This is a genomic window from Exiguobacterium sp. s46 (genome assembly GCF_018618875.1).
Classification (GTDB): domain Bacteria; phylum Bacillota; class Bacilli; order Exiguobacteriales; family Exiguobacteriaceae; genus Exiguobacterium_A; species Exiguobacterium_A abrahamii.
This window is the reverse complement of record NZ_JACSMY010000004.1, coordinates 1-57,671: the sequence shown is the minus strand read 5'-3', so window position 1 is coordinate 57,671 and position 57,671 is coordinate 1. Positions and strand designations below refer to the sequence as shown.

The window sequence follows — 57,671 nt, the reverse complement described above, 5'->3', positions numbered from 1 at the left end:
TTCTTGCATCTTCTCATCCGTAATCTTATCTTTTAACGTGTTGAGGACTTTCTTCAGCTCCGGATGTTCTTCAAGTGTTTCTTGACGAACAAGCGGTACCGCATAGTATGGTGGGAAGAACTTTTTATCGTCTTCTAGCACTGTTAAATCGAATTTTTGTAACAAACCATCTGTTGAGAAGCTATCGATGACGTTCGTTCGACCATTCGTCAATGCTGTATAACGGAGTCCTCCATCGACTGGTTGTACATCTTGGAATTTCATGTCCGGATACTTTTTCTTCAGACCAAGATAACCATCTTCCCGGTTCGCGAATTCGATTGTTGATCCGAGAATCAAACGATCACTGACTTTTGACATGTCTGATACCGTCTTCAAGTCATATTTTTCGATATCTTCTTTCGTCATGGCGAGGGCGTACGTATTGTTGAAACCGATTGGGTCCAGGACGTCGACCTGACTTTTCTCAGGAATCATCTTCCCGACTTTTGCATAGACTGTTTCTGGATCCGTCTCGACGTCTTGCTTGAGCACGTCGATCAACAAAGTACCTGTGTACTCGACATACGCGTCGATTTCCCCTTTTTCAAGCGCCCCGTAAGCGACTTTCGTCCCCCCGAGGTTCAATTGACGTTCGACTTCTAAATCCGTTTTATCTTCGATTAAATCCGCTAACATATTTCCAAGAATCAATTGTTCCGTAAAGTTCTTCGATCCGATGACGATCTTATCTTCCTTGAGGAAAGAGTAAGCGACCGTTCCACCGATTAATAAGAAGACGATACTTGCAATCGCGATCTTACGTCCAGCTGGCATCGCCTTACGACGCTTCCGTGCCTTATTCTTGATCCGACCATCTGCAAGTGGAATCCCATTTGGCGCCACGGAGTATTCAATCCGACTGACGACGAAGTCGATGACGAGTGCTAAAATACCGGCTGGAATTGCTCCGGCAAGAATCTGGTTATTATCAACTGTTTGAATACCTGAGAAGACAAGGTAACCAAGACCACCGGCACCGATGAATGCTGAGATTGTCATTAAACCAACAGCTGTAACGGCTGAAATTCGAATCCCTGCCATCATGATCGGCAAGGCAAGTGGAATCTGAACCTTACTGAGGATTTGCCGATCCGTTAAACCAATTCCTTTGGCTGCTTCGAGCGTGTCCCCTGGAATGCTCGACAGACCCGTGTACGTATTTTTAACGATTGGCAAGAGTGAATAGAGCACGACCATGATGATCGCTGGTGTCGATCCGATACCAATGAACGGAATCAAGAAACCAAGTAAGGCAAGACTCGGAACGGCTTGCACGACACTCGTCAGCGCAAGGACAGGTTTCGCGAACTTTTGGTAACGGGTGATCAGAATTCCGATCGGAATCCCGAGAACGACCGCGATGACGACGGCAAAGACCGTCAGCTGTAAGTGCTCTAGCAATAAATCACCGATCTGATCGGTATTATTTTTTACATAATCAAAGAATCCGTTCATTGGACTTCCTCCTCATGAATGAATTGCTCACTCAAGACGGAAAGTAAGCTACTACGTGTAATCAACCCTCTGAGTTTTCCTGTTGCATCCGTTACTGGTAGATAACCAGTCTCTTCCTGATTCATGACTTCAAGAACATCGAGTAATGAATCGTGTTCATTGACGGCGATGATTTCGCCCTCCATCACTTCTTCGATCCGTTGGCTCTTATCCGGAATCGTCTGGATGTTCTTCAACTTAATCAGCCCTTGTAAGACGCGGTCACGATCGGTGATCAACAGGCTGTCGACTTTGCGTCCACGCATGATTTCAATTCCCTGCAACAACGTCCGTTTGCCACTGATTGAAACTGGGTCCTCGATCATGATATCTTCTGCCTTGATGAATTCTGGACTACTCCAGATTTTATTTTTTCCGATGAACGATTCGACATATTCATCTTTTGGATGACGCAAGATTTCTTCTGGAGTATCGAACTGGACGATTTCCCCATCACGCATGATACATATCCGATCCGCTAACTTGATTGCTTCATCCATATCATGGGTGACGAAAACGATCGTCTTTTTCACTTCTTCCTGCAAGTTAAAAAGTTCTTCCTGTAGATCGTTACGGGTAACGGGATCGAGTGCACTGAACGGCTCATCCATCAAAATGACATCAGGATCATTCATTAAAGCTCGTGCGAAACCAACACGCTGTTGCTGCCCACCACTGAGTTCGCTTGGATAACGATCGATGAATTGCTTTGGATCAAGCCCGACCATCGTCAACAGTTGTTCTGTCCGTTGATCCATCTCATCGTGGTTCTTCCCCTCAAGCCCAGCAATCAATTGAATGTTTTCCCGGACCGTCATGTGAGGGAACAAGCCGGTTTGCTGAATGACATATCCCATATGACGTCTTAATTCGATCGTGTCCGTCTTCATGATGTCCTTCCCGTTGACCAAAATCGTGCCTGAAGAAGGTTCGATCAGTCGATTGATCATCTTAAGTGACGTCGTTTTCCCACAGCCACTTGGTCCGATGAAAACAACGAGTTCACCCTTTTGAATCTCGAGCGATAAGCCTTTCAAGACGACATTGTCCTTAAACTGCTTACCGACGTTTTTGAATTCGATCATTCCTTCTCACTCCTTTTTACTATTTCCATATATTATGGTTTCCCAAAAAGATTACGGTTTAAACAAATCTTCTGTAATTTAGTTTTATTTCTTTGCAAAACGGGAATTTCTTAGTTCTTTTTTTAAAATAAAGGGAATACCTTAATAAAGAGTACTTGTAAAGCATGTTTTTGATGAAGGAGGTACTAGACGATGAACATCAAGAAACCTACCATCATGATGATCGGATTACTTCTCCTTAGTCCACTTTCGATTCCTTCACAGGTTAATGCGGCGAGCTCTACGTTTGTGACGAAAGGAACGACGACACAAAAAGTCGTCGCATTGACGTTTGATGACGGTTCAGATGGGACGAACATTGCAAAAATCTTAAGTATCTTGAAAAGTAACCAAGTGAAAGCGACTTTCTTTTTGACAGGCAGTGGTGCAAACAATCATCCTCAATCGATCAAGAACATCACAACCGCCTCTCCTACACACCAAATCGGCAATCACTCGTATTCGCATCCGGATTTTACGACCTTAACAGCAAGCCAGATGACGAGTGAATTATCCCGAACAGAATCTCTCATCCGGTCCTTGACCGGAAAAACGACGAAACCAATTTTCCGAGCGCCGTTCGGTGCAAGTAATAGTAACGTATTGAGTGCCGTTGGGGCGGCAGGTTATACGAAAACGATTCAATGGAATATTGATACGACGGATTGGAAAGGCATCTCTTCAACAGCCATCTTGGATCGTGTATTACCAAAAGTCGTTCCCGGATCGATTATTCTGATGCATACCGGTGCTGGTGCGAAAGGAACACCGACCGCCTTGCCGACGATGATTTCAAAACTAAAAGCAAAAGGCTATTCGTTCGTCACGATTTCAGAACTCCTCCGCTCACCGACTTCAACCGGTACGACGTATACCGTCAAAGCTGGCGATACACTCTATTCCATCGCCCGCAAATACAACGTCTCGGTCTCTGCCCTCGCGAGTGCGAATAACATCACGAACTGGAATCTGTTGAACGTCGGTCAAGTCTTGAAAATTCCAACAACGACTTATACGGTTAAAGCCGGTGATACACTTTACTCGATTGCGACACGATATGGTGTCACCGTCACAGCATTGATGCAGGCAAACAACATTACGAATCCGAACCTATTGCTCATTGGACAAGTCTTAAAAATTCCAAACTGAATCTGCTGATCACAACAAAAAAAACGATCCCTCTCTATTCAAGAGAAGAATCGCTTTAGATCGCATGCATGAAATCGGCGCGATAGCGTCGGTTTTTTTGTCCTTTCGTTTGACCCCGCACCTCTTACGACTCTGATCGGACACCGTTGATCCCAAGATCACACTGAATCAAATCCGCATACGTTTGTCGACGGACGACTTCATGGGATTCCCCGTCCCGAACGAAAACGAGTGCCGGACGTAAGAACTGGTTATAATTGCTTGCCATCGAGAAGTTATACGCTCCTGTCCCAAAGACAGCAAGTGTATCGCCACCGTTCGGTGTGACCAACTGTGCTTTTTCAGCGACGAGATCCCCTGATTCACAAGCTGCTCCGACGACCGTCACTTCAGTCGTTTCACCACTCATCCGGTTTGCGATGACGGTTTCATACACGGCACCGTAAAGTGCTGGGCGAATGTTATCCGTCATTCCGCCATCGACCGAAAGATATGTTCTGACGCCTTCAATTTCTTTGATGGCCCCGACCGTATACAGTGTCGTTCCTGCATTCGCAACGACCCAGCGCCCTGGCTCGATCCCGATTCGTGGACGTTCGATGCCGAGTCGCTCCGTTTCCGTCTCGATCACGTCCATGACGCGTGCGATCGTCGCTTCAAAATCAAGCGGCTGATCGTCCTGTGTATAGGCAATACCGAAGCCACCGCCAACATTGACTTCGCTGACTGTGAAGCCATGATGCGCACGAATCGTTTCGACGAAGCCCATCATCGTCCGAGCCGTCTGTTCGAACAGTGACGGATCTTGGATTTGCGAACCAACATGACAATGGATGCCGAGTAACGACAGATGTTCCGATGCTAAAATCGCTTCGATCGCGTCCAAGTAATCTGACGCATGCGTCGAGAAACCGAATTTCGTATCGACACCACCTGTCTGAATTTTCGCATGCGCTCCCCCGATGACTTGTGGCACGATCCGGATCAGGACATGGACCGTTTGACCAGCTTGCGCTGCGATGGCTTCCAGTTGTGCGATTTCGGCAAAGTGATCGATGACGATCCGTCCGACACCTTGCTCAACGGCATATTGAAGATCAGCCGTCGATTTATTCGAACCATGGAAATAGATCCGTTCTGCCGGAACCCCGGATTGACGGGCGATGAAGAGTTCTCCCCCCGTAACGACATCGATTCCGAGACCATGACGCACGACTTGTTCATATACGGCACTGACCGTCAGAGCTTTAGAAGCAAAGGAAGCATACGTGTTCGGATACTTATCAAGGAAGTGTTCCCGGACGGTCGCTAATCGATCCGTCAGCTCCCGCTCTGCCATCACGTACAATGGTGTTCCGTACTGTGCTGCAAGATCGGTCGCTGCGACACCATCGATGTGCAACGTGTTGTTTTCTTCTGTCAGGTATTGACTTCCATACATAATAAGTTCCTCCTTATAGATACTGATGCGTCAAACGCCACGACCGGGCGCACATCTGCTCTGAATTGTTCGCTGCTCCTGTCCGGGTGATATCGTCAATTTCAACGCCATCCCCGTATAGCACGACCTCGTCTCCGACCTCAATCGTCCCATCGACAGCGACGAACGTATGACTCATGAATAATTTATTGATGACCGGATAAGGTTTTTCTTTAATATGAACAGGCAACGCGGCACGCCCACGGACTACACCGTCTCCATATCCGACGGGTAAGATAGCAATCCGCATCGGTTCTGTACTCGTAAAGTTCGTCCCGTATCCCACATGCTCACCCGGTCCAATTTCGCGAATTTCAACGACCTCCGTCGTCATCCGTATCGAAGGAACGAGCCAGTCCATCTTTTCAATCGGTGAATAGCCGAATAAGAAGATGCCAGGGCGGACATAGTTACAAAATGCGAGACGCGGATCGTGTTTGACGATCGTCGCACTGTTTTCCGAGTGCATATACGTAAACGTATGGCGCTTTCGTAACACATCGGCAATGGCGACGAAACGTTCGACTTGTCCATCGTGATCCGCATCCGGTTCATCGGCAAGTGGAAAGTGTGTATATAAACCTGTTAAATCAAGCGAATCTGCTTGCGCAAGCGCAAGGACAGCTTCCGCCTCTTGAAGCGAACTGACACCAAAACGATTCATCCCGACGTTGATCTTCAAATGTAACTCGATTCCCTGCAGCTGTTTACTGTTTAGGGCGAGCCATTCTAGCGATGAGACACCGAGTGCGATTCCGAAACGTCGTGCTGTTTCAAAATCCTCCGTCGGATTCATCACCAGTACATAACTGTCTGGAAAATTCGTTTTGATTTCAATGGCTTCATACAACTCAGCGACAGCAAAGTGATGCACATCAGATGCCATCAGCGTCTCGACCATCTCGAGCATACCTAAGTTATACGCATTGTTCTTGACCACGGCAAAAATACGTTTACGTGACCGAGCGAAGACCGATGCGACATTCTGTCGCACCGCCTTCCGATCGATCGTGACGAGTGTACGCGTCGTCATTCTGCGACAGCAGGTGTCACGTACGTCAACCAATCCGCGTATTGCGGTAATTGACCTGTGACGGCTTGACGATAAAGATCGAGCAACTCATCTGCGACGTTCCGTGTTCCGCCGTTGATCGAGATATGATCGATTTCACCGACACTCGTGATTTCAGCAGCTGTTCCTGTTAAGAAGATCTCATCTGCGACATACAGCTCATCGCGTCCGATATGACGTTCGACGACAGGATAGCCTTGATCTTGTGCCAAACGGATAATGACTTGGCGTGTGATACCGTCGAGTACTGAACAATCAAGTGACGGTGTATGAATCGTTCCGTTTTTAAGAAGGAAGAGGTTCGCAACACTCGCTTCACTGACGTTACCGTTCATGTCGAGCGCGATAGCTTCATCAAATCCATCACGGATCGCTTCACCTTTTAAGAGTTGTGAGTTCATATAGTTCGCAGCCGCTTTCGCTTGCATCGGCATCATCGTTGATGAGACGCGGCGATATGATGCGACTTTGGCACGAATGCCAGCGCCTTTATCGAAGTATTCCCCAAGCTCCCAGCAAGAGATGCCGACATGAACCGTCGTATCTTTCGCCATCAATGCTTGCCATGGCGTACCGAGGAACACGAATGGACGGATATAACACGATTCAAATCCGTTTTTCGCAACTAAATCGATCGTTGCTTGAACAAGTTCGTCGACAGTATACGGAATCGTGACGTGGTAGTACGCACAACTGCGGAAGAGACGCTCGATATGTTCCTTCAATTGGAAAATCGCCGGTCCGTCCGGTGTCGCGTATGCACGAATTCCTTCAAAGAATCCACTACCGTAGTGAATCGCATGTGACATGACGCTCGTGTTCGCATCTTTCGGATCATGAAAGACTCCATCTAACCAAATTGCTTCTCCATACTGTGTATCCACTGCCATGTTTTTTCCTCCTCTTCGACGTCAATCAGAGTGAACGTAAATCATCCACCAATTGCGTCTTCTCTTCTGTTTTCGCATCTTTCTGTTTGATGACACGTGCAGGTGTTCCAGCAACGACGCTTCCAGCAGGTACGTCTTCTGTGACGACACTACCAGCAGCGACGACGGCATCTTTGCCGACTTTGACGCCTTCAAGAATGACTGCATTTGCACCAATCAAGACACCGTCTTCAATGATGACAGGTGTTTTTGAAGGTGGTTCGAGGACACCCGCGACCACGGCACCTGCGCCGACATGAACGTTTTTCCCGATCGTCCCACGTGCACCGACGACAGCGTTCATATCAATCATTGTACCATCTCCGATTGATGCACCGATATTGATGATCGCACCCATCATGACGACTGCGTTGTCACCGATGACGACATGATCACGAATCCATGAACCTGGTTCGATGCGCGCATTCAAGTGACGTGTATCAAGCATTGGTACCGCACTGTTGCGACGGTCATACTCCACGTGAACATCCGTGATGCGATCTGAATACTTTTCTAAGAAAGTAGCCGCAAGTCCTGCATCCGCGAAGAAAATCTTTGATTCATCTGATCCGAATGCTGTAGCGCCTTCGATCGTCAAGCCCGCCAAATCGCCGTTGACGTAAAGTTTTACCGGTGTTTGTTTTTTAGCATCTTTAATGAATTTAGCAATTTCGTAAGCATCAGTGAGTAACATGTGAATCCTCCTGTGTGTAGAGCGTCTCTAATGTATAGAGTCCCGCTGTTTTTTGAATGAGTGCCTCAGCTGCTTTGATCGCACCAGAAGCAAATACTTTTTTCGATAGCGCTGTATGTTTGATTTCAATCAATTCGTCGACACCTGCGAATAAGACTTCGTGTTCTCCGAAGATCGTTCCACCGCGCATCGCGTGCATCCCGATCTCGTTCGTCTCCCGCTTTTGCCGCGTCTGTGACCGGTCATATACCGGTGTGACGTCACGTGCCGTCTGAATCGTTTGCAATAACAACTCAGCCGTTCCGCTTGGCGCATCGACTTTTTGGTTATGATGTTTCTCGAGCAATTCGATGTCATACGCTCCTGCTAGTGGCACAAGTGTCTTCAGCAGTTGCTGCACCATCGCGATACCGTACGACATATTGTACGACTGGAAGATCGGAATTTCTTTTGCGGCGTCCTTAATCGATGCCAGTTCCGCCTCAGAAAAACCAGTCGTTGCGATAACGAGTGGTGTTTTTGTCGCCAGCCCGTATGCGAGCAGATCAGGTAGCAAACTCGGATGCGAGAAGTCGATGATCGCATCGACCGTTTCTGACATCTCTGTTAGCTCGGCATATGAAGCGATCGTATCGGATGACTTCGTCCGGTCAACGATCGCCACGACACTTTGTGGTGCGAGTTCGACGACGTATTGTCCTGTCGCCCCATAACCGTGTAACGCGAGTTTCATCGAACCACTCCTTTGTAAGCCCGCATCGTTTCGAGTAAGTGGGCATGTCCCGCTTCCGATTGACGGACGAGCGGCAAGCGCGGCGCACCGACAGCAAAGCCAAGTTCTTCAAGCGATGCTTTGACTGGAATCGGATTAACGTCACTGAACAAGGCACCGATGACCGGTAACAAGTCTGCCTGAATCCGGCGAGCTGTGACGAGATCTTGTGCGAGCAACGCCTCAGCAAGTGCTTGTGTCTCTGCTGGGTACGGGTTCGAAAGAACTGAGATGACGCCTTGTGCCCCCCATGCCATGTACGGCAGGATTTGATCATCATTTCCACAGAAGACCGCGAAATCTTCCGGAATCGCCGCCATCAGTTCACCCATGAAGCTGACGTCTCCACTCGCCTCCTTAAACGCTTGGATTCGTGGATGACGTGCTAACGTCACTGCTGTTTCGACTGCGATCGCAACGCCTGTCCGCGATGGAACGTTGTACAGCATGATTGGTAATTCGGTTGCATCAGCGACCGCCGTGAAATGTGCGACGAGACCCGCTTGCGATGTTTTATTGTAGTACGGTGTGACGAGCATCGCTGCGTCCGCACCGAGGCGCTCTGCGAGTAACGTCTTCTCGATTGTTGCTGCCGTGTTGTTCGAACCCGTTCCGGCAATGACTGGTACTCGTCCTGCCGTGATTTGAACGGCAGTCGTCAGTAGTTGTTCGAATTCCGTGTTCGTCAGTGTCGATCCTTCTCCTGTCGTTCCTCCGACGACAAGCGCCTGAATTCCTGCTGCGAGTTGTTGCTCGATCAAGCGTTCGAATACGTGTAGATCCAACTCGCCTGCTTCATTAAATGGTGTGACGAGCGCTGTACCTGCTCCTTTGAACATGAAGAACTCCTCCTTTTTTATGAATGAATCGACTGTTCGATTGCTTGGCGTGCGACTTGTACGGCATTCGAGGCGGCACCTTTTCGAATGTTGTCGGCTACACACCAGAGATGGAACGTGTTCGCGAGACTATCATCTTGTCGAATCCGACCGACGTAGACGTCGTCCGTACCACTTGCATCGAGTGGCATCGGATAACGCGTATTCGCGACATCATCGATGAGGACGACGCCCGGTGCGCCTTCAAGTGCTTCACGGATCGCTGCAACCGTCGTCGGCTGCGTAAACGTGACGTTGATCGCAACCGAGTGAGAATTCGTGACTGGAACACGCACACATGTCGCACTGACTGGTAGTGCTGGAAGATTGAAGATTTTCCGTGTTTCGTCAATCATCTTCTGCTCTTCTTTCGTATAGCCGTTCTCAAGGAACACATCGATATGTGGCAAGATGTTATCGTGAATCGGATGCGGATAATTGACGGGCTCTTCTCCGCGTGCTCCACGTGCCAGATCCTCGATTCCTTTTTGACCAGAACCGGATACGGCCTGATACGTCGTATAGTTGACACGCTCGAATCCCAGTGACTGGAGCGGTGCTAAGGCGACGACGGATTGAATCGTCGAACAGTTCGGATTTGCGATCAAGCGGTCCGTCACTTGAATCGCTTGTGGATTGACTTCTGGCACGACAAGCGGAATCGTCTCCTGCATCCGGAAAGCACTTGAATTATCAACGACGAGTGTTCCGTTTTCAGCTAGTAACGGGGCATATTGTTCACTGATCGTTCCGCCCGCCGCGAACAACGCGACGTCAATCTCGTCTTCCGTGATACTTGGTGTCAGTGCTTGGATCGTAATGGCTTCTTCCTTGAACTGTACCGTGTTCCCTGCTGAACGAGCAGAAGCGTAAGCGGACAGGCGGCTGACCGGGAAGTCCAGTTCGGCTAGTACTTGTAACATTTTTTGACCGACGGCGCCGGTTGCTCCAATGACTGCTACATGATACATCCTGTTTTCCTCCTTATAACTCGAACGCGTTTGCAATCGCTGCAACCGTCCGTTCAATATCTGCTTGTGCAATCGTGTATGAGATGCTGATTTCTGAAGTCGTAACTTGATAGAACGGAATGTTCTCCGCTCGGAAGATTGCGAACAACTTCGAAGCGACACCTGTTGCATCCCGCATCCCGATGCCGACGACAGATAACTTCGCGTGCTGATTGTGGCGGTCGACCTTGACTGTCGTGAAGCGATCCATGATGTCTTTCAATGCTTCATCGAGGAACTCTTCCTCATCGAGTGGACATGAGAACGATAAGAAGATGTCACTGTCGAACGTCGTTTGACTGATCATGTCGATGTTGACGTGGCGATTGGATAACAGTTCGAAGATATCGGCTACTGCTGCGTTCGTTTGCGGTACGTGTTTGATTGATACCGTCAAGACGTTCTTCGTCACACTGACACTCGTCACCGCTTTTTGTTCCATTGTTTCCGTCGCTTCCATGATCCATGTTCCCCTTTTCGATTCAAGTGTTTTCCCGACGAAGATGTGTACGCCGTATTTTTTTCCTAGTTCGACACTTCGCATTTCCATGACCTTCGACCCGAGGGCGCTCATTTCCATCATCTCATCATACGAGATATGTGGAATCGGTTGAGCGGCGGCGTGGATTCGTGGATCAGCTGTATAGACACCGTCGACATCGGTATAGATTTCGCACCGTTTATCAAGGACTGCCGCAAGGGCAACTGCCGTTGTATCCGACCCACCCCGTCCAAGCGTCGTGACATCACCGAGTTCGTTGACACCTTGGAATCCGGCGACGATGACGACATCGTACGTTTCGAGTTTTTGTCGTAACAGATCTCCATCGATCTGTTTGATCTTACTTTTCGTATGCACGCCCATCGTGCTGATTCCTGCTTGAGCGCCTGTTTGCGATAACGCTTTGACACCGAGCGAGTTGAGGGCGATGCTGAGTAATGAAATCGTCTGTTCTTCTCCGATGGCAAGCAGTCGATCGAGTTCTCTTCGCTCGGGGCGATCCGTGATGGCTTGCGCCTGAGCGATCAAAGAATCTGTCATTTTGCCCATCGCCGAAACGACGACGACGAGTTTTTCACCTTCGGCTGCGCGACTCTTCAAATAATTCGCAATAGACTGAATCTGTTCGACAGTCGCAACCGAGCTTCCACCAAATTTAAGTACAGTTGTCACAATCCTATCTCCTTTGTCCCGATACAGAAAAAAAACGACGGGCCGGTAGGAGCGTTCCTACGGCCCGTCGTTATCACGATCGGACAAACGAAGACAAAGTCATTCGTTCTTTTACGTAAGATAGCGCTCCGAAACATCGGTTTCGGCAGTACAACGGATCTTAACCGTTGTACCAGCAAACAAGAAGAAGCATCTTCTCGTTCACTTCGGCGGACTTCCCCTTTCACATCATTCGGCATGCTTGCCTTCAAGAATGATGCTACTCATGTCATCCGCGCCTCTATCTGTCGGTTGTTAGTTACAGTTATAGCAGACATCTTTTGTTAAATCCAGTCATTTGACTGTTTTTTTTCAAAATTCGTCAATTCGCAAGATGCTGTTTCGCGAGTTCGAGTTGCTCCGACACGGCAGCAAACCCTGTTCCGCCGTAGCTAGTCCGGCGTGCTACTGCTTGAACCGGATCGAGGAGCGGATAGACGTCTTCCTTGATATCAGGATGGAACGTTTGATACGTCTCGAGGTTCAAATCCTTCAGGAAACAACCGTTCTGCACACAGTAAAGGACGGCTTTGCCGACGACTTCATGCGCTTCCCGGAACGGTATGCCTTTCGTTACAAGGTAGTCGGCGAGTTCCGTTGCATTCGAGAAGTCTTGCATTGTCGCCTTCTTGAGCGCTTCGGTCTTAAACGTCGCAGATTCAATCATTCCGGTGAAGATTTGAACGGATTGGAGAACGGTATCTGCTGTATCGAAGACCCCTTCCTTATCCTCTTGCATGTCTTTGTTGTAAGCGAGTGGTAATGCCTTCATCGTCGTCAAGAAGCCCATCAGATTGCCGTAGACGCGCCCCGTTTTCCCACGAATCAATTCAGCGAAATCAGGATTTTTCTTCTGTGGCATCATGCTCGACCCTGTCGAGAAAGCATCAGACAACTCGATGAAGCCAAATTCTTGCGATGCCCAGATGATGATTTCTTCACAAAAACGCGAGAGATGCATCATGACGGTCGAGGCGATCCCGAGGTATTCGATGACGAAATCGCGGTCGGAGACAGCGTCGAGACTGTTCGGATAGATTGACTCAAAACCGAGCAACTCGGCAGAACGGAAACGATCGATTGGGAATGTCGTCCCTGCGAGCGCGCCTGCCCCGAGCGGTGATTTCCGGATCCGCTTTTGATTATCCGTCAACCGTTCGACATCACGTTCGAACATCCAGAAATAAGCGAGCAAGTGATGCGCAAGCGAGATCGGTTGTGCCCGTTGCAAATGCGTATAACCTGGCATGACCGTCTCGATATGTTGCTCAGCTTGTTCCGTGATAACCGATTGGAGCTCGCGTAATGCCGTCGTCAACGCTTCAACATGTTGTTCCATCCATAGATGTAAATCCGTTGCGACCTGGTCATTTCGGCTCCGTGCCGTATGCAGTTTTCCTGCAACCGGACCAATCTGTTCCGTCAATAGACGCTCGAGATTCATGTGAATGTCTTCATCTGCTAGCGTATACACATGATCCGCTAACGTCGTTTCCAGTTGCTTCAGTCCTTGCTCGATTTGTGTCCACTCGTCTTGAGCGAGGATCCCTTGTTCAAATAGCATCTGCGCGTGTGCGAGACTGCCTTTTAAATCGACGCTCGCTAATTTTTGATCGAACGTGATCGATGCTCCGAAGGCTTCCGCTTGAGCGGAAGCACTTTCCGTAAAACGTCCACCCCAGAGTTTGGTCATTTCGTTACACCCGCCTGACGATGTACGCTCGCATGAGTCGAAACGGCAAGTCCGTGTAATTTGATGAAGCCTTTTGCTGCTTCATGATCGAACGCGTCTTCTTTCGTATACGTCGCAAGTTTCTCATCGTAGAGTGAGACAGCGGACTGACGACCTGTCACGGTTGCGTTTCCTTTGAACAGTTTAACGCGAACTTCTCCTGTGACGTCCTGTTGTGTCGCCGTCAGGAATGCTTTCAAGCCTTTTGTCAATGGTGCATGGAAGAGACCGTTATAGATCGTTTCTGCGTATTGTTTGCTGAGTAGTGGTTTGAAATGCGCGACGTCCTTCGTCAATGTAATCGTCTCGAGTGCAGCGTGAGCTTTGAGTAAAACCGTTGCTCCTGGGCACTCATAGACTTCCCGCGATTTGATACCGACGAGACGGTTCTCGACGTGGTCGATCCGTCCGACCCCATGTGCACCAGCGATGATGTTCAGTTCCGTGATCAGTTTCGCCAGTGGATATGTCGTTCCGTTGATCGAGACCGGAACACCTGCTTCAAAGCCAATGATGACTTCTTCTGCCTGATCCGGTGCGTCTTCTGGCGCTACTGTTAACGCGTAAGCGTCTTGTGGTGGCTCTGTCCAAGGGTTTTCTAGGACGCCACACTCGTTACTCCGTCCCCAGAGGTTCATGTCGATTGAGTATGGGCTGTCGAGGTTGATCGGGATCGGCACGTTGTTTTCTTTCGCATAGGCGATCTCTTCTTCCCGTGACCATTTCCATTCCCGAACCGGTGCGATGACTTCGAGTGATGGATCAAGTGCTGCGACCGAAACTTCGAACCGGACTTGGTCGTTCCCTTTTCCGGTACATCCGTGAGCAACCGCTGTTGCACCATGTTGATGCGCGACTTCGACGAGCTTTTCTGCGATCAACGGACGCGAAAGCGCTGAAATCAACGGATAGGCATTTTCGTAATGCGCGCCATATTGAAGTGCCGGTAATACGAAGTCTTGTGCGAATTCTTCTTTTACATCGAGGACGATCGATTCGATCGCACCGACGAGGAGTGCTTTTTCTTTAATGACGGATAAATCTTTTCCTTCTCCGACATCCATGCATAAGGCAATGACGTCATAGTCCTTGCTCAACCATTTAATGGCTACCGATGTATCAAGTCCCCCAGAGTACGCTAAGATCAATTTTTGTTTCGACATGTATAATTCCCTCCTGGTTTTAAATTCATCTGTCTGTATAAAAATTCATTATGAATTATATATATACATAGAAAACAAAAAAAAGAAACCCTTTTTGCAGGATTTCTTTCAAAATGACTTACATTTTTTTCTCCATCGTTCGGTGCGGGATGCCCGCATCATCGAATTCATCGGAGACGATCGTATACCCGAGTCCTTGATAAAACGGGATCGCTTGAACTTGTGCGCCGAGTGTTAGCAATTGCTTCCCTTCGCGACGTGCGACTCGTTCCATCGCCTGCATCAACTCACCACCGTATCCTTTTCCTCGTGCTGTCGCTAGCGTTGCTACACGTTCTACCTTCATCCGTTGGTCGTCATATGGGCGGGTACGTCCCGTTGCGACCGGTCGACTCTGTTCATCGAGGACAAGCAGATGAATCGCTGTCTCATCGTGTGTATCGTATTCAAGATGGCGTGGTACGCCTTGTTCCTCGACGAAGACACGCTCCCGGATCATCCGGACGGCTTGATGTTGTTCTGCTGTACGTACTTGAATGACTGTCATGACTGATATTCCTCCCGTAATCGATCGACATATGCCATCGCATCATCCCGATTCGTAAATTGCGCCTGTGCCTGAACCGCACTTCCTCCGCCTCGCCCATTAAATGATTGAACATGTGCTTTAGCGAACTTCCCGAGATGGGGTTCACCTGGACTACTCATCAGTAGCTTGTTCGTCGTCGCATTCCAGACGACGCCGACGCGTCCCGCTTCTTGAATCGCTTTAGCAAGTTGCTCGGATATTTTGATTTCTTCATCCAGATGTTCAAACACAAGAATGCCTTCTTGTTGTTCTAAAGCGTGAGCGAGTGTGAACGTTGCGAGTTGTTCCTGGGCGTATTCGACCTGTTTCGTTAAGCGTTTCTGCTCTTCTTGTAACGCTTGGACGGCTTCTAGCATTTGAACTGGTTTGACCGACAAGGCTTGCGCCGCTTCCCGTAAGGCTCGTCGTTCTGCCTGAACGAGTTGGTATGCCCGTTCCTTCGCGACATAGGACAGACGAATATTTCCACGAATCCGCTCGACTCCGGTAAAGAGAATCGACTCGAGCTGTGCCGTCGAATCAAGATGCGTCCCACCACAGGCACTATAATCGAGTGTGCCGATTTGAACGACACGAATTCGTCCTTCAACTTGTGGTGTTTTTCGTAATGGTAAGCGTAGCGCTTCCGCCTCGTCATACTCTGTCGCCGTGATCGGTAATCCTTGTTCAATCACATGTCGTAATCGTCGATCCAGCTGTTCTTGTTGCATAGTTGTCCATTCAGGTGTCTCGATATCAAGCGTCGAGACCTCACTTCCCGTCCGAAAACTGAGTGTCTTGATATTTGATTCATCTTGTAGGATTGCAGAGATGACATGTTGTGCCGTATGCTGCGCCGCATGATCGATTCGGACTGCGTCATCTACGATACCGGTGACGTCACCTGTGAGCGGCGTCGCCAGTTGGTGCCAGACGACACCGTCTTCGATTTGAACGTCAAGGACCGGTTGGTCGTTCAATGTTCCACGATCCGCCGGCTGTCCACCGCTCTCCGGATAGAAGTAACTTTTCTCTAAAGCAACCCAATAACCATCTACTTGTTTTGTTGCACGAATGGATGTCTGAAAGGTTCGGACATCGGATTCTATTTGTTCGGGGCGCATACCTCGACCACCTTTCTCTGTCAGTTTCACTCTGTATTATGCCATATTTCATCCAGAATCGTTTGTCGGCTTGCCTTTTTCCTAGTACACTAGACGAAAGACTACCGATCGCGAAGGGACGAAATGCCGTGATTCAGCATATCAATAAAAATTCACCACTCCCCATCTACTATCAAATCGAAGCTGCCTTAAAACAACAAATCGAAAGCGGTGTTCTTCAACCTGGCGATCTGATCCCGTCCGAGCGCGAATTTGCGGAAGCGCACCAAATCAGCCGAATGACGGTCCGACAAGCCATTTCAAACTTGGTCAACGCCGGTTACTTGATTCGTCAAAAAGGACGTGGAACATTCGTCGCGAATAAAAAAATCGTCATGCAACTGTCTGGATTGACGAGTTTCTCGGAAGAGATGGAGCACTTAGGTTTAGAACCGACGAGTGCGCTACTTTCCTATCAAATCATCGACGCCTCGATGACGATTGCCAATAAGCTACGGATTCGCGAAGGGGCATCGGTGTATGAACTGAAACGTTTACGAATTGCTGATGAGCAAGCGCTTGCCCTTGAGACCGTCTATATCCCGGAACAGCTCTTACCTGGACTCGATCAAGACGTCGCGACCGCATCGCTCTATGCATTTGCAGAAGCGAGCGGATTAAATCTTGGGCGTGCGAGTCAAACGTTCGAATCACGCCTGGCAACGAAGGAAGAGGCGGGCCATCTTGGTCTATCGACCGCTTCGCCTGTCTTATCTGTCGAGCAACTGACGTATCTTACAACGGAGCAACCGTTTGAATATGTCATCTCTGCTTACCGAGGAGACCGCTATACCTTCACCGTCGAAATGGAACGACAACGCTAAAAATCCCCTTGTATCGTCGTATAGTGACAATGATACAAGGGGATTTTTAGCGTATATTATTGAGCAGGAACGGCTTCTGTTTCCGTCACTGGTTCTTCTGTCGTGCTTTGTGCCGGGTCTGTCTCTTCCTTGATCGGTTCGACTTCTTGACCTTGCATCGCTTTTGCTAAGTTACTTTTCACTTGCTCCAATTGATTCGGATCGAGGTGATACTCCCATTTCCCGCTGATACCAATATAACCTTCTCCAGCGAGTTGGTACTCCGTCGTGTTACGTAACGCTGCTGTGAAATCTGCTAAGCGTGTATAATCGTTCGGACCTAAATTCGTTTCGACGTTATCACCGACAGCATCCAAAATATCACGGTATGCACTGAGGGAACGGAAACTTGCCGCTTCTTTGGCGACCGCTTGAATGACTTGCATCTGTTTTTGACCGCGTCCGATATCACCGAGCGGATCATCATGACGGTTCCGGACGTAAGCAAGTGCTTGCTCTCCTGTTAAATGTTGCATACCTTTATCAACAGTGACAGTACCGGCTTTACGTTTTGAATCTTGCTCTTTGAACGCATATCGTACATCGATGTCTACGCCGTCCAATGCATCAATCAATTGAACGAATCCTTGGAAATTAACTTTAACGACGTGATCGATTTGAATACCGAGCAGGTTTTCTGTCGTTTCACGCGCTAATTTAATCCCATTATAGGAATTCGATTTATCCATCGAACCGAAGTAATGGGCATGGGTGATTTTATCTTGCTCAACACCTGTCTTACCATAAGGTACATCGTATTTCGAATAATCGATGTTCACGAGTGAATCACGCGGAATACTCGTCAACACTAATTGTTCCGTTTTTTTATTTAAGATCCCGACGATCATGACATCTGATCGCGCCGGTTCATTTCGTTCTTTACTTTTTTTCGTTTCATCCGTTCCAAGAATCAAGAACGATTCAGACGGAACATCATCATATTTAGAGCTCACCTTCGAGCCGGGAATGTTAATCTGCGTCTTTGCCAATGTTTCTTGCGTTTTAATAAAAACAGCTCCAGCATATCCAGAACCGATGATTGTGACAAGCAGGACGAGTGCAGCGATGACTTTCATGAACATCTTGCCAGCACTTGGCTGTCTCTTTCGTGCGGATCGCGTTTCCATCATGTAAACCCTCATTTTCATGTAAATTTTCCGTAAAGTTCGCTAATCTCCATTATCCGGACATTTAATGAAATGTCAATTTACGTTTCGGTTAAAGAAATCGTATGGAATCGTTGCACTGAAAAAATCATGGATCCTTAGTGCGCTGTATCATGAGATTGAATGATCTTGGTATATGTCCTGTTGATACCTTTCTATCTAAATAACAAATCGCTTGAGACTAGGCTCAACAGAATCAAAAAAAGGAATAGAGTCAATCCAATGATTGTCTCTATCCCTTTTGATTCATCGCTCTTCCATCGTCATACTTTCATGAAATTCAGATATGCCGCCCGTCCTGTACGTTTAGCGTCATCTGACAATAAAGATGCAGCTTCTTCGTCCAAGATCACCATGACATCAGCATGACGCTTGAGTACAGTTGCTGGACAATCCGTTGTTGCGACACCTTCCATCATATCGCGAACCGCTTCTGCCTTTCGTTCACTAGAAGCAACGAGAAGGATTTTCTTCGCTTCCATGATCGTACCGATTCCCATCGTGATCGCCTTCGTCGGTACTTCTTCTAATCGATCAAAGAATCGTTGGTTCGCTTCTCGTGTCGACTCTGTCAATTCCGTTACGTGTGTCTTAGCATCGAACGGTGTACCTGGTTCATTGAAGGCGATGTGTCCATTCGCTCCGATTCCAAGTAATTGAATGTCGATTCCTCGATTGCGGACGAGCGCTTCATATCGTTCACTTTCGCGCACGGGATCTTCTGTGTCCCCGATTGGAACGAATGATTCCTTAAACGCGACATCTTTGAATAGATGCTCTTGCATGAACGTATGATAACTTTGTGGATGCTCTGGGCTGAGACCGACATATTCGTCTAGATTAACCGTCGTCACATGTCGACAATCGAGCGAATCCTTCCGCCATTCTTCATAAACGCCGACCGGTGAACTTCCCGTTGCCAGTCCTACCGTCAAACCTTCCGGGTGACGCTCAATTTCCTGTTTCAAAAATTGATAGGCCACCTGTGCTAATTCTTCTCCTTTTTCTACGATCATCCATTTCATGAGGTAGACTCCTTTCCGTTCGTGATCCGGTGTCGCGTACCACGATGAATCGTTTCTTGAATGTGTAGCGCTTCGTCGAGCAGGACGATGTCCGCATCCTTGCCGACCGAGAGGCTACCCTTTTGAGTCAATTGAAGTTCTTTTGCCGCATTGACCGATGTCATGCGGACCGCTTCTTCGAGCGAACAGCCTGTATAGGCGATGATATTCCGTAAGGCGGTGTCCATCGTTAAGACACTTCCAGCTAAGCTACCGTTTTCAAGACGTGCCGCACCGTCTCGAACGAATACAGCCTGACCACCTAACTCATATTCACCATCAGCTAATCCTTTTGCACGCATCGCATCCGTGATGACGATCAGTCGATCTGCGCCTTTCATTCGGTAGGAGAAGTCGACCATTTCTGGCGCACTGTGAATCCCATCCGGAATGATCTCCGCATAGACGTCTGGTGTCAGGAGGCAATATCCGACCGTACCTGGTTCCCGGTGATGAAGTGCCCGCATTTGATTGTAGAGGTGGGTACCATGCGTGACGTGACCGGCTTGGTTTTGGGCATACGTCGCGTCTGTATGTCCGGCTGACGGAATCGCACCCGTCAAGCGCACCGCTTCTTCGAACGCCCGTGCTCCCGGGCGTTCCGGAGCGTATGTGACGAGCTTGATCGTGTTCCCTGCTGCTTTTTGCCATTTCAAGAACTGCTCGACATCCGGTTCGACGATATGTTCGTGAGGCTGTGCACCCGCATAATCCGGATTGATGAATGGTCCTTCAAGATGAACGCCGACGATCGTCGTATCGTCTTGCGCTACGACTTCTCGGACCGTCTCAAGCGCGCGTGTGATATTTCCCCAGTCCTGAGTAATCGTCGTCGCTAAAAATGATGTCACACCTTCTTGTAACATCTGTCGGCTGAAATGACGCAACCTCTCGACATCTCCATCCATGACATCGACATCATATCCCCCATGAATATGCACATCGATCATTCCCGGAATGAGTGATTGATGCTGCGCATCGATCGTCTCTTCTCCTGCGATTTCCTCGAATTTCGACATGGGTCCAATCGCCTCGATTGTTCGGTCAAAACGAATGAAGCCGTCTTCAATCGTCTGCTCCCCCGTGTAAATCCGAGCATTGATGATCACTGTCATCTGGCATCTTCCTTTCTCTATCCGTTCCATGACTTGCTTCCGTATCTAGTATAACGCGATTAATTCTAGTTGTATAGACCTTTGTACATTTAAACGAAATTATAAAAGGACGATCCCGCATATCCGTAGATATAGGGTCGCCCTTTGTATACCCGTCGATTGCCGACTTCATGCGTCAGTCGATCATGGTAATAAAATCCGGTCTTTCTTTCGAGAAATCAGACGCGTTGCTTTTAAGATTGCCATCGGTAACGATTGACGCTTGCGGTAAGCAAGATATCGTCCTTCCCATTTTGGATCGTACTTTTCTTTGTATCGTCGTAGACCGGTGAAACTATACATGTAGCGAATATTATTGAAGACATCCGCTGCCACACGTTCTTGCCAGAAGGACGTCTCGTCCTCTCCGACGGACGAAAGCGGAGCCATTCCCATGTTGAACGTGTGGTAGCCTTCATCTTTCGCATACTCGAATAGTCGGATGAACATCGCATCCATGATTCCATTCGGTCCATCTGGTCGAAAACGCATCAAGTCAATCGATAGGACCCCTTCTTGGTAAGCAGGCATGAATGTCATGAACCCGATCAATCGTCCTTCCGCTTCACGCATGATGCCAATCGGTGCCCGGTTTAAATAAGGTTCGTGGAAGTAACCGAGCGAGAAACCTTTCTCGGACTTCCCTCCTAACCATTCGTCGGAGACCTCTTGTAGTTCTGCTAATAGAGTTCCTGAAATAGGTGGCTCGACTACTTCGAACGTCATGCCCTCTCGTTCAAAGCGATTTTTAATCGACCGAAGTCCAGCTCGTTTTTTCCCTGATACAGTAAAAGATGGAATATCAACGATCGCTTCTTCACCAAGTTTGAAGAAGTTGAAGCCAAAATCATGATAGAGAGACATATTTTGCGCTTGAATTTGATAGATGTTCGGAATATATCCAAGATCTTCGACGCGACGCAAGAAAGACGCGATGACTTGTGAATGTTCCTTCGGATCTCCACTAGGGTCGCCAAGGACCATGATCCGATTGCCGGTCTGACTGAACTGGATGAATGAACGTCCTGTTTCGGAGAAGAAGAAACGTTTATCACCTAGAAACGCAAGATGGCTTAAATAATTCCCACCCTGCTCACGCAACACCAACTCGATCTTTTCAGCATCGAATCGCTCACCGAGAACCGGTTGATTGAATGTATTGAATAAGCGGATGAAGACAAGAACATACACGAGCGCAAAGATAGAGGCACTCGCTGCAAACATGAAAATTTCATGTGCCGGATACACTTTTGTTCCGTCTGCTGATCCGAGTGTATAGAAGGCGTATCCAAAAAAGACGAATCCTCCAATGTACAATAGACCAGCGAAGGCAACCCGGATGAACCGTGTCGTCGTAATGAGCGTTCGTTCTCGGTGAAATGCTTTTCGCGACATCAGTAGCAAGACGAGGACGATGATGACGGCAAGGAAGGAAATCAAGTTAAAACCACGAAGTGCCATTCCAATCAACGCGAAAAAAGATGCCCCGTACATCATATATAACGACCGTTTTGTTCGACGATACAGTGCTGTCGATAAGAGGACGAACAATAAGCCGCCCATCAAGAAGAAACTATTCGCGAGTAACAGCGCTTCATGCGGTAATTTCGATTCCAAATATTCATATTGCGTCGAGACAGGTGGTAAAATCGCCAATCCCCAGATCGTGATCCCGGCAACGAGTGTGATCAATGCGAGTGTGAAATGACGAATTTTACTGAGGAATCGCAGTTGTAAGCGCCAAATGACGCCCCCGACCTCCATCGATGGACCAACGATCGGTTTGTCTTCGATCATCTTGACGACCGGACCGCTGAACTCCCGAGCTGAGAAAATGACACCGATCAGGAACGGAATCAAGTAGTAGACAAGACGGTAGATCAATAATCCTGTCAAGACGATGCCTTCCTCGACACCCGCACGCTGCATGCCGATCAAAAACACTAAGTCAAACGAACCAAACCCACCCGGTACCATCGAGATCAAACCGGCTGTCGCAGCGATGATGAAAACACCGATGACTTTTGAGAAACTAACATCCGTTCCGAGCGCTGCCAAGATCAGATAGACGACAACGCCAGCACTGAACCATTCTGCGAGTGAAACGAGTGAATATAACGCAATCGATTTCGGATGGATGCTACTATTGCCTCGTCGAAACGAGAACAGCAGATAGAGTGGAAAGAAGAATGCGACACCAATGATGACGGGCCACAGCCATTTTTTTAAATCGAGCACTTCAAACGCCGGAAAAACGTGTAGAAGCGATAAGGCAGATAAGATGGACAATCCACTGATCAACGTCGGTGCCATCCAGCCGATCGCCTTCAACAAACGACCGCCTTCAACGAATGGTCGATAAAGAGCGGAGCGGATCGCCATCCCAGCGAGACCGCCGAATCCGATGATGCCGTTAAAGGAGTTCGCAATCCAGGATGCTCGGAAAATTAGTCCGATCGGTACTTTCGCCTCCAATGAACGTAATAAGAAGAAGTCATAAAAGAACATCGTCGAGACTGCCGCAAGACCTGCGAGAATCAACAGGATGAATTGCCAAGATGGGACTTGACGAATCGCTTGAATCGATTCCTGTAGCGACAAACTACGCAATTCGTTTTGTCCTTGATAAAAAATGAATCCAATCAAGACGATCGGCAAGATGATCTTCGCAATCGTCATGATGCGTTGTTTTGAGAATTTCAAGCTGCCAGCCTCCTTGATTTACGGATTAAATGCATAAGACGAACAAGTAGTAGCGTTGCTCCGACCGCAAGACCGATGATCAATCCCCACCAGTAACCATCTGGTCCGAGCGTCGTATAGCGTTCGAGATAAAAACCTAATGGTAGTCCAATGACCCAGTAGGCAGCAATCGTCAACAAGAAGGTGACGTTGACATCCTTGAATCCACGTAATGCACCTTGCGTCGGTGCAGCAACGGCATCCGACAGTTGAAAGAAAATCGCTAAAATCATGAAATGTGCGGCTGCTTCGATGACTTGAGGATCACGACTATATAAAGCGGCAAGTTCTTCATTCTTTAAGTACAACAAGATCCCGGAGAACAAGGAGACGGCAACACACATCGTCAATCCAATGACGACGTACTGGACAGCGTCCTTAATCCGTTTGGCACCGACCTCAAAACCGACTGTGATCGTCAAAGCGGACGCAGCAGATAATGGGATCATATAGACGAACGAAGCGAAGTTGATGGCCGCTTGATAGGCACCGATGATGACATCGCCGTACGCTCCGAGCAGCAACGTGACCGCCGAGAAAATACTGACTTCAGAAAAAATCGCTAGACCAATCGGAGCACCGAGTAGAATCAATTCCTTGATTCGCTTCATATCTGGACGGTAAAAGCGCCGCAGAATCCCAAGGCGTTGAAATAATTCTCCTTTGAAGACGACAGCGATGATCGCTAGACAGAGAATCCAGTACGTGATGGCAGTCGCAACTCCCGCGCCCACTCCACCAAGTTCCGGAAAACCGAAGTTTCCGAAGATGAATAGATAATTGAAAAGGACGTTAATGGGTAAAGAGATTAGTAGTAAGACCATCGTGATATTTGATTTACCTAATGAATCGACGAGTGTTCGTAAAACGAAGAAAACGAACATCGGTACGATCCCGAGTGCTAACATCACGAGATAATTTCGCGCGACTTCACGCGCCTCTGCTGATAACTCCATCCGTTCGAGAATCGGATTGACAGCAATAAGTCCGATGACGACAGTCAAACCAATGATCACGACAGCAACGTACAACGCCTGCATGACGATCCGTTTGACTTCCCGCTCGCGTTTTGCTCCCATCGCTTGGGAAACGAGCGGTGCGACGGCAAGTAGAATACCGGTCAGTCCTGTGTAGACGGGTGCCCAGAGACTTGCTCCGACCCCGACGCCTGCTAAATCAGCAGAACCATATCGACCGGCCATGACCGTATCGAAAAAACTAATTAAGTAAAACGCGACTTGCGTTACGAGGATCGGAAAGAAAATTTTCATGAATTGCTTCATCTTTCCTGAGAACGTAACTGTTTCTAACATGTTTCCACCACATTTCAGGAGGTGTCCTCCTTAATTTTAAAACCTAGCACTCTTGAACTCTTACGAAAATAATCCGAGGAGGGATTCATCTCATGAACCATCGAGATACTGAAAAGCTGACTTTCGAACTGCTTGAGACATGGTCGACCTTCAATCATTATGCCAAAGAGGCTCAAACGTTTGAAAATCCGGAAGATGTCCATCAAGCGCGAATTCGGTTACGGAAACTAATCACATTCGCCCGATTGGTCGATTTAACGGAGGAACCCGTTTATTTGATTTGGAAGCGGCTGATGCATGCTTTCGGCGAAGTCCGTGACCTCGACGTACAACTCGAAGCAACCTCAAACAAAACAGAAATCGATCAGTTATTCGCGAACCATGTCGCTCTGCAACTTCAAGGGAAACGTTCGACTTTAATCGAGACGATGCATCTCTTGATCTCCAATGAACTGGATCGATCCGTTCGTCGCTTTTTAGCCGGTCCAATGACAAAGCGCCTCAAACGGATGTCAGAAAAAGAGCTGATTCAGGCCGCTGAGAAACGCTATGAAAAAAAACGTGAACAATTTGAAAAAGTGCAACGAAAGGATGGAACGAAGCGTGTCGAACGGATGCATGAATTACGGCTTGCTACAAAAGCATACCGTTATACGGTCGAGTATCTTCGTCCCTATACGCATCAACCGAAGTCTGCTGTCGATCGTCTAAAGGCAACCCAGACACGACTCGGACACATCAATGACACGTATCAGCGATTAGAAAGATGGCGCTCTTTCGAGGTTCCATCTGCTTATCAAGAAGAGCGTTTGCGTCAGATCAAGCGGTTAGAGGACGAACTACGTTCTGCGCTTGATCAGATTGAAATCGCTCATGGATGACGTTGAACGAGTAATTCCAGCATCTTTGTTCCGGCAATCGAGTTCCCTTTGGCATCAAGCGATGGTCCAAAGACACCGATTCCGAGATCGGCCATATCGAAATCACTTCGACCGCAAGCAACGACTGCACCGGAAACACCACTTTTTCCTGGAAGCCCGACTTGGACGGAAAATTCTCCAGATGCATCGTACATGCCACACGTCGTCATGATTGCTCGAATGATTCGTGCGTTCCGACGTGAAATGACTTGGCGTCCTGATGGCGTCTTACCGGATGTACTCAAAATTTTCCCCATCATGGCAAGTCCTTTACAGTTCGTCAAAATCGCACATTGTTTCGTATAGACGTCGATGATTTCTTCGACATTGCCTTCGATGACACCGTGATAGCGCATGAAGTAGAGCAACGCCCGATTCAAATCCGTCGTTTCGAATTCTGATTCAGCGACATCTGCGTCATATTTTACCATTTCTACTTCAATATCCAATAGCTTTGCGATGAATTGACGCAATTGAAGTAATTTATCGGCAGCATCCGTTCCCGGTAGCATACTCGTCACGGCTAGTGCCCCTGCATTGATCATTGGATTGAGCGGTTTTGTCGGAATCGTCTCTTCAAGTTTTGCGATCGAATTGAACGCATCGCCTGTCGGTTCCATCCCGACTTTTGAAAAAACATAATCTTCTCCGAATGTCTCGAGAACGAATGCGAGCGTGATGATCTTCGATACACTCTGTAGTGTAAACATCGTATCCGCATCACCTGCCGAAACGAACGTCCCGTCGGCATTACAGACGGCGATTCCGAGTTGTGTCGGATCAACCTTCGCAAGCTCTGGGATATAACTGGCGACTTGTCCAAGCACTGTATACGGACGGCATTCTTCAATCAACTCCTCGAGTTGGGCTTGTGTAACATTCATGGCGTTCCCTCTTTCTCTTTTTTTCTAGCTTATCACGCATCTGACGAATACGGATATGGTTCTTCCGTAAACGCTACAAGGAGTCGACTCGTTTCAGCCGAGTCGACTCCTTTTTCTAGCATCTGCTTCATCCGTGGACGACTAGTTCGCCGTCTTCTACGTCAATCGCAATCCGGGCGCCATCTTGAATCGCCCCACTGATCAAGGCACGGGCAAGTTTCGTCTCAATCGTTCGTTGCATATAACGATTGATTGGACGCGCCCCGTATTGTGGTTCGAAGGCTTCTTCGAAAATCAACGTCTTCGCAGCATCCGTGACATCAATCGTAATGCCACGTCCAGATAAACGTGAACTCATTTTCTCGACCGCTTTGTCGATGATTCGTTCGATTTCCGTCCGGTGGAGTGGATGGAATAAAATCGTATCATCGATCCGGTTCAAGAACTCCGGTCGGAAGTGGCGCTTCAATTCTTGGCGAACGGCTTCCTCTTCCGCTGCATCGATGACACCATCTTTGGCGGCTTCAAGCAGGATGGGTGCTCCGATGTTTGACGTCATGATGACGATCGTGTTTTTGAAGTCGACGACCCGTCCTTGCGCATCCGTCAATCGACCATCGTCGAGCAACTGAAGCAAAATATTAAAGACGTCGCCGTGCGCTTTTTCGATCTCATCGAACAACAGAACCGAATACGGACTCCGTCGAACGGCTTCCGTCAATTGACCGCCTTCTTCATAACCGACGTATCCCGGAGGCGCACCGACGAGACGGGAGACATTGTGTTTTTCCATATACTCCGACATATCGATGCGGACGATGTGATCTTCACTATCGAACATCGCCGCTGCCAAGGCTTTTGCGAGTTCTGTCTTCCCGACCCCTGTCGGACCGAGGAACAAGAACGAGCCAATCGGGCGGTTCGGATCCTTGATGCCTGCTCGCGCTCGAATGACAGCGTCCGCGACGAGACGGACCGCTTCGTCTTGACCGAAGACACGCTCATGAAGCGTATCTTCAAGATAAAGTAATTTTTCCCGTTCGCCCTGCGCAAGCCGCGTCACTGGAATGCCGGTCCATTTCGAAACGATGTCGGATATCTCTTCTTCCGTCACCGCTTCTCGAACGAGTTCGTGTGAGACGTGTTCAGATGACTCTTCCGCGACTTTCAGACGTGCCTCAAGATCCGGAATTTGACCGTACTTGATTTCCGATGCTCGGTTCAAATCATAGCGCCCTTCCGCTTCTTGTAACGCCAGTTTTGCCTTCTCAAGATCCGCACGTAACTGCTGGACACTTTGCGAACTCTCTTTTTCTCGTTCCCATCGTGTCCGAAGCGCACTCTCGTCTTCTCGGACAGAGCTGAGTTCTTGCTGTAAGACGGCAAGTCGTTTCCGAGATGCTTCATCCGTTTCTTTTTTTAACGCCGCTTCCTCGATTTCGAGCTGCATGACCCGACGAACGAGTGAATCGAGCTCAGCTGGCATCGACTCCATATCGGTCCGAATCATCGCACATGCTTCATCAACGAGATCGATCGCCTTATCCGGCATGAACCGATCCGTAATATACCGATCGGATAACATCGCCGCCGCGACGAGCGCATTGTCATGAATCCGTACACCGTGGTGAATCTCAAACCGTTCTTTTAGTCCACGCAGAATGGAGATCGTATCCTCGACATCTGGTTCCGCGACGAGGACTTGTTGGAAGCGACGTTCGAGCGCCGGATCCTTTTCGATATACTTCCGGTACTCATCCAGCGTCGTCGCACCGATACAGTGCAATTCTCCTCGCGCAAGCATCGGTTTGAGCATGTTTCCGGCATCCATTGCGCCGTCCGTCTTCCCAGCACCGACAATCGTATGCAGCTCATCGATGAATAAGAGAATTTGTCCTTCCGCTTCCTTGACTTCATTCAAGACCGCCTGCAGGCGTTCTTCAAACTCACCCCGGTATTTCGCACCAGCGACGAGCGCACTCATGTCTAAACTGAACAACTGCTTGTTCTTCAGACTCTCCGGTACATCTCCTCGGACGATCCGTTGCGCGAGTCCTTCAACGATTGCCGTTTTCCCGACGCCGGGTTCTCCAATCAAGACGGGATTGTTTTTTGTCTTCCGACTCAAAATCCGGATGACACGTCGAATCTCATCATCACGGCCGATGACCGGGTCTGTTTTCCCAGACCGGAAATCCGCTACGAGATCACGTCCATATTTTTTCAGCACATCAAACGTCTCTTCGGGATTTTTCGTCGTGACCTTCCGATTGCCTCGCATACTGACGATCGCTTCCCGGAGTGTCTCTTCCGTGATGCCTTGACGACGTAAATATTGAGCTGCTGGACTTGATTGTTTGATCAATGCTAGCAATAAGTGTTCGACGGAGACATAGTCATCCTGCATGAGACGTGCTTCCGTCTCTGCTTCCGTCAACACGTTCAGCAACGAGCTACCGATCCGAGGCGTCGTCGCCTGGGACAAAGCAGGAAGTTTACCAATCGCCTCGTCAATCGCTCCATTCAATGTCTCAATCCGTTGATTCAGCTTTTCAAAGACGACTCGTGCAATCCCTTCTTCTTGAGCAAGTAAGGCAAGTAACAAATGCCATTCTGTGATTTCACTATGACGACGTTGTTTCGCGATCGCTTGGGCAGAGACGATTCCCTCGTGTGCCCGATCCGTTAAACGTTCAAAATCCATCCTTGATCACTCCTTCACTGCAAGTTGACGTTCCCACTCTTCATAAAAGGCACGGTCCATCTCAGGTAACTTGACTTCGAGTTGGACAAGTAACGCCCCACGATGACCATTCGCTTGACTCAGACCACGATTTGGAATCCGGAGTCGTGCTCCTGGTTTCGTGCCCGGTTTGACTTTCAGTTTGATTCGTTTCCCTTCAAGCGTATCTGCGACGACTTCGCCTCCGAGCACAAGCGTCGTCGGATGAACACGGACGGTTGAAATGACGTCTTGGTCGACCCGTCGGAACTGATCGTCATCCTTCAAGTGAATCGTCACGTAAACATCTCCCGCGACACCTTGTCGGTTACGCATCGAACTTTTTCCACGTAAGCGAACTTTTTTACCGTCATAGACGTCTTTCGGAAGCGTCAGCTGGATCGAACCCGTCGCAAGACGCACCGTGACTTTTTCGTTCGTACTGAGATGACTGAGTGGGACCGTCAATTCAAGCTCTTCATCGGTCGACACTTCTTCCTGACTAAAGAACGAACCGAACATGTCTTCAAATCCGAACGATTGTCCAGGTCGTGTCCGTCCACCACCTCCGAACTGTCGGAACAGATCTTCGTAATCTCCAGCGCCACCAGCTCCAGCACCTGCCATCTGATCGAAGTTACTGCCGTATCGATCATACTTCGCTCGTTTTTCCTCATCTCCAAGCACATCGAAGGCTTCTTGGATATCCTTGAAACGCTGGTCCGCACTCGCCTCTTTATTGACGTCTGGGTGATACTGCTTCGCCAATTTGCGGTACGCGCGCTTAATATCTTGATTCGATGCATCCTTTGCGACACCGAGTGTTTGGTAGTAGTCTTTTGCCATTCGAATTCACTTCCTTTTCCTATACTTCATTACCTTAATTATAAAAGTCGTATCTTAATTGGTCAAATATAGTCAAACTTTTTTCTGACATTCTGTTCTCTTTTCACTTTACGTCCTTGCGACAAACAAGTTTCACCGACTGAACCATGTTATACTGATAGCCAAACAGGAAATGAACGATGGGAGGATCTACAGATGGATGGTAAAACACGTAAAAATATCACGCCCGGTCTTAAAGTCAGCATCGTGTTGAAGCAAGATCAACGAACAGGTAAACGAACAGAAGGAATCGTCAAAGACCTTCTCACGAAATCTCCGCAACATCCGCACGGGATTAAAGTGCGCTTAGAAGACGGTCAAGTCGGTCGTGTTCAAGAAATTTTAGGATAAAAAGACAGCAATCGCTCGTCCTGATTCCTTTTCGGAGTCAAGACGAGCGATTTTTTCATGATTCAGTAGCTTGTTCTAAGTAACGCCATGTCGCTTCGACGAGAATACGCGCTGCATCGAGCATCGCCGGCTCCTTAAAATCAAACTGTGGATGGTGATGCGGTGGATACGAAGCATCTCCCGCTCCTGTAAAGAAGAACGCACCCGGTACGTGTTGCAAGTAATAAGCGAAGTCCTCGCCACCCATCGTCGGTTCAATCTCAAATACACGCTCGTCTCCTAAAACTTCTCGTGCGACAGTTTCAATCAATGCGGTGGGTGCAGCATGATTGACGACAGCTGGATAGCCTTTTTCGTATGTAAAGTGATACGTTGCTCCGACTGCCTCACAGATTCCTTTGATCGTCCGCTCCATCCGCTCAATGATCTCGTCCGCTGTCGCTTCATCAAACGTCCGGACCGTTCCTGTCAACATCGCTTGATCTGCAATGACATTAAATGTATTCCCAGCATGTAATGTTCCGACGGTCACGACTGCCGGCTCCAGTGGATTGAGTTGACGACTGACGATCGATTGTAACTCCTTAACGATTGTTGCCCCGAGTAAGACAGCATCAATCGTCTCATGTGGTTTCGCACCGTGTCCGCCTTTTCCATATAAGGTCAGTTCGAACTTATCAGCCGCTGCCATGATCGGACCGGTCCGAACACCGACGTGTCCTAAATCGATCGTTGACCAAAGATGCGTTCCGAAGATGACATCGACTCCTTCGAGACAACCGTCCGCAATCATATCGCGTGCACCGCCCGGAACGACTTCTTCCGCATGTTGATGAATCAAAACGACGTTCCCCGGTAATGATTCTCGCTGTTGCATGAGCGTCTCTGCGACAGCAAGTAACGTCGCCGTATGACCATCGTGACCGCATGCGTGCATCACACCCGGAACCGTCGACCGATACGCGACCTCTTTAGCGTCAGCAATCGGTAAGGCATCAAAATCGGCGCGTAACGCGACGGTCTTTCCCGGTTTTCCTCCACGAATATACCCGACGACACCACGTCCGCCGACCTCCGTCTTGACTTCGATTCCGAGCGCTTTTAAATGTCGCGCGATATAACGCGGGGTCTCGACTTCGTGAAACGACAACTCTGGGTGCTGATGTAAATAGCGACGGCGCTCGACCATTTCTGGATACAACGCGTCTAGTCCGGCAGTTCGTTCTGACATATATGTATCCCCCTTATTTCTTTTGATGCAGTGTCTTAACGCTTTCCCGCGTGTATTGGAGGCGTTCGAGTGTGTCTTCATAATGTCCCGCAGCATACGATAAGAACAAGACATCGATCGCAAATAGTTGGGCGAGACGCGAACTGAGCGCCGCACTACGAAGCGGTGCTTCCGGAGCGCGTGATGTCCAAAGCGCGATATCCGCTAGTTGGCTGATCCGGTTGTCCCCGAAACGTGTCAGACTGATGACCTTCAGCCCTTGGATTTTCGCCAAACGGATCAATTCGACGACCTCTTCTGTTTCTCCGCTGTAAGAAATCGCAAAGAAGACATCTTCTTTACGTGCATTCGCTAAGATCGTCGCAAGTAGATGCTGGTCCGTTTCTTGAATCGCTAGTTTCCCGACACGCGTCCATTTTTGAGCAGCGTCTTCGGCTACGACATGGGATGCCCCAATCCCATAAAAATAAATCGCACGCGCCTGATCAATCACATCAATCGCATCCGCAATCCGTTCATCATTCAACTGCTTCGCAGTATCCTGTAATGCTTGAATACTGTTACTAAGCGTTTTTTCAATCAAGTCGACGGGACGTTCATCCTTTTCGATATCGTGATACCCTTTTAAATCCGTCCGTGCTGTATCGGCAGAAATGCGCATCCGCAACTCCGGGTATCCTTTTAATCCAAGTGCGCGACAGAAGCGGACGACTGCAGCGGCACTTGTATCTGATTCCTCTGCAAGTTGGTGGATCGTCATGCGCGCAATTTGGTTCATATGCGTCAAGACATAGTCTGCGACTTTTCGTGAGGACGATGGTAGTTCCTCTCGAACTGCACCGATTTGTGAATAGATACCGCCTTTCATCTACATCTCTCCTTTATCCTCTTCTTCTTAAAAGAACTGACGATTCATCACTTACCTCGTCGTTCCTGTGTGTAGAACTGTTCTTCTTTCATTATGCTCTCTTCTACTGGCTTTCGTAAATCTAAAAAATGGGAAAGTGAAACAAAATACCATTCTTCTTCCATACCCTTCCTTTCTGATTCATATGCTTCTCTCTTCCAGCATCCGTCGTACAAAAAAGCGACATTCCGCCCATTGGAGGAATGTCGCTACATAAAGTGAATGGAGAAATCAACGAATCTTGACGATCGGTTTCTTTGTATCCGGATCGAGGAATAGCATCGCTTCCGTATCCCCGTTCAAGTTCGTCACAGTGATCGTCGTTGGAATGTTTCGATTATACTCCCAACGATTCTCAAGCAGGTACGTCACGTACTGAACGAATGCGACGAGTTCTGCTTTTCCGTAAAATTGAACGGGAATCTTCATCTCAAGCTTTTTAAGTTCATCTTCTTGATAGAAGCCTTCCCCCATCATACCGGTGTAGTTCGGGAAGTAGTCTTCTAGGCGGTCTTTGAATAAATCGAACTTCGCTGCATCATCCCGCACGTCATTCGTTGCGCGTGCTGACGGGTAGTAGTAATAGCGCTCATTGTAGTTTTTCCAGTCGTTCGCACTGATTTGATTCCCGCGACCGATGAATGCAGACGAGAGATAGTGACCGGAAACCGGTGACCCTTCTTTTTCCTGGAGGTAGAGGGCGACGTGAATCGGTGTCGTCTTCATCCCTTGTGTCTTACGCATCTTCTTGACTAAATCGTTTGCCATCCGCTTCCCTTCAGCAACGACTTTCTTTTCATCAAGTTTAACGGTATAGGTCGGTCCATAGTTTTCATCTTGGAACACATACTCACTATTTAAGACAAGCGCAATCGACGTGCCACCAAGTTCGAGTTTCTTATCTTCTTCAAGCATGTAGTCTTGCTCTAAGATATGCGATAGAATCATAGGTGACTTTTGGTTTTTTTCTTTATACGACTTACCAGACGTGTAGGCTGGGTTCAGACCTTCAGGATCGCTGACGCCATCGCCTGCTTTTCCTTTTCGCAACAACCATTTCGCGATTTGGTCGGCTTCGAGTAACTGACCTTCTTGGTAATAGTATTTTTCCGGATCAAAAAACTGTGTCGAATGACGCATTAAACCCGTTTCGATTTCATCGAGCTCAAGACGTGAACTGACACGTTTTTGTGTCATTCCACGTGCAACACTTGGACGAAACGGCAAGACCGTCCGATAGTACGAATCCGTCGTATCAATGGCTGGACTGACAACGGCTTGGACTTCCTTACCTTGTTCACTTTCAGTAATGACTTCTTTTGTATCGCTACTTGGCGAAAGGTCGAACGAACAAGCACCTAAAAATAACGTGCTCGATAACGTCAACGCTACTGCTGTTTTATAGTTCATCTCTATTTGCACCCCATGTTTTTAAATCGTTCTCTTTATCATAACAGAATCGTTTTCCATCGGGGAAGGACAAGTTTTCCCCTGATTTTCAAAAAAGATGATGCGCCTTGGCGTATCCGAAAGGACTTTTTCTCATGACACGTCGTAAATTCATCGGTCTGCTTTTTTTACTGGCAGGCATCGCCCTTATTGCTTGGCCATTCATCAGTGACTATCAGCGTGAACAGGAAGCAGCCAATTTAAAGGAACAATGGACCAAAAGTTTGAAGACCGTCGATGCGAAAGAGACAAAACAACCGCTCGCCAAATCAGGTGTTGGACTGCTCTCGATTCCAAGCATAGATTTCGAGCAAGTCATCTTAGAAGGCTCGACGACAGCGGTCTTAGACCGTAGTATCGGTCATATTCCAGAAACCGGATCACCCGGAAAAGGCAATTATGCGCTCGCCGGACACCGAAGTTTCACGGAAGGGCTTCACTTCAATCGTCTGCCTGACGTCAAAAAAGGCGATACCGTCGTCGTCACGACAAAAACACATCGGTATACGTACCGTATCACGTCCAGTCGTCTTGTCACACCGACGACATTGTCCGTCCTCGACCAATCCGTCGCTTCCCCAACCATCACATTGATCACCTGTGATCCACCAGAAACGGCAACGAATCGTCTCATCAAACAAGGTACTTTGATTCGGAGCGAGACGATTGCTTCGTGACAAGGATGAACACGAATAGAAGGAAGGCGGAATTCCACCTTCCTTTCAGATTATAGACAAAAAGAAGGATGACTCAAAAAATGACTCGTCTTTTCACGCCCTTTCCTCAGGCGAGACACAAGCCGGTTTTCCCGCTCCATTCGAGCAGGAAAACGGGTCTCGTTTGTCTCTGACAGCGCAAAATCGCGCTTTTTCCTGTAGGAGTGGCGTATGACGCGTCATTCTTTTTTATCCCCGGAAGAAAGATCAGAGAAGCGTTTTGTTCCCTCGACATCGCTTCCTAGGGAAAAACAAGCAAGAGCGACCCTGCAGCGAAGCGAAGCGGCGCGATGCTTTTCCCAGGAAAACGATGCGAGACGAACAAAAAAAGCGCAATCCTTCTCGTTAGAGAAAAATTGCACACTATCTTCAGTTTCAAAGGAAGGCGGAATTCCGCCTTCCTTTTTATTTGATCGTTCTCATTCATTCTCTTCACGCTTCGTGTTTAGCTAATTCTTCTAACAGACGCGCTTCATCCCAAATTTCGATACCAAGCGATTCTGCCTTCGTCAGCTTAGAACCTGCCTTTTCCCCTGCGACGAGTACGTCTGTCTTTTTACTGACGCTTCCTGTCACATCGGCACCGAGTGCTTCGAGTCGTTTACCAGCCTCTGACCGTTTTAAGCTCTCGAGCGTCCCCGTCAAGACGATCGTTTTGCCACCGAGCGGTGCATTCGTCTGATCAACCCGTTCACCAAGGAAACGTTGATTAACGCCGAGTTGTTCCAAATCACGAATCAATGCCTGTGCTTCCGGATGTTCGAAGTACTTCACGATTGAATCTGCGATTTTCCCACCGATGCCATCGATTGCGACAATCTCATCGTAGCTTGCAGCTGCAATCCCTGCTAACGAATCAAAACGTTCCGCTAGAAGATACGCCGCTTTTTGACCAACGAGTCGGATTCCGAGACCAAACAAGAGACGCTCGACCGAGTTCTGTTTCGAGGCTTCGATTGCCGCAAGCAATTTATCGACGGACGTCTCACCCATTCGATCAAACGTCAATAATTCCTCACGATCGAGTCGATATAAATCGGCAATCGTCCGGATTGCTTCATGATCATACAATTGACGGACGACTTTTTCACCGAGACCGTCGATGTTCATCGCCTGACGCGAAACGAAGTGAATGATGCCTTCCATCAATTGCGCTGGGCATTCCGGACTGACACAGCGGATGTCGACTTCACCTTCGAGCCGGACAAGTTCCGATTGACAGGCCGGACAATGCGTTGGGAAAACAATCGGTGTTTCTTCCCCGGTCCGTTCTGCCGTGACGACTTGTACGACTGCCGGGATGACATCGCCTGCTTTTTTAATGATGACCGAGTCCTGAAGGCGGATATCTTTTTCAGCGATGAAGTCAGCGTTGTGTAGTGTCGCATACGTCACCGTCGATCCTGCGACGACGACCGGTGCAAAACGGGCACGAGGCGTGACTTTCCCGGTCCGACCGACACTGAAATCAACGTCTTCGACTGTCGTCATGACTTCTTCCGCCGCGAACTTATAGGCTGTCGCGAAGCGGGGACTTTTTGCTGTGAAGCCGAGCTCTTCCTGATCATCGTATCGATCGACTTTCAAGACGATTCCGTCGATCTCATATGGCAGGCTCGCGCGCGCTTCCGTCCAATGTGCGATGTAGGCAAGAATCTCTTCCACCGTCTCACACGTCTGCATATGTTGATTGGTCGGTAACCCAAGTGAGGCAAGTTGTGCCATCGCTTCGCTATGTGAACGGGCCGTCAAGGTATTGACACCGACGCCATACACGAATAACGACAGATTACGTGACGCTGTGATTGACGAATCCAGCTGACGCAGACTACCTGCGGCCGCGTTACGCGGATTCGCGAACAATGTCTCTTCTCGGCTAGCCCGGTCTTCATTCAAGCGTTCGAACGATTGTTTCGGCATGTAAGCCTCACCGCGGACTTCGACCGTCTCTTCCGCCTGCAAACGAAGCGGTAACGCTTTGATCGTCCGTAGATTCTGCGTGATGTTTTCGCCGACTGTTCCATCGCCACGCGTCGCCCCACGGACGAATCGCCCGTCTTCGTATTTCAGCGAGATGGCAAGTCCATCGAATTTCAGTTCGGCGACATACGTCGTCGAACGTCCGAGCGACCGCTCAATCCGAGCGACCCATTCGCGAATTTCCGTCTCATCAAAGACGTTTCCGAGCGACAGCATCGGTAAATCATGCGTCACCTTCTCGAACGCTTCGAGCGGTGCCGCGCCGACGCGTTGCGTCGGCGAATCCGGTGTAATCAGTTCTGGATGCTCTGTTTCTAACTCCGTCAGTTCACGAAGCAGTTGATCGTACGTCGCATCCGGTACCGTTGGTTGATCCAGTACGTAGTATTCGTAGCTGTATCGGTTCAATGTTTGACGAATCTCATCTATACGCTGGCTTGCGTCCATCTGTGGACCTCCCGTCATACCTTTTTAATCGGTGCGAATTTCGCGAGCAATCGTTTGATTCCGACTGCTGGGAATGCGATATCGATTTCAAGATTATCCCCTTCACCACGAGTCTGGACGACTGTACCGAGTCCCCATTTCCCGTGCTCTGCCTTATCTCCGACCGACCAACCGAGCGTTTCCGCACCTGACGTCTTCATTGCTGTCGGTTTGCTGATCGAGCGACCGATGACGGCTTTGCCTTGCGGAACAGGGCGGTCTTCCCATGGGAGTGGCTTCGCTTTTTTACCGGTCCGCTCGATGACGACTTCCGGCAGCTCTGCTAGGAACCGTGATTCTTGGTTCGCATTCGTTCGTCCGTACAGGGAGCGCATCCGCGCGTGTGACAAGTAAAGGCGTTTCTCAGCACGTGTGATCCCGACGTACGCGAGGCGACGTTCTTCTTCCATCTCGTCTTCATCTTGAAGCGAGCGGCTATGTGGGAACAATCCTTCCTCCATCCCAATCAAGAAGACGACAGGGAACTCGAGTCCTTTTGCCGAGTGAAGCGTCATCAACGTGACTTGTTCTTCCGGATCCGTCTCGTCGAGTGAATCAACATCGGCGACGAGTGTCAAATCGGTCAAGAAGGCGATGATCGTCCGGTCTTCTGGATCGGCTTTCGCCGTCTCCTTCTCAAAGTTTTGCGCAACAGTGATGAACTCGTTGATGTTCTCGAGACGACTCTGCGCTTCAAGTGTCTTATCTTCCTTCAGCACTTGACGATAGCCTGATTTTTCGAGCACTTCTTCGACTAGTTCCGACAGGCTGATGAATTCTTGCATTTGGCTGAGTCCGAGAATCATCGTCCGGAAATCCGTCAGCTTCGCTGCCGTCTTTGGTGCGATACTCGACAATTCGATATCGCGAATCGCTTCCATCAATGACACACCTTGTAAGTCAGCGAAATCACGCAGCTTATCAATCGTCGTCGCACCAATCCCGCGTTTTGGTTCGTTGACGATCCGCGCGAAGGACAGGTCTTCATCCGGATTCGAAATCAATCGGAGATAAGCAAGCACGTCCTTGATCTCTTTACGATCGTAGAACTTCGTGCCGCCGATCATTTTGTACGGAACGTTCGACTTAAGAAGCGTTTCCTCAATGGCACGCGATTGTGCATTCGTCCGGTACAGAATCGCGATATCGCTCAGTTTCATCCCGTAACGAAGTGAGTTCCGAATCTCCTGGACGATATAAAAGGCTTCTTCCCGCTCATTCTCCGCCGTATGAACGACGAGCTTCTCGCCTTCATCATTATCCGTCCAAAGTTTCTTATCTTTGCGTGTCGAGTTGTTTTGGATGACATGGTTGGCTGCTTCCAAGATTCGTTTGGAAGAACGGTAGTTTTGCTCGAGTAAGATGACAGCTGCATTCGGATAGTCCTCTTCGAACGAGAGGATGTTCGCGATGTCAGCACCACGCCAGCGATAGATCGACTGATCCGAGTCTCCAACGACACAGAGATTCTGATGTCCCGATGCTAACAGGTTGACGAGATCATACTGGGCTTTGTTCGTATCTTGATACTCATCGACATGAATGTAGCGGAATTTCTTCTGATAGTAAGCAAGGACATCCGGACTCTTCTTGAACAATTCCGTCGTTTTTCCGATCAAATCATCAAAGTCGAGCGCGTTGTTCCGGCGTAAGACCGCTTCATATCCTTTATAGATTTCAGCAACTGTCTTTTCATACGGGCTCGTCACGATCGAGGCGTAGAATTCAGCACTGCGTAATTCATTTTTCTGTGACGAGATGATCGTCAGCATCGAACGTGGATCCCATTTTTTCGGGTCCAAGTTTTGTTCCTTTAAGACGAGCTTGATCGCCGACTGCTGATCACTTGAATCAAGAATCGTGAAGTTACGATCGTATCCAAGCTGATCGATGTCGCGACGTAACATCCGGACGCACATCGAGTGGAAGGTCGAGACCCAAATATCGTTCGCGACACCACCGACCAAACGACCGATCCGGTCTCGCATTTCCCGCGCCGCCTTGTTCGTGAACGTAATCGCGAGGATGTTCCACGGTGCGACTTGTTTAGCCGCCATCAAATAAGCGACCCGATGTGTCAGGACGCGTGTCTTCCCGGAACCGGCTCCTGCCATGATCAGCAGTGGACCTTCCGTATGCTTGACTGCTCTTGCTTGCTCAGGGTTTAGTCCACTGACGAGCTGTTCACTCAAATTAAACATATCAATAGCCTCATTTCTTATATTCCGAACTTTTGTTCCTATATTTTATCGTGTCGCTGCGACAGTCGCAAGCGCTGCTTTTAAATCCTCATAAATGACGTTCCCGACGACGATCGTATCCGCATACTGCAGCATCTCACGCGCTCGCTCCTCGGAATCGATTCCTCCACCGTAAAACAGGCGTGCCTGTTTCAAGACATCGCGAACGGCTGCTACTCGTTCCGGTTCTCCGTAAACGCCGCTGTATTCGAGATACACGACCGGTAGACGGAAGACGCTATCCGCTAACTGCGCATAAGCGACGGTCTCATCTAATGTTAGCGGTTTTGCTTGTGTCACACGCGCGACCTTCGCATCAGGATTCAGGACGATATACCCTTCCCCGACAAGGTCAGCGTGCGCCAGCATATGACCGACTTGTTCTAACGCCTCGACTTGTTTTTCAACGACGTACTCTAATGTTCCCGCATTCAGGACCGTCGGTGTCAGATACGTATCAAATCCCATCGTTGCGGCTTCGAGTTCAGAAATCTCGAGTGCCACTGCGACTGGATACCGGCGCAAACGCATCAAGAGATCAAGCGTCGCATCGAGTGTGATGTCATCTGTTCCACCGACAAGAATCGCATCCGTTCCGGACGTCGCAATCGCCTGCAGGCTAGCATCATCAATTGGTTTTGCTGGATCTAGTTTAAAGACATGTCGCCATTCATTAAAAGGTAATAACACGGTTCGTCCCATCCTCTCTTTCTCATTCCACATTCAGTATAAAACAAAAAACCATCTCGCGCAGGGCGAGATGGTCAGACGTGTGTCCGTCGTTTCGTCAAGAGTGACGCCAGTAACAACGCAAAGACAGCATATACCGGCACGAACGCCCACGGTTCTGCCAAAAAGAAGCCGAGTATCGGGACGTCCAGTAACGGTGAATCCGGTGAACAGAGTGCTCGACCGTTGACGAGCGCCAAAAACGGTAAGACAGGAACAGCAAAGATATAGGCGAAGTTGATCCAAAAGGCACGTTTCATAAAAGAGCCTCCTTATCCGATGATGACGGATTCCTTCGGATAGTTGTAGTTACGTTTCGGTTGGTTCGCTTTCAGGAGAAGAACGAACGAGATGACACCGATTCGACCGATGAACATCAGCACAGACAACGTCCATTTTCCGATATCCGATAATTGATCCGTGATGCCGAGCGATAGACCGGTCGTTCCGAACGCTGAACAGGCTTCAAAAAACAGCACGAGGAACGGGGCATCTTCGACAAGCAATAAGACGATCAATCCGACCATCGTCACACCAGTCGAGACGACGATGACGACGAAGGCTTTCCAGATGTCCGACTGACCAATCTCACGACCAAAGATTTTGATGCCGTATTCGCCTCGGATGAAGGCGATGACACTCAAGACGGCGACCGCGAACGTCGTCGTTCGAATCCCCCCACCAACGGAAGACGGTGACGCCCCGATGAACATCAAGAGCGACAGGACGAAAATCGACGCTTGTGAGAAGGAGGTGATGTCGACCGTCGTCAATCCCCCGTTTCGGGTCGTGACGGATTGGAACAAGGCGTCGACGAGCTTCTCATCGATCGGTAAACCTTTAAAGGATTGGTTCCATTCAAATAGCAGCAATGCTACCGTTCCGAATAGGACGAGAATGAAGAACGTTGACGCCGTTAATTTTGTAAACAGTGAAAAATGATACGGTTGACGTGTCGCTTGGCGTGTCGCCCGGTACGAGATGTAGCGCCGGACTTCGACGAGTACCGGAAAGCCGATCGCCCCAAGTGTCAGTAACAAAATTTGCATGAAGACGACGAACAAATCACCACGAAACGGTAGTAACGATTCACCCGTGATATCAAAACCAGCATTCGTCGTCGCACTGACCGATCCGAACAGTCCTTGGAGCATCGCTTCACCTAGTGTCGGAAAATATTTCGTATAGTACAGCCCGAGAATCAATGCCCCGATCAATTCAATCGAGACGATGATCAAGATGACTTCCCGAATGTATTTGACGACCCCTTGCATCGTCGTCTGGTTCTGATCTCGGACGACGAGTTGGCGTTCCCGAAAGCCGATTCGTTTTCCGAGAATGACCCACATCGCGATATGAAGCGACATCAAACCGATTCCGCTGACTTGCACTAAAATCATGATCATGAAGTAGCCGAACGTCGTGAAGGTTTCTGAGACCGAGACCGTCGTCAAACCAGTGACACTGACACAACTGACCGCCATGAAGACGAGGTCCGTGAAATCCCAGTTGTAGTCTCCCTTGGTCGACCACGGCAGACCGAGCATGATGATTCCGATGATGACTGCAACGAAATAGATGATGACGAGCGACTGGATGGGCGTCAGCCTTCGAATGAAATGCTGAATTTTATGTTGTAACGCAAAATCCAATATGACACGCCCCCCTTCATAGAAGTAGCGGATAACATTAGTTATCCGCTACTTCTTGCTCGATAAGACCTAGGCGGGCAAGCGCCAGATCATAACCGCCCGAACCGTAGTTCAAGCAACGTTTGACACGCGAGATCGTTGCTGTTGAAGCACCGGTCGCCTTTTCGATTTTGTGATACGTATTGCCTTCACGTAATTGACGTGCGACTTCAAGACGTTGGGCGAGCGCCTGGATTTCGTTGACGGTCGCTAAGTCTTCGAACAACGTATAACAATCTTCTAATGAATCCATCTTCATGATGGCTGTAAATAACTGATCCAATTCTTTTCCACGCAATTTATCGAGTTGCATCTTGTGACTCCCTTTCCCATTCAATTGCTCTTTAATAGTTTAAAGCGCGACGTTTTAAAATTCAAGCATCATCGCAAAATCGCTGGGAAAAGGACTTTTTTCCGAAGGACTTCGTATATTCCCTGCGGTGTGATCCGCACATATGGCAAGTGAGTGGACGCTAGGAATAGCAACGTATAGACAGGATCTTCAAACGCATAACCGCGTTCGAACAATGCTTCCCGTAGAGCGGTTTCCTGAACGATCAAATCTTCGAGTGGCAAGTCGGACGTCTGCCCCATCAAGGTCAACGGAACTTCAGCGATGACTTCTCCGTCCTCGACGAGAACGATTCCGCCGCCGAACGCTTTCATTCGATCAAACGCGACTTGCATGTCTCGTTTCGATTTACCGATCATCAAGATATCACCGCTAATCGAGTACGAACTGACGAGACCACCGACTTGTGTCGCAAAGTTTTTCAGAACGGTATTCAGTCGCCACTTCCCTTCCCGGTCGAGTAACATCAGGAAGGATTCATCACATCCTGCCGGTAGCACAGGCACACTTGTATCGTGTTCGACTTGATAGAGCTTCATGATGACGGAATTGACCATCTCAAGACCAACCGGCATGCTAAACGAAAAATCCTGTTCCGTTAAGGAAACCTGGACTTCCGAGCGTGGCATGAGCGCATAGACAGCATCGAGCGCTTCTGCCGGGTAACAGGGGATGTCGGCTTGACGGACCCATGTGCCGCGCGCAAGTACGGCGACAGGTGTCGGTGCATCTTTTGCCTCAAGGAAATTGAGATGCGCGATTCGTCCTGGTGCGATACTCCCGAGTAGATGATCGAGATTAAAATGACGCGCTGCATTGTACGACGCGATCCGGTACGCTTCTTCGACCGGGATGCCTGCCTCGAGCATCAATCGGATCGTCTCATCCATCATGCCTGCCTTATAAAAGGACGGCGTTGAACCATCTGTCGTCACGAGTACCTTATCGAACTGCGTCAACCCTGCTTCGACGAGACCTTTAAAGATATCCGGTAGATCTGGACGAATCGATGAATAACGAATTGTCGTCGTGTAGCCAAGTTCAAGACGTGTCATCGCTTCTTCGACCGTCATCGCTTCGTGATCGCTCGTCACGCCATACAGCGCCATCTTCGTCAGCGTCTTCGCTGAAGCACCAGGGAAATGACCTTCGATCGGTTTTCCGAGTTTGATCGCATCCTGCATCCAATGGAGCAATTCATCGTCCCCTTGCGAGAGACGTGGCCATCCCGTCAACTCACCTGCTTGGATGACTTGTGGATGCTTGAGCCACGCTTGAATCCGGCGATTATCGATCGATATACTGTCGGCATCAAGCTCGGTTTGTGCGTCGAGTCGTGCCCACCAGTACATCGAGGTCGGTAAGTCTGCTAGCGCCTCGACTTGAGCAAACGCTTGCTCCGTCGGCTCTAATAATAACAACATATTGTCGTTGACGAGCGTCGATGTTCCCCGCTCTGCTGCGAATTTTGCAAGACTCGCTGGATTGTAAAGTTGGAACGGATGGGCATGGGGTTCAATGTAACCGGGTACGATATATTGACCTGTCGCATCATGGTACGCATCGGCTTGTTCCGGCATCTCTGGACCGACATAGACGATCCGGTCGCCACTAATCCAGATGTTCGCCGTCCGCCATGCTTTGACACCATGATTCAGGTAAGTGGCATTCTGTATGACAAGTGTCGGTGCAAGCTTTCCGCTGATGACCGCTTGGTGTGTTCGTACTTCAGATTTCGTCCAAGGGGATCTTCCACAATTTTTTTTCACGAAAGCTCGACCTCCTTTGTTTTATTGAAAACGCTTTCTTATAGTTCTTATACTAAAATGTTGCTAAGTAAGTTTCAAGAAGTTTTGCCCCGTTCCGGATTCATTTGGTCAAAATAACACAAATTCGCCATGGAAGACAAATCTTTTCGTGCACTTCGCCAAGAAACAAAAAACCAGACGAGGCTCCTTCGAGCACGTCTGGTTCAGATATCATGATTCATGCGAGGCACGAAAGGCTTTTTGAGCGATATCAGTTCGGTAAAAGAATGGTTGATCCGTCACGTCTGGTAAGTTCGCATAGACCTGTTCGACAGCCTGCTCGATCGTCTCGGCACGGCTGACACATACGAGGACACGTCCACCAGCTGAGACAAGTTGATCGTCTCGTTCTGCCGTGCCGGCATGAAAGACGAGAAGACCGTTCCCGATCTGATCAAGTGGAATCGCTTGTCCCGTTTTTGGCGCTTCCGGATATCCTTCTGCTGCGACGACGACACCGACAGCTGCTTGATCCGTCCAAACGACTTCTGGTATCTGTCCGTCCATCAGCGGCATGATGACATCAAGCAACGGCGTCTCTAAGCGCGGAAGAATGACCTCTGTTTCCGGATCACCGAACCGGGCATTGAACTCGATGACGAATGGTCCTTGTTTCGTCAGCATCAGACCGGCATAGAGGAAGCCGGTGAACGGAATTCCTTCGCTTGCCATCTGATCGACGAGCGGCTGAATGATGCGATCAACAGCTTCTGTCGTCAACGCTGCTTCGTCCCACTGAGGAAGCGGAGAATACGCGCCCATGCCTCCTGTGTTCGGACCTAAGTCACCGTCAAACGCCCGTTTATGATCTTGCGACAATACCATCGGGATGACCGTCTCTTCGTGCACGAATGCCATCAACGAACACTCTTCCCCGATCAGGCATTCTTCGATGACGACGCGGCTTTGTTGACCGTATTCTCCGGCAAACGTATCGTGGATTGCAACAAGCGCCTGGTCCACGGTTTCTGCGACCGTGACTCCTTTTCCGGCAGCAAGTCCATCGGCTTTGATGACGATCGGTGCACCCGCTTTGCGAACATACGCCTCTGCATCTGCTGCTGAAGTAAAGACGGCGTGAGCAGCGGTCGGAATACCGGCACGCTCCATCAATTCTTTCGCGAACTGCTTACTTCCTTCGATCGCTGCCGCTTCCCGTGTTGGTCCGAAGATTTGCAGTCCCGCTGCCTGAAAGGCGTTAACGACTCCGAGAACAAGTGGTCCTTCTGGTCCGACAATCGTCCAATCGATCTGTTCGTCTTGTGCGAACGCCACGAGTTCATCGATAGCATCTTCGGCGATCGGAACACATGTGGCTTGTGTCATCCCGGCATTCCCAGGCGCAGCATACACGGTCTCGATCCGTTCATCCTGTGCCAGCTTCCAGACGAGCGCGTGTTCACGCCCTCCTTTACCAATCACCAATACCTTCATTCAAATCGCCTCCACTTAGTGTTTGAAATGTCGAACGTTCGTAAAGACCATCGTAATGCCATGTTTGTTACACGCATCGATCGACTCTTGGTCACGAATCGAGCCGCCTGGTTGAATAATTGCTGTAATGCCAGCTGCTGCTGCCGCTTCGACCGTATCACCCATTGGGAAGAAAGCATCGGAAGCAAGGGACGCGCCAACTGCTTTTTCTCCGGCTTGCGTAATCGCGATGTTCGCTGAACCAACACGGTTCATCTGTCCTGCACCAACACCGACCGTCACTTCGTCCTTCGCGAGAACGATGGCATTCGACTTGACGTGTTTGACGGCGCGCCATGCGAGTTTCAAGTCCTCCCATTCCGCTGCTGTCGGTTTGCGGTCTGTCACGACACGTGCTGCTGCATCATCAAGCGTCTCATCGTCACTGTCTTGGACGAGCATGCCGCCAGCGACTGCCGTATAACGGATCGCTTGGACACGCTTGACGTCGAGTTCAAGCAGACGGATGTTCTTTTTCGCTGACAACAAGGCGAATGCTTCTTCTGTGAAGGATGGAGCGATGATGATCTCAAGGAAGATACCGCTCAATTGTTCTGCTGTCTCTAGGTCAACTTCACGGTTCAAGGCGACGATGCCACCGAAAATCGACACTGGATCGGCTGCATGAGCGCGGCGGAATGCCTCTCCGATCGTTGGACCGACGGCAACACCACATGGGTTCATGTGTTTGACGACGACAGCTGCTGCTTCGCGGAACTCGTCGAGAATTTCAAGTGCAGCGTTCGCATCTTGAATGTTGTTATACGACAACTCTTTACCGTGCAACTGTTTCGCTGAAGCGAGAGATGCTCCACGGTAAATCGGTGTTTTATAGAAGGCTGCTTCTTGGTGTGGATTTTCTCCGTAACGGAGATCTTGGACTTTCTCAAGCGTGATCGTCAACTGATCGGGGAACTTCTCACCTGTTTGCGTCAAGAAATAATCCGCGATCAACGCATCGTACGCCGCTGTATGCCGGAAGGCTTTCGCCGCAAGACGTTGACGTGTCTCAAACGTCGTACCGCCTTCACGAATCTCAGCAACGACCGTTTCGTAATCAACTGGGTCGACGACGACCGTGACAGCTGCGTGGTTTTTCGCTGCTGAACGCAACATGCTTGGTCCACCGATATCGATGTTCTCGATCGCATCGGCATAGGCGACGTCTTCTTGTAAGACCGTCTGCTTGAACGGATACAGATTGACGACGACGAAATCAATCGGTTGAATCTGTTGCGCAGCCATCTGCTCACGATGGGATTCAAGATCACGACGACCGAGTAATCCACCATGAACCATTGGATGGAGCGTCTTGACACGCCCATCGAGCATTTCTGGGAATTGTGTGACTTCACTGATACCAATGACCGGAAGCCCAGCTTCCTCTAATGCTTGATGTGTTCCGCCTGTCGAGACGAGCTCGATACCTGCTTCATGGAACGCTCGTCCTAATTCGACGATTCCTGTTTTATCCGACACACTAACTAACGCTCTCATACGTTTGCCTCCTCTTTCATCCACTCTTCGATGACTTGCGGATACAGTCTATGTTCGACACGCTGAATCGCTTGTTGCAATGTTTCACGCGTCATCTCTTCTGTAATCCGGACGGATTCTTGGGCCATGATCGGTCCTGTGTCCATGCCTTCATCGACTATATGAATTGTAACACCTGTGATTTTAACTCCGCCACGAAATGCTTGACCGATCGCATCTTTTCCCGGGAAGGCCGGAAGTAGCGACGGGTGGATGTTGACGATCCGCCCTGCGTATCGTCCGAGCAACTCTTCCCCGATCAATCGCATATAGCCGGCGAGAATGATCCGTTCAACGCCTTTTGCTTCAAGACGGGCAATGATTTCCCGCTCAAAACTCGGTTTATCCGGATAGTCCTTCGCCCGAAAGACGAAGACGTCACATCCGCGTCGTTTCGCCCGTTCAATGACTGCTGCGTCCGGTTGATCGCAGACGATCAGTTCAATCGAGGCATGTAACGTTCCTGCCTCGATTGCTTCAAAAAGTGCTTCGACATTACTACCGCTTCCTGATGCAAAACAGGCAATCTTCATGCGTCGACTCCTTGAATTCGAACACCTTCTTGATCGGTCACGTGACCAATCACGTACGCCGTCTCATTTTCACGAGCGAGGCGTGCTGTTACTTCCGCGACATCTTCTGGTTTGACGATCAACATGAAACCAATCCCCATGTTGAAGACATTATACATGTCATGTCGTGGAAGGTCACCCGCTTGCTCGAGCCAGTCGAAGACTGGTAACGTCGGCCACTTTTTCGGGTCGAACGATGCGCCGAGCCCTTCTGGCAAGACGCGTGGTACGTTCTCGTAGAATCCCCCACCCGTAATATGAACCATCGCTTGGATCTTTTCCGTCTCAAGGGCTGCTTTGACCGCTTCGACATAGATACGTGTTGGCATGAGGAGCGCATTTCCGAGCGTATGACCGAGCATCATGACTTCATCTTCGTATCGGAGGCCACTGTCGGCGACGATTTTACGAACAAGTGAGAACCCATTTGAATGGACGCCGGACGAAGCGAGACCGAGAATAACATCTCCCGCTGCGACGTTATCACCTGTGATCAATTTTTGTTTCTCGACGGCACCTACAGCGAACCCGGCGATATCATATTCGCCGTCCGCATACATCCCTGGCATTTCCGCTGTTTCGCCGCCGATTAACGTACATCCCGCCTGGACGCAACCTTCTGCGACACCTGCGACGATCCGTTCGATCTTCGCCGGAATTGCCTGACCGAGCGCGATGTAGTCAAGGAAATAAAGTGGTTCCGCGCCTTGGACGATGATATCGTTCACACACATCGCGACACAGTCGATCCCAATCGTATCGTGTTGTTCCAGTGCGAAGGCGAGCTTGAGCTTCGTACCGACACCGTCTGTCCCACTGACAAGGACCGGTTCTTTCAACTGCAATTGGCTGAGGTCGAACATCGCACCAAAGCTACCGAGTCCCGTCAATACTTCTTTGCGCATCGAACGGGCGACGTGTTTTTTCATTCGGGTGACTGACTCATATCCTGCTGTCAGACTCACACCTGCTGCTTCGTAATGTTTGCTCATGTTCTTCCCCCATCTATCAAAGTTTAGCTTCTAACTCGAGCGAACCGAGCGGTGTCGGATACTCTCCTGTGAAGCAAGCGGTACATTGTCCTTTTAACGGTCCATCGAACGGGCGATCGATGGCATCGACCATGCCCGGTACAGTCAAGAATTCAAGTGAATCCGCACCGATTTCCTGACGGATTTCTTCCGGCATCAACCGAGCAGAGATCAGTTCTTCCTTCGATGAAGTATCAATCCCGTAATAACATGGATTCGTAATTGGTGGTGCCGTGATGCGGACGTGCACTTCCGTCGCACCGGCTTCACGTAATAAACCGACGATCCGGCGACTCGTCGTTCCCCGGACGATTGAATCATCGACCATGATGACACGCTTTCCTTGCACGACGCCACGTAGCGCGGACAACTTCATTTTGACCCCACGTTCCCGTAACTCTTGTGACGGCTGGATGAACGTCCGTCCGACATACCGGTTCTTGATCAATCCCATTTCATATGGAATCCCACTCGCTTCCGCGTAACCGATCGCTGCCGAAATACTTGAATCCGGCACTCCGGTAACGACGTCTGCTTCGATCGGTGCTTCTTCATACATCTTTTTCCCGAGTGCTTTGCGGGCCGTATGGACGTTGACGCCATCAATGATTGAATCCGGACGTGAGAAGTAGATGTATTCCATCGAACACATCGCCCGTTCACGTGGTTCCATGTATTGACGAGACGACATACCGTGTTCTGTGATCGTTACGAGCTCCCCTGGCTCAATATCACGAATGAACTCCGCGCCGACGATATCAAAGGCACATGTTTCTGACGCGAATACGATGCCGCCGTCTGGTGTCTTCCCGAGTGACAATGGACGCAGTCCGTGTGGATCAACTGCCACGAATAACGTGTCTTCCGTTAAGAAAAGGAAGGCGAACGCCCCGACGAGACGCGCGAGACTGTCAGCAATCCGGTCTTCGAGTGTGTCGAGCTTACTGCGTTTGACGAGATGGGCGACGACTTCCGTATCACTCGTCGTCTGAAAGATGGCACCTTCTGCTTCTAACAGGTGCTTCAGTGAATCGGCGTTGACGAGGTTTCCGTTATGTGCGAGGGCGAGATCTCCCGTCCGCGATTTGAAATGCAGCGGTTGAGTATTCTCAAGCGTGTTTCCACCTGCTGTCGAATACCGGACATGTCCGATCGCGTGATGTCCTTTCAGATTCGTCAGTGTCTCTTCCGAAAAGACTTCCGTTACGAGTCCTTGCCCGCGGTGCGGGAAGAGGTCGTCACCGTCACTCGTGACGATGCCTGCCCCTTCCTGTCCCCGGTGTTGCAAACTGTGCAAGCCGTAATAGGCGAGTTGCGCTGCATTCGGTTGTCCGAAGATCCCGAAGACGCCACACTCCTCATTTAGTCCTTTGATGTCATATAACACGCGATTGCTCCTTCCCAGTCTTCCTGTAAGGTCGAACGGTCTGCTTCGATCCGTGTCTCCACCGTTTCGATGACGAGAAGCTCATCGTTCGTGACGACACCGATCGCTTGAGCACCAGTCCGTTGTTCGAATGCTGTGACGTGCGCTTGTGGCACAGTGACGATGAAGCGTGATTGCGATTCGCTGAACAGGTGTAAGGTTGGTCCGTTGAACTGAACCGTCAACCCGAGATCCGTTCCAAACGTCATCTCAGCGAGAGCGATTGCAAGACCACCTTCTGATACATCATGCATCGCATTGACTTCACCTGCTTGTACTGCCTGCTGTAACAATTGTAAGCGTGCGTGTTCGACGGCTAAATCAATCTGTGGTGCGCGACCGAATGATTTACCGAATTGCATATATTGAAGCTCACTGCCACCAAACTCGTCTGTTGTTTCTCCTAATAGATAGATCTGGTCACCAGCTTGTTTGACGTGTTGCGTTGTGATCCATTCGGTTTGCTCGTGTAAGCCAACCATTCCGACGACCGGTGTCGGGTGAACCGCTTGACCGGCTGACTCGTTGTAGAGTGAGACGTTTCCACCGATGACAGGTGTCTCAAGGACACGACATGCTTCGGCCATACCGGCTGTTGCTTGCTGCAACTGCCAGAAGCCTTCTGGTTTATCCGGATTTCCGAAGTTCAGGCAATCCGTGATGGCGAGTGGTGTCGCCCCACTCGCGACGATATTACGGGCTGCTTCTGCAACCGCAATCTGTCCACCGACATATGGATCCAAGTAGACGAAGCGGCTGTTACAGTCGGTCGTCATCGCGAGCGCTTTGTTCGTGCCGCGGACACGAATGACGGCTGCGTCTGATCCTGGTGCGACGACGGTCGATGTCTGGACCATATGATCGTACTGATCGTAGACCCAACGTTTTGAAGCGATCGTCGGCTGACGTAGTAGCGCCCGCCATGTCTCAACGACGTCTTCAACGACTGGAAGCGTCTCTTCCATCGCTTGGAATTCTTCATAATACGCAGGGACGCGAGATGGTTTTTCATAGACTGGTGCTTCTTCCGCTAACGCGTCGACCGGAACTTCTGCGACGATATCCCCGTGATGGATCAAACGTAAGACTTTCTCTTCAATGACTTCTCCAACGTGAACGGCATGGAGTCCCCATTTGCTGACGATTGCTTCGATCTCTGCTTCGCGACCACGCTTGACGACGAGTAACATCCGCTCCTGTGATTCCGAGAGCATCATTTCGTAGGCAGTCATCCCTGTTTCTCGTTGCGGAACGTCATCGAGGTGCATCTCGATGCCCATACCGGCTTTTGAAGCCATCTCTGCTGAAGACGATGTCAGTCCAGCAGCACCCATGTCCTGCATTCCGACCAGTGCCGGGTGCCCGACGATTTCAAGACAAGCTTCAATCAATAGCTTCTCCATGAATGGATCACCGACTTGAACAGCCGGACGTTTTGCTTCCGTATCCTCTCCGAGATCCTCCGAGGCAAACGTCGCACCATGAATTCCGTCGCGTCCAGTAGCTGCACCGACGTACATGACTGAGTTGCCGACACCTTTTGCCTGACCTTTTTGAATATCCGCATGGTTGATTAAACCGATACACATCGCGTTGACGAGTGGATTGCCTTCATACGAGCGATCAAATCCGATTTCGCCACCGATCGTTGGGATCCCGACACAGTTGCCATAACCCGCGATCCCAGCGACGACTTGTTCGAACAGTTGATTGACACGTGGTGTACCGAGATGACCGAAACGGAGCGAGTTCATGAGTGCGACCGGTCGTGCGCCCATCGAGAAGATGTCACGAATGATTCCGCCGACGCCTGTCGCAGCCCCTTGATACGGTTCAACAGCGGATGGATGGTTGTGGCTTTCGATCTTAAAGACGACTGCCTGCTCATCGCCGATATCAACGACACCTGCACCTTCCCCTGGTCCTTGTAAGACACGTGGTCCAGTCGTCGGGAATTGACGGAGGACGGGTTTAGATGTCTTGTATGAACAATGCTCGGACCACATGACTGAGAACAATCCTGTTTCCGTATAGTTCGGTTGGCGTCCGAGTAAATCGACAACCATCTGGTATTCTGTATCACTCAAGCCCATCGTGGCATAGACGCGTTGCTCTTGAATCAATTCTGGTGTTGGTTCAGACTGTTGTTTTAGCATGGTGTGCCCCCTGTTTGACGAGTGAAGTAAAGAGTTTTAGTCCATCTGTTCCGCCGGTCAAGAGTTCGACCGCTCGTTCCGGGTGTGGCATCATACCAAGAACGTTGCCGGCTTTGTTCGTGATTCCGGCGATATCGCCGCGCGAGCCGTTCGGATTGTCGACATATGTGAAGGCGATTTGTCCGTTCGTTTGCAGCATCGCGTAAGTCGCATCGTCGCAGTAGTAGTTTCCTTCACCATGCGCGATCGGAATCGAAATCGTCTCGCCTGGCAGGTAATCCGATGTAAAACGTGTCTTTGTATTCTCAACCTTTAGTTCAACCGTCCGGCACATGAACTTCAAGCCGTTGTTTCGGTGCAAGACACCTGGTAAGAGTCCCGCTTCGACAAGGATCTGGAATCCGTTACATACCCCGAGGACCGTTTTCCCTTCTGCCGCAAAACGTTTGACTTCTTCCATGATCGGTGAGAAGCGCGCGATCGCGCCGCAACGAAGGTAATCACCGTAGGAGAATCCGCCCGGTAACAGGACGCCGTCGTAGCCTTCAAGTGATGTTTCGGTATGGAAGACATATTCCGCTTCTTCTCCGAGAGCATCCTTGACCGCATGGTACATATCTAAATCACAGTTCGATCCCGGAAAGACGATGACCGCGAACTTCATGCTGGCGTCACCTCTTCGATCGTAATCTGGTAATCTTCCATCACCGTGTTGACGAGTAGTTTTTGACACATCTCATGAATCATCGCTTCTGTCGTTTCCGTCTCAACGAGCAGTTCAATCTGTTTTCCGATTCGGACACTCTCGACACCCGTAAAACCAAGCTGTTGCAATCCGCCTTTTACAGCAACTCCTTGTGGATCTAAAATGCTTTCCCGTAATGCGATCGATACGATGACTTTTTTCATTGTGTGTTTCCCCCTAGGCGATTGAATAGTGTTTGGTAAGTCTCTGTCAGTGAACCGATATTGCGACGGAAGACATCTTTATCGAGATGTTCTCCTGTCGCCTGATCCCACAAGCGACATGTATCAGGTGAAATCTCATCTGCTAGTAGAATCGTTCCGTCTGCCGTCTTGCCGTACTCCAATTTAAAATCAATCAACGTGATTCCGTTTTGACGGAAGTAAGGTTGCAAGACTTCATTCACGCGAAGTGCCTTGTCCGACAACTGTTTCAACTCTTCAGAAGTCGCAATCTTCAGTAAATTGATGTGTGATGAGGTGACGAGTGGATCGCCTAACGTATCATCTTTATAGTAGAACTCAACGATTGGTGTTTCGAGCACCGTACCTTCTTCGATACCGAGCCGTTTACTCAAGCTTCCCGCGACGACGTTTCTGACGACGACTTCGAGTGGAATGATGGTGACACGACGTACGAGCTGTTCGCGCTCCGAGACACGTTCAATGAAATGTGTCGGAATGCCCGCTTGTTCGAGGATTTCAAAGAAATGACTCGTCAATCGGTTGTTTAATTCGCCTTTTCCAGCAAAGACTTCTTTTTTCTCGCCGTTGAATGCCGTGGCTTCGTCTTTATAGACGATCCGGAGCACATCCTGCTCCTGCGTCGTGTACAATCGTTTTGCTTTTCCTTCATAAAGTGGTTGCATCGCTTTCGTCCCCCATGATCCTAAGATGTAGACGGGGCAAGTGCCCCGTCTCAGGTTGATTAGTTCAAGCCACACCGTTCAAAGATTTCATCGACACGACTCGTATGATACGTCGGATCGAAACACGCATCGAGCTCTTCTTCTGTGAAAAGCTGTTGAATGTCCTGTTCTTGCCACAATAAGTCACGGAACATGATTTGTTCTTCCCACGCCTGCATCGCACGCGGTTGAACGAAATCATACGCTGCTTCACGCGACCAACCTTTTTCGATTAAAGCGAGTAAGACATGTCCAGAGAAGATGACGCCGAACGTCCGGTCCATGTTCCGCTTCATGTTGTCCGGGAAGACCGTCAAGTTCTTCACGATGTTTCCGAAACGGTTCAACATATAGTTGAGTAGTCCTGTCGCATCCGGAAGAATGATACGTTCTGCCGAAGAATGCGAGATATCCCGTTCGTGCCAGAGTGAGACGTTCTCGTATGCCGTCACCATGTGTCCACGGATGACTCGAGCAAGACCTGTCATGTTCTCTGAACCGATCGGATTTCGCTTGTGCGGCATCGCCGATGATCCTTTTTGACCTTTAGCGAAGAATTCTTCGACTTCACGTGTTTCCGTTTTTTGCAGACCTCGGATTTCCGTTGCCATCTTTTCGATCGATGTCGCGATCAAAGCAAGCGTCGACATGTAGTGTGCATGACGATCACGTTGTAACGTTTGCGTTGAGACCGGAGCGGGCTTTGTCCCTAACTTTTCGCAGACATACTTTTCAATGAACGGATCGATGTTCGCGAATGTTCCGACGGCACCCGACATCTTGCCGTATTCGACCGTCTCACGCGCTGCTTCGAAACGAACTTTATTCCGCTTCATCTCTTCATACCAAAGCGCTAGTTTCAGACCGAACGTCGTCGGTTCTGCATGTACGCCATGTGTGCGTCCCATCATGACCGTATATTTATGTTCGTTCGCTTTGATTTTTAAGATTTCGATGAACCGATCGAGATCTGCAGCAAGAATGTCGTTTGCTTGCTTCAACAGATACGAGAGTGCGGTATCGACGACATCCGTTGACGTGAGTCCGTAATGCACCCACTTGCGTTCTTCTCCGAGTGTTTCAGAGACGGCACGCGTGAAGGCGATGACATCATGACGTGTCTCTTGCTCGATTTCAAGGATGCGGTTGACATCAAATGAGGCATTGTCCCAAAGCAACTGGACGTCCTCTTTCGGGATGACACCTAGTTCACTCCATGCTTCACATGCAAGAATCTCGACTTTTAACCAAGCCTCGAATTTGTTTTGTTCGGTCCAGATTGCTTTCATCTCAGGACGTGTATACCGTTCGATCATTGAACTGTCTCCTTCCATATCGACAGGCGTTCGACTTCTGCCAAAGCATCGTCGACGGTGTCCGCAAGAATGTTTAAATGCCCCATCTTGCGCCCTGTCTTGGCTTCTGCTTTTCCATATAAGTGAACTTTCGTCCGAGCGGTTAGTCTCGGTAGTTCCTCGTATAATGCTGTGACATGCTGACCCAGGATGTTCGCCATGACGACCGGTGTCGTCAGACGGGTATCACCGAGTGGGAGACCACTGATGGCACGGATATGTTGCTCGAATTGGGATGTTTCGCAAGCATCAATCGAATAGTGACCCGAATTGTGTGGTCGGGGTGCTAGTTCATTGACGATTAGTCGAGAACCAACGACAAACAACTCGATGGCGAGTGTACCGATCAACCCGACGGCATCCGCGATCGATTCAGCGAGCGCAATTGCTTCTTGTTCGAGTGATTCGGAAATGCGTGCCGGTACGATCGATAGATGCAAAATGTTCTCTTGATGAATGTTCTCACTGACCGGGAAAACACGAGTCTCTGTTGCGCTTCGAGTGACGATGACGGAAATTTCCTGATCAAACGGTAACCATTGTTCTGCGACATACTCAGTCGGTTCGAATTGTTTGATTGCCGCTTGGAACTGTTCTTCCGTCCGAATGACGGTCTGTCCTTTTCCGTCGTATCCGAATCGTGCTGTCTTCAAGACGAACGGTAAGCCGAGTCGCTGTTTTGCTTCCTCTAAGTCAGAAGGATGCGTCACCGGATGGTACGGAGCGACAGAGTGCCCAATGCGTTCAATCATCTCTTTTTCCCGAACCCGATGCTGCGTTTGAAAGAGGAGATCCGTTCCGTGAATCAGTTTCGTCCCGATCGCTTCAGCGACTTCCGTCGAGATGTTCTCGAATTCGTAGGTGACGACATCTGATTCAGCTGCGAGCTGTTTCGCTGCCTCGACATCCGTAAAGGGAGCTTTAATATGTTGATCCGCCACTTGCGCACATGGCGCGTTGTCCGTTGGATCGAGTGTCAGAATCTCAAAGCCCATCTCACGGGCGGACAGTGCCATCATCCGACCAAGTTGACCGCCACCTAGTATCCCGATTCGTTTCATAACAGGTTTCCTCCAGATGCAATGACGTCTCCTTCTAGTTCGACTCGCATATGATCGAGCTTGCGGGCAAGTCGTTCATCTTGAATCGAAAGAATTTGAGCAGCTAGCAATCCGGCGTTTTTTGCGCCTGCTTCTCCGATGGCAACCGTTGCGACCGGTACACCACCTGGCATTTGAACGATCGAGAGCAAGGAATCAATTCCTTGGAGCGCTCTACTTTTCACAGGAACACCGACGACGGGTAATGTCGTTTTAGCGGCTACCATGCCCGGTAGATGAGCAGCACCGCCTGCACCGGCAATGATGACCTTCAGTCCTCGTTCACGTGCTGATTCAGCATAACGAAACATTAGATCCGGTGTCCGGTGTGCGGAAACGACTTTCTTTTCGTAAGGAATCTCAAGTTGCTCCAACACATCACATGTATGTTTCATCGTTTCCCAATCCGATTGACTTCCCATGATGACGCCGACTTCTGCATTTCCCATCGCTGTTTCCTCCTTTGTGCATAAAAAAAGCCCAAACCACGGCTAAAAGGGTGGCTTAGGGTATAAAAAGGTACGCCAAAGAAATATCGACGAACATCCATATACCCCATAGTCCAACGATTTAGGGTCGTTGGGTAGAAACTTGCAAGCCATATCCCTGCTATTATACGAGGTGTTTATATTCAATCATCCTGTCACGACTTCATCTTAACAAGTCCATCCCAAGGCGTCAACCAAAGGCGAACAATTTAATTGTCTGAAAATTTATCGTTCGGTTTTAAAAGTAGTTTTTCTGATTTCATCTAGTGTCTATTCGGAGTTTATTTTCTTGAAAGGCATCACATGGAATCAAGCACTAAAAAAAGCACCCTCCACATGATTCGGAGGATGCTCTAGGCAGTTATTCGTTCTCTTTCACTTTGCAATCGAAGACGATTTGCTGACGAATTGGATACGGTTCGCCATTAGCGTCTAATCCAAAGATCGGTTCTTCTCGTCGGACCGTCGGGCGGTATCCCATGGCATCGATACGATCCAAACAGGCACCAATCGTCTCGTTCTCTTCGACGGCTACGCGTAGTTTCGTTTTTTTCGCCATATCCCTGTTCAGTCCCTTCATTAAAATGGATACATGTCTTTCTACAAAAAGACACAAAAAAGCGGCGGCCCTTGAGCGTATGCTCCAGAACCACCGTTTGCCTGGCAACGTCCTATCCTCACAGGGGGAAGCCCCCAACTACTTTCGGCGTTCAAGTGCTTAACTTCCGTGTTCGGCATGGGAACGG

Annotated in this window: 50 protein-coding genes, 1 rRNA gene and 2 riboswitches (1 of these 53 running past the window's edge); of the genes, 5 read left to right on the top strand and 46 right to left on the bottom strand. The window is 49.3% G+C overall.

What is annotated here, in order from left to right:
• Together KNQ08_RS14820 and KNQ08_RS14815 are read right to left on the bottom strand one after the other, a co-directional pair.
• Positions 1-1,497, bottom strand: the 5' portion of a protein-coding gene (locus tag KNQ08_RS14820; RefSeq protein WP_029340779.1) for an ABC transporter permease/substrate-binding protein. Its footprint begins 87 nt before the window's first position; the window shows 1,497 of its 1,584 coding nt (coding positions 1-1,497); it begins with the start codon at positions 1,495-1,497; the stop codon falls past the left edge of the window.
• On the bottom strand, positions 1,494-2,621 hold the full coding sequence (locus KNQ08_RS14815) for an ABC transporter ATP-binding protein (protein WP_029340778.1): 1,128 nt from the start codon (positions 2,619-2,621) through the stop codon (positions 1,494-1,496). Before KNQ08_RS14815 ends, KNQ08_RS14820 begins: the two co-directional genes overlap by 4 nt.
• A gap of 192 nt (positions 2,622-2,813) precedes the next feature.
• Here KNQ08_RS14815 and KNQ08_RS14810 point away from each other — a divergent pair, with 192 nt between their 5' ends.
• Positions 2,814-3,809 carry a LysM peptidoglycan-binding domain-containing protein gene (locus KNQ08_RS14810; protein WP_214806222.1) on the top strand — a complete coding sequence of 332 codons (996 nt, stop codon included), beginning with the start codon at positions 2,814-2,816 and terminating at the stop codon, positions 3,807-3,809.
• A 124-nt stretch (positions 3,810-3,933) separates the two neighbouring features.
• Here KNQ08_RS14810 and lysA read toward each other — a convergent pair whose 3' ends face one another.
• The 12 genes from lysA to KNQ08_RS14750 form a co-directional block, all read right to left on the bottom strand.
• Positions 3,934-5,250, bottom strand: a complete 1,317-nt coding sequence (lysA, locus tag KNQ08_RS14805) for a diaminopimelate decarboxylase (RefSeq protein WP_214806220.1) — start codon at positions 5,248-5,250, stop codon at positions 3,934-3,936.
• A gap of 13 nt (positions 5,251-5,263) precedes the next feature.
• A complete protein-coding gene (gene alr / locus KNQ08_RS14800; protein ID WP_214806218.1) occupies positions 5,264-6,322 on the bottom strand; it encodes an alanine racemase in 1,059 nt (352 codons plus the stop codon).
• Complete coding sequence (locus KNQ08_RS14795) at positions 6,319-7,251, bottom strand: branched-chain amino acid transaminase (protein WP_023467124.1); 933 nt, start codon at positions 7,249-7,251, stop codon at positions 6,319-6,321. The genes alr and KNQ08_RS14795 overlap by 4 nt, the downstream gene beginning before the upstream one ends.
• 25 nt (positions 7,252-7,276) lie before the next feature.
• Complete coding sequence (dapD, locus tag KNQ08_RS14790; RefSeq protein WP_029340774.1) at positions 7,277-7,984, bottom strand: 2,3,4,5-tetrahydropyridine-2,6-dicarboxylate N-acetyltransferase; 708 nt, start codon at positions 7,982-7,984, stop codon at positions 7,277-7,279.
• Positions 7,971-8,717: a 4-hydroxy-tetrahydrodipicolinate reductase gene (dapB, locus tag KNQ08_RS14785; RefSeq protein ID WP_023467121.1), complete on the bottom strand. Its 747-nt coding sequence runs from the start codon at positions 8,715-8,717 to the stop codon at positions 7,971-7,973. The genes dapD and dapB overlap by 14 nt, the downstream gene beginning before the upstream one ends.
• Entirely contained in the window at positions 8,714-9,595 is an 882-nt protein-coding gene (dapA, locus tag KNQ08_RS14780; protein ID WP_023467119.1) for a 4-hydroxy-tetrahydrodipicolinate synthase, read from the bottom strand. The genes dapB and dapA overlap by 4 nt, the downstream gene beginning before the upstream one ends.
• Before the next feature lie 17 nt (positions 9,596-9,612).
• Positions 9,613-10,605, bottom strand: a complete 993-nt coding sequence (locus KNQ08_RS14775) for an aspartate-semialdehyde dehydrogenase (RefSeq protein WP_214772465.1) — start codon at positions 10,603-10,605, stop codon at positions 9,613-9,615.
• Between the two features lie 13 nt (positions 10,606-10,618).
• Positions 10,619-11,818, bottom strand: a complete 1,200-nt coding sequence (locus KNQ08_RS14770; RefSeq protein WP_047395005.1) for an aspartate kinase — start codon at positions 11,816-11,818, stop codon at positions 10,619-10,621.
• Between the two features lie 113 nt (positions 11,819-11,931).
• Positions 11,932-12,109: riboswitch (Lysine riboswitch) on the bottom strand.
• Positions 12,110-12,179: 70 nt separating this feature from the next.
• Complete coding sequence (argH, locus tag KNQ08_RS14765) at positions 12,180-13,550, bottom strand: argininosuccinate lyase (RefSeq protein ID WP_214806216.1); 1,371 nt, start codon at positions 13,548-13,550, stop codon at positions 12,180-12,182.
• Positions 13,547-14,752 carry an argininosuccinate synthase gene (locus KNQ08_RS14760; RefSeq protein WP_050678063.1) on the bottom strand — a complete coding sequence of 402 codons (1,206 nt, stop codon included), beginning with the start codon at positions 14,750-14,752 and terminating at the stop codon, positions 13,547-13,549. The genes argH and KNQ08_RS14760 overlap by 4 nt, the downstream gene beginning before the upstream one ends.
• A 118-nt stretch (positions 14,753-14,870) precedes the next feature.
• Positions 14,871-15,299: a GNAT family N-acetyltransferase gene (locus tag KNQ08_RS14755; protein WP_023467111.1), complete on the bottom strand. Its 429-nt coding sequence runs from the start codon at positions 15,297-15,299 to the stop codon at positions 14,871-14,873.
• Positions 15,296-16,444, bottom strand: coding sequence for an alanyl-tRNA editing protein (locus tag KNQ08_RS14750; protein ID WP_214806214.1), 1,149 nt, complete (start codon positions 16,442-16,444; stop codon positions 15,296-15,298). Before KNQ08_RS14750 ends, KNQ08_RS14755 begins: the two co-directional genes overlap by 4 nt.
• 128 nt (positions 16,445-16,572) lie before the next feature.
• On the opposite strand from KNQ08_RS14750, the gene phnF reads away from it, so the two are divergent.
• Positions 16,573-17,307, top strand: coding sequence for a phosphonate metabolism transcriptional regulator PhnF (gene phnF, locus KNQ08_RS14745; RefSeq protein ID WP_029340766.1), 735 nt, complete (start codon positions 16,573-16,575; stop codon positions 17,305-17,307).
• 56 nt (positions 17,308-17,363) lie between these two features.
• Here phnF and KNQ08_RS14740 read toward each other — a convergent pair whose 3' ends face one another.
• The 5 genes from KNQ08_RS14740 to KNQ08_RS14720 all read right to left on the bottom strand — a co-directional run bounded on the left by KNQ08_RS14740 (position 17,364) and on the right by KNQ08_RS14720 (position 24,785).
• Positions 17,364-18,476, bottom strand: a complete 1,113-nt coding sequence (locus KNQ08_RS14740) for an LCP family protein (RefSeq protein WP_231681811.1) — start codon at positions 18,474-18,476, stop codon at positions 17,364-17,366.
• Positions 18,477-18,775: 299 nt separating this feature from the next.
• The gene (gene nagB / locus KNQ08_RS14735) at positions 18,776-19,537 is read right to left on the bottom strand and encodes a glucosamine-6-phosphate deaminase (RefSeq protein WP_050679000.1); all 762 of its coding nucleotides are present in this window, start codon (positions 19,535-19,537) and stop codon (positions 18,776-18,778) included.
• Positions 19,534-20,691 carry an N-acetylglucosamine-6-phosphate deacetylase gene (nagA, locus tag KNQ08_RS14730; protein ID WP_214806212.1) on the bottom strand — a complete coding sequence of 386 codons (1,158 nt, stop codon included), beginning with the start codon at positions 20,689-20,691 and terminating at the stop codon, positions 19,534-19,536. The genes nagB and nagA overlap by 4 nt, the downstream gene beginning before the upstream one ends.
• Before the next feature lie 183 nt (positions 20,692-20,874).
• A complete protein-coding gene (mprF, locus tag KNQ08_RS14725; RefSeq protein WP_214806210.1) occupies positions 20,875-23,433 on the bottom strand; it encodes a bifunctional lysylphosphatidylglycerol flippase/synthetase MprF in 2,559 nt (852 codons plus the stop codon).
• Positions 23,430-24,785 (bottom strand): MATE family efflux transporter, encoded by a 1,356-nt coding sequence (locus KNQ08_RS14720; RefSeq protein WP_023467101.1) that lies wholly within the window; start codon positions 24,783-24,785, stop codon positions 23,430-23,432. Before KNQ08_RS14720 ends, mprF begins: the two co-directional genes overlap by 4 nt.
• Before the next feature lie 92 nt (positions 24,786-24,877).
• On the opposite strand from KNQ08_RS14720, the gene KNQ08_RS14715 reads away from it, so the two are divergent.
• Positions 24,878-25,666 carry a CHAD domain-containing protein gene (locus KNQ08_RS14715; protein ID WP_149426803.1) on the top strand — a complete coding sequence of 263 codons (789 nt, stop codon included), beginning with the start codon at positions 24,878-24,880 and terminating at the stop codon, positions 25,664-25,666.
• On the opposite strand, the gene glsA is transcribed toward KNQ08_RS14715, so the two are convergent.
• The 3 genes from glsA to KNQ08_RS14700 all read right to left on the bottom strand — a co-directional run bounded on the left by glsA (position 25,657) and on the right by KNQ08_RS14700 (position 30,157).
• Positions 25,657-26,589, bottom strand: coding sequence for a glutaminase A (gene glsA, locus KNQ08_RS14710; protein WP_023467099.1), 933 nt, complete (start codon positions 26,587-26,589; stop codon positions 25,657-25,659). The two genes, KNQ08_RS14715 and glsA, sit on opposite strands and share 10 nt — an antisense overlap.
• Before the next feature lie 127 nt (positions 26,590-26,716).
• Complete coding sequence (gene clpB / locus KNQ08_RS14705) at positions 26,717-29,293, bottom strand: ATP-dependent chaperone ClpB (protein WP_214806208.1); 2,577 nt, start codon at positions 29,291-29,293, stop codon at positions 26,717-26,719.
• Between the two features lie 6 nt (positions 29,294-29,299).
• Positions 29,300-30,157 (bottom strand): DnaJ C-terminal domain-containing protein, encoded by an 858-nt coding sequence (locus KNQ08_RS14700; protein ID WP_050678995.1) that lies wholly within the window; start codon positions 30,155-30,157, stop codon positions 29,300-29,302.
• 195 nt (positions 30,158-30,352) lie between these two features.
• On the opposite strand from KNQ08_RS14700, the gene KNQ08_RS14695 reads away from it, so the two are divergent.
• Positions 30,353-30,547 (top strand): YwbE family protein, encoded by a 195-nt coding sequence (locus tag KNQ08_RS14695; protein WP_023467094.1) that lies wholly within the window; start codon positions 30,353-30,355, stop codon positions 30,545-30,547.
• A 55-nt stretch (positions 30,548-30,602) separates the two neighbouring features.
• Here the strand turns inward: KNQ08_RS14695 and KNQ08_RS14690 are convergent, their stop codons facing one another.
• The 3 genes from KNQ08_RS14690 to KNQ08_RS14680 all read right to left on the bottom strand — a co-directional run bounded on the left by KNQ08_RS14690 (position 30,603) and on the right by KNQ08_RS14680 (position 34,095).
• Positions 30,603-31,778: a M20 metallopeptidase family protein gene (locus KNQ08_RS14690; protein WP_214806206.1), complete on the bottom strand. Its 1,176-nt coding sequence runs from the start codon at positions 31,776-31,778 to the stop codon at positions 30,603-30,605.
• A gap of 13 nt (positions 31,779-31,791) precedes the next feature.
• Positions 31,792-32,646, bottom strand: a complete 855-nt coding sequence (locus KNQ08_RS14685) for a MurR/RpiR family transcriptional regulator (RefSeq protein WP_050678993.1) — start codon at positions 32,644-32,646, stop codon at positions 31,792-31,794.
• A 270-nt stretch (positions 32,647-32,916) separates the two neighbouring features.
• Entirely contained in the window at positions 32,917-34,095 is a 1,179-nt protein-coding gene (locus KNQ08_RS14680; RefSeq protein WP_047394974.1) for a CamS family sex pheromone protein, read from the bottom strand.
• A gap of 134 nt (positions 34,096-34,229) precedes the next feature.
• On the opposite strand from KNQ08_RS14680, the gene KNQ08_RS14675 reads away from it, so the two are divergent.
• A complete protein-coding gene (locus KNQ08_RS14675; RefSeq protein ID WP_023467085.1) occupies positions 34,230-34,811 on the top strand; it encodes a class D sortase in 582 nt (193 codons plus the stop codon).
• Between the two features lie 471 nt (positions 34,812-35,282).
• Here KNQ08_RS14675 and ligA read toward each other — a convergent pair whose 3' ends face one another.
• The 21 genes from ligA to rrf form a co-directional block, all read right to left on the bottom strand.
• A complete protein-coding gene (ligA, locus tag KNQ08_RS14670) occupies positions 35,283-37,277 on the bottom strand; it encodes an NAD-dependent DNA ligase LigA (protein ID WP_047394971.1) in 1,995 nt (664 codons plus the stop codon).
• Positions 37,278-37,291: 14 nt separating this feature from the next.
• A complete protein-coding gene (gene pcrA / locus KNQ08_RS14665) occupies positions 37,292-39,517 on the bottom strand; it encodes a DNA helicase PcrA (RefSeq protein WP_050678990.1) in 2,226 nt (741 codons plus the stop codon).
• A 45-nt stretch (positions 39,518-39,562) separates the two neighbouring features.
• Positions 39,563-40,258, bottom strand: a complete 696-nt coding sequence (pcrB, locus tag KNQ08_RS14660; RefSeq protein ID WP_023467081.1) for a heptaprenylglyceryl phosphate synthase — start codon at positions 40,256-40,258, stop codon at positions 39,563-39,565.
• A 62-nt stretch (positions 40,259-40,320) separates the two neighbouring features.
• Entirely contained in the window at positions 40,321-40,545 is a 225-nt protein-coding gene (locus tag KNQ08_RS14655; RefSeq protein ID WP_064300874.1) for a hypothetical protein, read from the bottom strand.
• Positions 40,546-40,557: 12 nt separating this feature from the next.
• On the bottom strand, positions 40,558-41,937 hold the full coding sequence (locus tag KNQ08_RS14650) for a TrkH family potassium uptake protein (RefSeq protein WP_029340750.1): 1,380 nt from the start codon (positions 41,935-41,937) through the stop codon (positions 40,558-40,560).
• 37 nt (positions 41,938-41,974) lie between these two features.
• Positions 41,975-42,289 (bottom strand): YerC/YecD family TrpR-related protein, encoded by a 315-nt coding sequence (locus tag KNQ08_RS14645; protein WP_023467078.1) that lies wholly within the window; start codon positions 42,287-42,289, stop codon positions 41,975-41,977.
• Positions 42,290-42,357: 68 nt separating this feature from the next.
• The gene (locus tag KNQ08_RS14640; protein ID WP_064300875.1) at positions 42,358-44,097 is read right to left on the bottom strand and encodes an adenine deaminase C-terminal domain-containing protein; all 1,740 of its coding nucleotides are present in this window, start codon (positions 44,095-44,097) and stop codon (positions 42,358-42,360) included.
• Positions 44,098-44,307: 210 nt separating this feature from the next.
• Positions 44,308-45,570 (bottom strand): phosphoribosylamine--glycine ligase, encoded by a 1,263-nt coding sequence (purD, locus tag KNQ08_RS14635; protein ID WP_214772428.1) that lies wholly within the window; start codon positions 45,568-45,570, stop codon positions 44,308-44,310.
• A 15-nt stretch (positions 45,571-45,585) separates the two neighbouring features.
• A complete protein-coding gene (gene purH, locus KNQ08_RS14630) occupies positions 45,586-47,106 on the bottom strand; it encodes a bifunctional phosphoribosylaminoimidazolecarboxamide formyltransferase/IMP cyclohydrolase (protein ID WP_214806204.1) in 1,521 nt (506 codons plus the stop codon).
• The gene (gene purN, locus KNQ08_RS14625; protein ID WP_214772424.1) at positions 47,103-47,678 is read right to left on the bottom strand and encodes a phosphoribosylglycinamide formyltransferase; all 576 of its coding nucleotides are present in this window, start codon (positions 47,676-47,678) and stop codon (positions 47,103-47,105) included. Before purN ends, purH begins: the two co-directional genes overlap by 4 nt.
• Complete coding sequence (gene purM, locus KNQ08_RS14620) at positions 47,675-48,709, bottom strand: phosphoribosylformylglycinamidine cyclo-ligase (protein ID WP_214772422.1); 1,035 nt, start codon at positions 48,707-48,709, stop codon at positions 47,675-47,677. The genes purN and purM overlap by 4 nt, the downstream gene beginning before the upstream one ends.
• Before the next feature lie 16 nt (positions 48,710-48,725).
• Positions 48,726-50,135, bottom strand: coding sequence for an amidophosphoribosyltransferase (gene purF / locus KNQ08_RS14615; RefSeq protein WP_214772414.1), 1,410 nt, complete (start codon positions 50,133-50,135; stop codon positions 48,726-48,728).
• Positions 50,111-52,330, bottom strand: coding sequence for a phosphoribosylformylglycinamidine synthase subunit PurL (gene purL, locus KNQ08_RS14610; protein WP_214725377.1), 2,220 nt, complete (start codon positions 52,328-52,330; stop codon positions 50,111-50,113). Before purL ends, purF begins: the two co-directional genes overlap by 25 nt.
• The gene (gene purQ, locus KNQ08_RS14605) at positions 52,311-52,994 is read right to left on the bottom strand and encodes a phosphoribosylformylglycinamidine synthase subunit PurQ (RefSeq protein ID WP_050678983.1); all 684 of its coding nucleotides are present in this window, start codon (positions 52,992-52,994) and stop codon (positions 52,311-52,313) included. The genes purL and purQ overlap by 20 nt, the downstream gene beginning before the upstream one ends.
• Positions 52,991-53,239 (bottom strand): phosphoribosylformylglycinamidine synthase subunit PurS, encoded by a 249-nt coding sequence (gene purS, locus KNQ08_RS14600; protein WP_023467069.1) that lies wholly within the window; start codon positions 53,237-53,239, stop codon positions 52,991-52,993. Before purS ends, purQ begins: the two co-directional genes overlap by 4 nt.
• Positions 53,236-53,943, bottom strand: coding sequence for a phosphoribosylaminoimidazolesuccinocarboxamide synthase (gene purC, locus KNQ08_RS14595; RefSeq protein ID WP_058704942.1), 708 nt, complete (start codon positions 53,941-53,943; stop codon positions 53,236-53,238). The genes purS and purC overlap by 4 nt, the downstream gene beginning before the upstream one ends.
• Positions 53,944-54,002: 59 nt before the next feature.
• Positions 54,003-55,298, bottom strand: coding sequence for an adenylosuccinate lyase (gene purB, locus KNQ08_RS14590; RefSeq protein ID WP_214806203.1), 1,296 nt, complete (start codon positions 55,296-55,298; stop codon positions 54,003-54,005).
• On the bottom strand, positions 55,295-56,398 hold the full coding sequence (gene purK / locus KNQ08_RS14585) for a 5-(carboxyamino)imidazole ribonucleotide synthase (RefSeq protein WP_214806202.1): 1,104 nt from the start codon (positions 56,396-56,398) through the stop codon (positions 55,295-55,297). Before purK ends, purB begins: the two co-directional genes overlap by 4 nt.
• A complete protein-coding gene (purE, locus tag KNQ08_RS14580; protein WP_050678980.1) occupies positions 56,395-56,886 on the bottom strand; it encodes a 5-(carboxyamino)imidazole ribonucleotide mutase in 492 nt (163 codons plus the stop codon). The genes purK and purE overlap by 4 nt, the downstream gene beginning before the upstream one ends.
• Positions 56,887-56,975: 89 nt before the next feature.
• A riboswitch (purine riboswitch) is annotated at positions 56,976-57,077 on the bottom strand.
• Positions 57,078-57,286: 209 nt separating this feature from the next.
• On the bottom strand, positions 57,287-57,484 hold the full coding sequence (locus tag KNQ08_RS14575; protein ID WP_023467064.1) for an NETI motif-containing protein: 198 nt from the start codon (positions 57,482-57,484) through the stop codon (positions 57,287-57,289).
• Positions 57,485-57,583: 99 nt separating this feature from the next.
• Positions 57,584-57,671, bottom strand: a 5S ribosomal RNA gene (gene rrf, locus KNQ08_RS14570); the annotation flags it as partial.

What these genes read in the sequence shown, in the direction of transcription:
- KNQ08_RS14815 (WP_029340778.1), bottom strand. Translation starts at nt 2,621, where the DNA reads ATGATCGAATTCAAAAACGTCGGTAAGCAGTTTAAGGACAATGTCGTC.
- KNQ08_RS14810 (WP_214806222.1), top strand. Translation starts at nt 2,814, where the DNA reads ATGAACATCAAGAAACCTACCATCATGATGATCGGATTACTTCTCCTT.
- lysA (WP_214806220.1), bottom strand. Translation starts at nt 5,250, where the DNA reads ATGTATGGAAGTCAATACCTGACAGAAGAAAACAACACGTTGCACATC.
- alr (WP_214806218.1), bottom strand. Translation starts at nt 6,322, where the DNA reads ATGACGACGCGTACACTCGTCACGATCGATCGGAAGGCGGTGCGACAG.
- KNQ08_RS14795 (WP_023467124.1), bottom strand. Translation starts at nt 7,251, where the DNA reads ATGGCAGTGGATACACAGTATGGAGAAGCAATTTGGTTAGATGGAGTC.
- dapD (WP_029340774.1), bottom strand. Translation starts at nt 7,984, where the DNA reads ATGTTACTCACTGATGCTTACGAAATTGCTAAATTCATTAAAGATGCT.
- dapB (WP_023467121.1), bottom strand. Translation starts at nt 8,717, where the DNA reads ATGAAACTCGCGTTACACGGTTATGGGGCGACAGGACAATACGTCGTC.
- dapA (WP_023467119.1), bottom strand. Translation starts at nt 9,595, where the DNA reads ATGTTCAAAGGAGCAGGTACAGCGCTCGTCACACCATTTAATGAAGCA.
- KNQ08_RS14775 (WP_214772465.1), bottom strand. Translation starts at nt 10,605, where the DNA reads ATGTATCATGTAGCAGTCATTGGAGCAACCGGCGCCGTCGGTCAAAAA.
- argH (WP_214806216.1), bottom strand. Translation starts at nt 13,550, where the DNA reads ATGACCAAACTCTGGGGTGGACGTTTTACGGAAAGTGCTTCCGCTCAA.
- KNQ08_RS14760 (WP_050678063.1), bottom strand. Translation starts at nt 14,752, where the DNA reads ATGTCGAAACAAAAATTGATCTTAGCGTACTCTGGGGGACTTGATACA.
- KNQ08_RS14755 (WP_023467111.1), bottom strand. Translation starts at nt 15,299, where the DNA reads ATGACAGTCATTCAAGTACGTACAGCAGAACAACATCAAGCCGTCCGG.
- KNQ08_RS14750 (WP_214806214.1), bottom strand. Translation starts at nt 16,444, where the DNA reads ATGCGCCCCGAACAAATAGAATCCGATGTCCGAACCTTTCAGACATCC.
- KNQ08_RS14740 (WP_231681811.1), bottom strand. Translation starts at nt 18,476, where the DNA reads ATGATGGAAACGCGATCCGCACGAAAGAGACAGCCAAGTGCTGGCAAG.
- nagB (WP_050679000.1), bottom strand. Translation starts at nt 19,537, where the DNA reads ATGAAATGGATGATCGTAGAAAAAGGAGAAGAATTAGCACAGGTGGCC.
- nagA (WP_214806212.1), bottom strand. Translation starts at nt 20,691, where the DNA reads ATGACAGTGATCATCAATGCTCGGATTTACACGGGGGAGCAGACGATT.
- KNQ08_RS14720 (WP_023467101.1), bottom strand. Translation starts at nt 24,785, where the DNA reads ATGTTAGAAACAGTTACGTTCTCAGGAAAGATGAAGCAATTCATGAAA.
- KNQ08_RS14715 (WP_149426803.1), top strand. Translation starts at nt 24,878, where the DNA reads ATGAACCATCGAGATACTGAAAAGCTGACTTTCGAACTGCTTGAGACA.
- glsA (WP_023467099.1), bottom strand. Translation starts at nt 26,589, where the DNA reads ATGAATGTTACACAAGCCCAACTCGAGGAGTTGATTGAAGAATGCCGT.
- clpB (WP_214806208.1), bottom strand. Translation starts at nt 29,293, where the DNA reads ATGGATTTTGAACGTTTAACGGATCGGGCACACGAGGGAATCGTCTCT.
- KNQ08_RS14700 (WP_050678995.1), bottom strand. Translation starts at nt 30,157, where the DNA reads ATGGCAAAAGACTACTACCAAACACTCGGTGTCGCAAAGGATGCATCG.
- KNQ08_RS14695 (WP_023467094.1), top strand. Translation starts at nt 30,353, where the DNA reads ATGGATGGTAAAACACGTAAAAATATCACGCCCGGTCTTAAAGTCAGC.
- KNQ08_RS14690 (WP_214806206.1), bottom strand. Translation starts at nt 31,778, where the DNA reads ATGTCAGAACGAACTGCCGGACTAGACGCGTTGTATCCAGAAATGGTC.
- KNQ08_RS14685 (WP_050678993.1), bottom strand. Translation starts at nt 32,646, where the DNA reads ATGAAAGGCGGTATCTATTCACAAATCGGTGCAGTTCGAGAGGAACTA.
- KNQ08_RS14680 (WP_047394974.1), bottom strand. Translation starts at nt 34,095, where the DNA reads ATGAACTATAAAACAGCAGTAGCGTTGACGTTATCGAGCACGTTATTT.
- KNQ08_RS14675 (WP_023467085.1), top strand. Translation starts at nt 34,230, where the DNA reads ATGACACGTCGTAAATTCATCGGTCTGCTTTTTTTACTGGCAGGCATC.
- ligA (WP_047394971.1), bottom strand. Translation starts at nt 37,277, where the DNA reads ATGGACGCAAGCCAGCGTATAGATGAGATTCGTCAAACATTGAACCGA.
- pcrA (WP_050678990.1), bottom strand. Translation starts at nt 39,517, where the DNA reads ATGTTTAATTTGAGTGAACAGCTCGTCAGTGGACTAAACCCTGAGCAA.
- pcrB (WP_023467081.1), bottom strand. Translation starts at nt 40,258, where the DNA reads ATGGGACGAACCGTGTTATTACCTTTTAATGAATGGCGACATGTCTTT.
- KNQ08_RS14655 (WP_064300874.1), bottom strand. Translation starts at nt 40,545, where the DNA reads ATGAAACGTGCCTTTTGGATCAACTTCGCCTATATCTTTGCTGTTCCT.
- KNQ08_RS14645 (WP_023467078.1), bottom strand. Translation starts at nt 42,289, where the DNA reads ATGCAACTCGATAAATTGCGTGGAAAAGAATTGGATCAGTTATTTACA.
- purD (WP_214772428.1), bottom strand. Translation starts at nt 45,570, where the DNA reads ATGAAGGTATTGGTGATTGGTAAAGGAGGGCGTGAACACGCGCTCGTC.
- purH (WP_214806204.1), bottom strand. Translation starts at nt 47,106, where the DNA reads ATGAGAGCGTTAGTTAGTGTGTCGGATAAAACAGGAATCGTCGAATTA.
- purN (WP_214772424.1), bottom strand. Translation starts at nt 47,678, where the DNA reads ATGAAGATTGCCTGTTTTGCATCAGGAAGCGGTAGTAATGTCGAAGCA.
- purM (WP_214772422.1), bottom strand. Translation starts at nt 48,709, where the DNA reads ATGAGCAAACATTACGAAGCAGCAGGTGTGAGTCTGACAGCAGGATAT.
- purL (WP_214725377.1), bottom strand. Translation starts at nt 52,330, where the DNA reads ATGCTAAAACAACAGTCTGAACCAACACCAGAATTGATTCAAGAGCAA.
- purQ (WP_050678983.1), bottom strand. Translation starts at nt 52,994, where the DNA reads ATGAAGTTCGCGGTCATCGTCTTTCCGGGATCGAACTGTGATTTAGAT.
- purS (WP_023467069.1), bottom strand. Translation starts at nt 53,239, where the DNA reads ATGAAAAAAGTCATCGTATCGATCGCATTACGGGAAAGCATTTTAGAT.
- purC (WP_058704942.1), bottom strand. Translation starts at nt 53,943, where the DNA reads ATGCAACCACTTTATGAAGGAAAAGCAAAACGATTGTACACGACGCAG.
- purB (WP_214806203.1), bottom strand. Translation starts at nt 55,298, where the DNA reads ATGATCGAACGGTATACACGTCCTGAGATGAAAGCAATCTGGACCGAA.
- purK (WP_214806202.1), bottom strand. Translation starts at nt 56,398, where the DNA reads ATGAAACGAATCGGGATACTAGGTGGCGGTCAACTTGGTCGGATGATG.
- purE (WP_050678980.1), bottom strand. Translation starts at nt 56,886, where the DNA reads ATGGGAAATGCAGAAGTCGGCGTCATCATGGGAAGTCAATCGGATTGG.
- KNQ08_RS14575 (WP_023467064.1), bottom strand. Translation starts at nt 57,484, where the DNA reads ATGGCGAAAAAAACGAAACTACGCGTAGCCGTCGAAGAGAACGAGACG.